The organism is Paenibacillus sp. FSL H7-0716 (genome assembly GCF_038002705.1).
Classification (GTDB): Bacteria; Bacillota; Bacilli; order Paenibacillales; family Paenibacillaceae; genus Paenibacillus_AQ; species Paenibacillus_AQ odorifer.
Window position 1 is genome coordinate 115,343 of the sequence record NZ_JBBODA010000008.1, and the last position, 57,671, is coordinate 173,013.

59 protein-coding genes and 1 pseudogene (2 of these 60 running past the window's edge) are annotated in these 57,671 nt (G+C 41.5%); 45 read left to right on the top strand and 15 right to left on the bottom strand.

From position 1 onward, the window contains the following. The 5 genes in view from rbsK to rbsB are tightly spaced (at most 21 nt apart) and all read left to right on the top strand, a layout consistent with a single transcriptional unit that may run on beyond the window. Nucleotides 1-122: the 3' end of a ribokinase gene (rbsK, locus tag MHH60_RS13055; protein ID WP_076134343.1), read on the top strand. It extends 757 nt beyond the left edge of the window; the window shows 122 of its 879 coding nt (coding positions 758-879); its start codon lies off the left edge, out of view; it ends in the stop codon at nt 120-122. 2 nt (nt 123-124) lie between these two features. After that, complete coding sequence (gene rbsD / locus MHH60_RS13060) at nt 125-520, top strand: D-ribose pyranase (RefSeq protein WP_076134344.1); 396 nt, start codon at nt 125-127, stop codon at nt 518-520. Between the two features lie 21 nt (nt 521-541). Next, nucleotides 542-2,023 (top strand): sugar ABC transporter ATP-binding protein, encoded by a 1,482-nt coding sequence (locus MHH60_RS13065; protein WP_076134345.1) that lies wholly within the window; start codon nt 542-544, stop codon nt 2,021-2,023. Between the two features lie 2 nt (nt 2,024-2,025). Further along, nucleotides 2,026-2,994, top strand: a complete 969-nt coding sequence (locus tag MHH60_RS13070) for an ABC transporter permease subunit (RefSeq protein ID WP_076134346.1) — start codon at nt 2,026-2,028, stop codon at nt 2,992-2,994. Between the two features lie 13 nt (nt 2,995-3,007). Next, nucleotides 3,008-3,931 carry a ribose ABC transporter substrate-binding protein RbsB gene (rbsB, locus tag MHH60_RS13075; RefSeq protein ID WP_076134347.1) on the top strand — a complete coding sequence of 308 codons (924 nt, stop codon included), beginning with the start codon at nt 3,008-3,010 and terminating at the stop codon, nt 3,929-3,931. A gap of 69 nt (nt 3,932-4,000) precedes the next feature. Here rbsB and MHH60_RS13080 read toward each other — a convergent pair whose 3' ends face one another. Next, the gene (locus MHH60_RS13080) at nt 4,001-5,866 is read right to left on the bottom strand and encodes an LTA synthase family protein (RefSeq protein ID WP_076134348.1); all 1,866 of its coding nucleotides are present in this window, start codon (nt 5,864-5,866) and stop codon (nt 4,001-4,003) included. A 206-nt stretch (nt 5,867-6,072) separates the two neighbouring features. Here MHH60_RS13080 and MHH60_RS13085 point away from each other — a divergent pair, with 206 nt between their 5' ends. The 3 genes from MHH60_RS13085 to MHH60_RS13095 all read left to right on the top strand — a co-directional run bounded on the left by MHH60_RS13085 (nt 6,073) and on the right by MHH60_RS13095 (nt 8,433). Continuing rightward, a complete protein-coding gene (locus MHH60_RS13085) occupies nt 6,073-6,621 on the top strand; it encodes a sigma-70 family RNA polymerase sigma factor (protein WP_076134349.1) in 549 nt (182 codons plus the stop codon). Nucleotides 6,622-6,637: 16 nt separating this feature from the next. Then, nucleotides 6,638-7,903, top strand: a complete 1,266-nt coding sequence (locus MHH60_RS13090; RefSeq protein WP_256715082.1) for a DUF4179 domain-containing protein — start codon at nt 6,638-6,640, stop codon at nt 7,901-7,903. Nucleotides 7,904-7,971: 68 nt separating this feature from the next. Further along, on the top strand, nt 7,972-8,433 hold the full coding sequence (locus MHH60_RS13095) for a hypothetical protein (RefSeq protein ID WP_076134351.1): 462 nt from the start codon (nt 7,972-7,974) through the stop codon (nt 8,431-8,433). 253 nt (nt 8,434-8,686) lie between these two features. Here MHH60_RS13095 and MHH60_RS13100 read toward each other — a convergent pair whose 3' ends face one another. Then, on the bottom strand, nt 8,687-9,031 hold the full coding sequence (locus MHH60_RS13100; protein WP_143766665.1) for a hypothetical protein: 345 nt from the start codon (nt 9,029-9,031) through the stop codon (nt 8,687-8,689). Nucleotides 9,032-9,515: 484 nt separating this feature from the next. On the opposite strand from MHH60_RS13100, the gene MHH60_RS13105 reads away from it, so the two are divergent. From MHH60_RS13105 to MHH60_RS13115, 3 genes are all read left to right on the top strand, one after another. Beyond that, on the top strand, nt 9,516-10,031 hold the full coding sequence (locus tag MHH60_RS13105) for a GNAT family N-acetyltransferase (protein ID WP_076134354.1): 516 nt from the start codon (nt 9,516-9,518) through the stop codon (nt 10,029-10,031). Between the two features lie 48 nt (nt 10,032-10,079). Then, nucleotides 10,080-10,568, top strand: coding sequence for an LURP-one-related/scramblase family protein (locus MHH60_RS13110; RefSeq protein WP_076127346.1), 489 nt, complete (start codon nt 10,080-10,082; stop codon nt 10,566-10,568). Nucleotides 10,569-10,783: 215 nt separating this feature from the next. Next, a complete protein-coding gene (locus MHH60_RS13115; RefSeq protein ID WP_076134355.1) occupies nt 10,784-11,209 on the top strand; it encodes a transporter in 426 nt (141 codons plus the stop codon). A gap of 209 nt (nt 11,210-11,418) precedes the next feature. On the opposite strand, the gene MHH60_RS13120 is transcribed toward MHH60_RS13115, so the two are convergent. Next, nucleotides 11,419-12,312: a LysR family transcriptional regulator gene (locus tag MHH60_RS13120; RefSeq protein ID WP_076134356.1), complete on the bottom strand. Its 894-nt coding sequence runs from the start codon at nt 12,310-12,312 to the stop codon at nt 11,419-11,421. A gap of 134 nt (nt 12,313-12,446) precedes the next feature. On the opposite strand from MHH60_RS13120, the gene MHH60_RS13125 reads away from it, so the two are divergent. The 7 genes and pseudogenes from MHH60_RS13125 to MHH60_RS13155 all read left to right on the top strand — a co-directional run bounded on the left by MHH60_RS13125 (nt 12,447) and on the right by MHH60_RS13155 (nt 17,392). Beyond that, nucleotides 12,447-12,767 (top strand): antibiotic biosynthesis monooxygenase family protein, encoded by a 321-nt coding sequence (locus MHH60_RS13125; protein ID WP_076134357.1) that lies wholly within the window; start codon nt 12,447-12,449, stop codon nt 12,765-12,767. A gap of 315 nt (nt 12,768-13,082) precedes the next feature. After that, nucleotides 13,083-13,523, top strand: a complete 441-nt coding sequence (gene fabZ / locus MHH60_RS13130) for a 3-hydroxyacyl-ACP dehydratase FabZ (RefSeq protein ID WP_076134358.1) — start codon at nt 13,083-13,085, stop codon at nt 13,521-13,523. Continuing rightward, complete coding sequence (locus MHH60_RS13135) at nt 13,520-14,119, top strand: chorismate mutase (protein WP_076134359.1); 600 nt, start codon at nt 13,520-13,522, stop codon at nt 14,117-14,119. The genes fabZ and MHH60_RS13135 overlap by 4 nt, the downstream gene beginning before the upstream one ends. Before the next feature lie 571 nt (nt 14,120-14,690). Beyond that, a complete protein-coding gene (locus tag MHH60_RS13140; protein WP_232061412.1) occupies nt 14,691-15,818 on the top strand; it encodes an ATP-binding protein in 1,128 nt (375 codons plus the stop codon). A 123-nt stretch (nt 15,819-15,941) separates the two neighbouring features. Then, entirely contained in the window at nt 15,942-16,595 is a 654-nt protein-coding gene (locus MHH60_RS13145) for a DUF421 domain-containing protein (RefSeq protein ID WP_076134361.1), read from the top strand. A gap of 93 nt (nt 16,596-16,688) precedes the next feature. Then, entirely contained in the window at nt 16,689-16,958 is a 270-nt protein-coding gene (locus tag MHH60_RS13150; protein WP_076100221.1) for a hypothetical protein, read from the top strand. 40 nt (nt 16,959-16,998) lie between these two features. Then, a pseudogene (locus tag MHH60_RS13155) lies at nt 16,999-17,392 on the top strand (GNAT family N-acetyltransferase). Between the two features lie 69 nt (nt 17,393-17,461). Here MHH60_RS13155 and MHH60_RS13160 read toward each other — a convergent pair. After that, entirely contained in the window at nt 17,462-18,880 is a 1,419-nt protein-coding gene (locus tag MHH60_RS13160) for an MDR family MFS transporter (RefSeq protein WP_370511482.1), read from the bottom strand. A gap of 79 nt (nt 18,881-18,959) precedes the next feature. Next, nucleotides 18,960-19,385 (bottom strand): MarR family winged helix-turn-helix transcriptional regulator, encoded by a 426-nt coding sequence (locus tag MHH60_RS13165; protein ID WP_076134363.1) that lies wholly within the window; start codon nt 19,383-19,385, stop codon nt 18,960-18,962. Nucleotides 19,386-19,652: 267 nt separating this feature from the next. Between MHH60_RS13165 and MHH60_RS13170 the strand changes: the two genes are divergently transcribed. Continuing rightward, a complete protein-coding gene (locus MHH60_RS13170) occupies nt 19,653-19,733 on the top strand; it encodes a YjcZ family sporulation protein (RefSeq protein ID WP_232061537.1) in 81 nt (26 codons plus the stop codon). Nucleotides 19,734-19,829: 96 nt separating this feature from the next. Here MHH60_RS13170 and MHH60_RS13175 read toward each other — a convergent pair whose 3' ends face one another. Continuing rightward, nucleotides 19,830-20,885, bottom strand: a complete 1,056-nt coding sequence (locus tag MHH60_RS13175; protein ID WP_076134364.1) for an ankyrin repeat domain-containing protein — start codon at nt 20,883-20,885, stop codon at nt 19,830-19,832. Nucleotides 20,886-21,039: 154 nt separating this feature from the next. Beyond that, a complete protein-coding gene (locus MHH60_RS13180; RefSeq protein WP_076134365.1) occupies nt 21,040-21,924 on the bottom strand; it encodes an AraC family transcriptional regulator in 885 nt (294 codons plus the stop codon). A gap of 353 nt (nt 21,925-22,277) precedes the next feature. Between MHH60_RS13180 and MHH60_RS13185 the strand changes: the two genes are divergently transcribed. From MHH60_RS13185 to MHH60_RS13195, 3 genes are all read left to right on the top strand, one after another. Continuing rightward, complete coding sequence (locus MHH60_RS13185) at nt 22,278-22,637, top strand: DMT family transporter (protein WP_076134366.1); 360 nt, start codon at nt 22,278-22,280, stop codon at nt 22,635-22,637. A gap of 147 nt (nt 22,638-22,784) precedes the next feature. Beyond that, entirely contained in the window at nt 22,785-23,117 is a 333-nt protein-coding gene (gene csaA / locus MHH60_RS13190) for a chaperone CsaA (protein ID WP_076134367.1), read from the top strand. Nucleotides 23,118-23,167: 50 nt separating this feature from the next. After that, on the top strand, nt 23,168-23,761 hold the full coding sequence (locus MHH60_RS13195; RefSeq protein ID WP_076134368.1) for a hydrolase: 594 nt from the start codon (nt 23,168-23,170) through the stop codon (nt 23,759-23,761). Between the two features lie 70 nt (nt 23,762-23,831). Here MHH60_RS13195 and MHH60_RS13200 read toward each other — a convergent pair whose 3' ends face one another. Then, nucleotides 23,832-24,644, bottom strand: a complete 813-nt coding sequence (locus tag MHH60_RS13200; RefSeq protein ID WP_036688882.1) for an undecaprenyl-diphosphate phosphatase — start codon at nt 24,642-24,644, stop codon at nt 23,832-23,834. A gap of 233 nt (nt 24,645-24,877) precedes the next feature. Here MHH60_RS13200 and MHH60_RS13205 point away from each other — a divergent pair, with 233 nt between their 5' ends. The 4 genes from MHH60_RS13205 to MHH60_RS13220 all read left to right on the top strand — a co-directional run bounded on the left by MHH60_RS13205 (nt 24,878) and on the right by MHH60_RS13220 (nt 32,548). Beyond that, nucleotides 24,878-25,429, top strand: coding sequence for a GNAT family N-acetyltransferase (locus MHH60_RS13205; RefSeq protein WP_256715083.1), 552 nt, complete (start codon nt 24,878-24,880; stop codon nt 25,427-25,429). A 371-nt stretch (nt 25,430-25,800) separates the two neighbouring features. After that, nucleotides 25,801-27,309, top strand: coding sequence for a hypothetical protein (locus MHH60_RS13210; RefSeq protein WP_076201514.1), 1,509 nt, complete (start codon nt 25,801-25,803; stop codon nt 27,307-27,309). Nucleotides 27,310-27,321: 12 nt separating this feature from the next. After that, nucleotides 27,322-28,080: a DUF6063 family protein gene (locus tag MHH60_RS13215; protein ID WP_036688875.1), complete on the top strand. Its 759-nt coding sequence runs from the start codon at nt 27,322-27,324 to the stop codon at nt 28,078-28,080. Then, complete coding sequence (locus MHH60_RS13220; RefSeq protein WP_076134371.1) at nt 28,067-32,548, top strand: hypothetical protein; 4,482 nt, start codon at nt 28,067-28,069, stop codon at nt 32,546-32,548. The genes MHH60_RS13215 and MHH60_RS13220 overlap by 14 nt, the downstream gene beginning before the upstream one ends. Nucleotides 32,549-32,629: 81 nt before the next feature. Here the strand turns inward: MHH60_RS13220 and MHH60_RS13225 are convergent, their stop codons facing one another. From MHH60_RS13225 to MHH60_RS13235, 3 genes are all read right to left on the bottom strand, one after another. Beyond that, nucleotides 32,630-33,514, bottom strand: a complete 885-nt coding sequence (locus MHH60_RS13225; protein WP_256715086.1) for a DMT family transporter — start codon at nt 33,512-33,514, stop codon at nt 32,630-32,632. Beyond that, nucleotides 33,514-34,365, bottom strand: coding sequence for an AraC family ligand binding domain-containing protein (locus MHH60_RS13230; RefSeq protein ID WP_076134373.1), 852 nt, complete (start codon nt 34,363-34,365; stop codon nt 33,514-33,516). The genes MHH60_RS13225 and MHH60_RS13230 overlap by 1 nt, the downstream gene beginning before the upstream one ends. Before the next feature lie 86 nt (nt 34,366-34,451). Beyond that, a complete protein-coding gene (locus MHH60_RS13235; RefSeq protein ID WP_232061410.1) occupies nt 34,452-35,915 on the bottom strand; it encodes an ATP-binding protein in 1,464 nt (487 codons plus the stop codon). Nucleotides 35,916-36,112: 197 nt separating this feature from the next. On the opposite strand from MHH60_RS13235, the gene MHH60_RS13240 reads away from it, so the two are divergent. Both MHH60_RS13240 and MHH60_RS13245 read left to right on the top strand, forming a co-directional pair. After that, nucleotides 36,113-36,835 carry an MOSC domain-containing protein gene (locus MHH60_RS13240; protein WP_076134374.1) on the top strand — a complete coding sequence of 241 codons (723 nt, stop codon included), beginning with the start codon at nt 36,113-36,115 and terminating at the stop codon, nt 36,833-36,835. Between the two features lie 92 nt (nt 36,836-36,927). Further along, nucleotides 36,928-39,000 carry a serine hydrolase domain-containing protein gene (locus MHH60_RS13245; protein WP_076134375.1) on the top strand — a complete coding sequence of 691 codons (2,073 nt, stop codon included), beginning with the start codon at nt 36,928-36,930 and terminating at the stop codon, nt 38,998-39,000. 54 nt (nt 39,001-39,054) lie between these two features. Here the strand turns inward: MHH60_RS13245 and MHH60_RS13250 are convergent, their stop codons facing one another. Next, nucleotides 39,055-39,486 (bottom strand): flavodoxin domain-containing protein, encoded by a 432-nt coding sequence (locus MHH60_RS13250; protein ID WP_076134376.1) that lies wholly within the window; start codon nt 39,484-39,486, stop codon nt 39,055-39,057. A gap of 426 nt (nt 39,487-39,912) precedes the next feature. On the opposite strand from MHH60_RS13250, the gene MHH60_RS13255 reads away from it, so the two are divergent. Then, entirely contained in the window at nt 39,913-40,254 is a 342-nt protein-coding gene (locus tag MHH60_RS13255) for a DUF4181 domain-containing protein (protein ID WP_076100242.1), read from the top strand. A gap of 302 nt (nt 40,255-40,556) precedes the next feature. Here the strand turns inward: MHH60_RS13255 and MHH60_RS13260 are convergent, their stop codons facing one another. After that, complete coding sequence (locus MHH60_RS13260; protein WP_076134377.1) at nt 40,557-41,366, bottom strand: lipase family protein; 810 nt, start codon at nt 41,364-41,366, stop codon at nt 40,557-40,559. A 133-nt stretch (nt 41,367-41,499) separates the two neighbouring features. Here MHH60_RS13260 and MHH60_RS13265 point away from each other — a divergent pair, with 133 nt between their 5' ends. The 5 genes from MHH60_RS13265 (at nt 41,500) to nagA (ending at nt 47,105) form a co-directional block, all read left to right on the top strand. Continuing rightward, a complete protein-coding gene (locus MHH60_RS13265) occupies nt 41,500-42,789 on the top strand; it encodes an L-cysteine desulfidase family protein (protein ID WP_076134465.1) in 1,290 nt (429 codons plus the stop codon). Nucleotides 42,790-42,988: 199 nt separating this feature from the next. Further along, nucleotides 42,989-44,455, top strand: a complete 1,467-nt coding sequence (locus tag MHH60_RS13270; protein WP_076134378.1) for a protein adenylyltransferase SelO — start codon at nt 42,989-42,991, stop codon at nt 44,453-44,455. A gap of 38 nt (nt 44,456-44,493) precedes the next feature. Continuing rightward, on the top strand, nt 44,494-44,973 hold the full coding sequence (locus tag MHH60_RS13275) for a DinB family protein (RefSeq protein ID WP_076134379.1): 480 nt from the start codon (nt 44,494-44,496) through the stop codon (nt 44,971-44,973). A 175-nt stretch (nt 44,974-45,148) separates the two neighbouring features. Beyond that, a complete protein-coding gene (locus MHH60_RS13280) occupies nt 45,149-45,934 on the top strand; it encodes a DeoR/GlpR family DNA-binding transcription regulator (protein WP_076134380.1) in 786 nt (261 codons plus the stop codon). 22 nt (nt 45,935-45,956) lie between these two features. Further along, nucleotides 45,957-47,105 carry an N-acetylglucosamine-6-phosphate deacetylase gene (gene nagA, locus MHH60_RS13285; protein WP_076134381.1) on the top strand — a complete coding sequence of 383 codons (1,149 nt, stop codon included), beginning with the start codon at nt 45,957-45,959 and terminating at the stop codon, nt 47,103-47,105. On the opposite strand, the gene MHH60_RS13290 is transcribed toward nagA, so the two are convergent. Further along, nucleotides 47,094-47,864, bottom strand: a complete 771-nt coding sequence (locus tag MHH60_RS13290) for an AraC family transcriptional regulator (protein WP_076134382.1) — start codon at nt 47,862-47,864, stop codon at nt 47,094-47,096. The two genes, nagA and MHH60_RS13290, sit on opposite strands and share 12 nt — an antisense overlap. A gap of 19 nt (nt 47,865-47,883) precedes the next feature. Next, entirely contained in the window at nt 47,884-48,465 is a 582-nt protein-coding gene (locus tag MHH60_RS13295; protein ID WP_076134383.1) for a LysE family translocator, read from the bottom strand. A gap of 116 nt (nt 48,466-48,581) precedes the next feature. On the opposite strand from MHH60_RS13295, the gene MHH60_RS13300 reads away from it, so the two are divergent. The 11 genes from MHH60_RS13300 to MHH60_RS13350 form a co-directional block, all read left to right on the top strand. Continuing rightward, entirely contained in the window at nt 48,582-49,136 is a 555-nt protein-coding gene (locus MHH60_RS13300) for a GNAT family N-acetyltransferase (RefSeq protein WP_076134384.1), read from the top strand. A 190-nt stretch (nt 49,137-49,326) separates the two neighbouring features. After that, entirely contained in the window at nt 49,327-49,806 is a 480-nt protein-coding gene (locus MHH60_RS13305) for a DUF6530 family protein (protein ID WP_038572158.1), read from the top strand. A gap of 42 nt (nt 49,807-49,848) precedes the next feature. Then, nucleotides 49,849-50,208 carry a GIY-YIG nuclease family protein gene (locus MHH60_RS13310; RefSeq protein ID WP_076134385.1) on the top strand — a complete coding sequence of 120 codons (360 nt, stop codon included), beginning with the start codon at nt 49,849-49,851 and terminating at the stop codon, nt 50,206-50,208. A 189-nt stretch (nt 50,209-50,397) separates the two neighbouring features. Then, entirely contained in the window at nt 50,398-51,396 is a 999-nt protein-coding gene (locus tag MHH60_RS13315) for a Gfo/Idh/MocA family protein (RefSeq protein WP_076134386.1), read from the top strand. A 2-nt stretch (nt 51,397-51,398) separates the two neighbouring features. Next, complete coding sequence (locus MHH60_RS13320; RefSeq protein WP_248548564.1) at nt 51,399-52,316, top strand: AraC family transcriptional regulator; 918 nt, start codon at nt 51,399-51,401, stop codon at nt 52,314-52,316. A gap of 17 nt (nt 52,317-52,333) precedes the next feature. Then, the gene (locus MHH60_RS13325; protein ID WP_076134387.1) at nt 52,334-53,416 is read left to right on the top strand and encodes a Gfo/Idh/MocA family protein; all 1,083 of its coding nucleotides are present in this window, start codon (nt 52,334-52,336) and stop codon (nt 53,414-53,416) included. 137 nt (nt 53,417-53,553) lie between these two features. Further along, nucleotides 53,554-54,258 carry a response regulator transcription factor gene (locus MHH60_RS13330; protein ID WP_076134388.1) on the top strand — a complete coding sequence of 235 codons (705 nt, stop codon included), beginning with the start codon at nt 53,554-53,556 and terminating at the stop codon, nt 54,256-54,258. 3 nt (nt 54,259-54,261) lie between these two features. Next, complete coding sequence (locus MHH60_RS13335; RefSeq protein ID WP_076134389.1) at nt 54,262-55,647, top strand: sensor histidine kinase; 1,386 nt, start codon at nt 54,262-54,264, stop codon at nt 55,645-55,647. Between the two features lie 90 nt (nt 55,648-55,737). After that, nucleotides 55,738-56,271: a hypothetical protein gene (locus MHH60_RS13340; protein WP_076134390.1), complete on the top strand. Its 534-nt coding sequence runs from the start codon at nt 55,738-55,740 to the stop codon at nt 56,269-56,271. A gap of 138 nt (nt 56,272-56,409) precedes the next feature. Then, complete coding sequence (locus MHH60_RS13345) at nt 56,410-57,531, top strand: FtsW/RodA/SpoVE family cell cycle protein (RefSeq protein ID WP_076134391.1); 1,122 nt, start codon at nt 56,410-56,412, stop codon at nt 57,529-57,531. 30 nt (nt 57,532-57,561) lie between these two features. Further along, nucleotides 57,562-57,671: the 5' portion of an LCP family protein gene (locus MHH60_RS13350; RefSeq protein ID WP_076134392.1), read on the top strand. 910 nt of this gene lie beyond the right edge of the window; the window shows 110 of its 1,020 coding nt (coding positions 1-110); the start codon lies at nt 57,562-57,564; the stop codon falls past the right edge of the window.

A 57,671-nucleotide genomic window follows, 5' to 3' on the forward strand; every position in this document is an offset into this window, starting at 1 on the left:
CTGAAGGCAAGTCTATTCGTACTAGTGTAAAGTTTGCCAACCGCGCCGCTTCTTTATCCGTCACAAAATTTGGTGCCCAAGGTGGCATGCCAACAAGAGTAGAGGTGGAGGTGAGTCTTTAATTATGAAAAAACAAGGAATATTAAACAGTCATATTTCCAAAGTGCTTAGTGATTTAGGCCACACTGATACGATTGTCATTGCTGATATTGGATTACCCGTTCCACTTGGGGTTCCAAAGATTGATTTAGCGCTTAAATTGGGAGTTCCCAGCTTCGAAGACCTCGTCGAAATCATTTCAGAGGATATGGTCATTGAGAAAGTTATCGTGGCAGAGGAATTAGCTGCAAAAAATAAAGGCACTTCTGAATACTTGAATGACAAATTTAAGGAAATACCTATAGAGGCGATTTCACATGAACAATTTAAATTGTTAACCCGGCATGCGAAGGTCATCATTCGTACGGGGGAAGCTAAGCCGTATGCAAATTGTATTTTACAAGCCGGGGTCTATTTTTGATAAAAAGGGGGTTCAAAGCGTATGCACATTACGATGAAAGATATTTATAAATCTTTTGGGGCTAACCGTGTGTTGACGGGTGTGGATTTTGAGCTGAAGGATGGTGAAGTTCATGCCCTAATGGGAGAGAATGGTGCAGGAAAGTCTACTCTTATGAACATTTTGATTGGACTGCATCAGCGTGATCAAGGAACCATTAGTATAGATGGTCAGGAAACATACTTTAACAATCCCAAAGAGGCTGAACGTTTTGGGATCGCTTTTATCCATCAGGAGTTGAATGTGTGGCCGGATATGACAGTTCTAGATAATCTGTTTATTGGTAAGGAACGAACCTCCAAACTAGGGATCTTAAATATGAAAGAAATGAAAGCGTTAGCAAATGAACAGTTTCGTAAGCTCTCCGTAACGATTCCCTTAAATCAAGAGGCGGGGGAATGTTCGGTAGGGGAGAAACAGATGATTGAGATTGCAAAAGCGCTTATGACTCATGCAAAAGTTATCGTCATGGACGAACCGACAGCGGCATTAACCGAACGGGAAATCCAGAAATTGTTCGAAGTCATAACTTCCCTTAAAAAGGAAGGCGTCTCCATCGTGTATATTTCGCACCGTATGGAAGAGATTTTCACGATATGTGACCGAATAACGGTCATGCGAGATGGGAAAACAGTAGACACGAAGCCCATTCCAGAGACTAACTTCGATGATGTAGTTCGGAAGATGGTAGGGCGTGAATTAACTGACCGGTTTCCTGAGCGTACCTCTAAACCCGGAGAGGTTGTTCTTGAAGTTAAAAATGCCACGAAAAAAGGGCAATTTAAAGATGTTAATTTCTCCGTTCGTTCTGGTGAGATCTTAGGCTTCTCAGGATTAATGGGATCTGGACGAACAGAAATGATGAGAACCTTATTCGGATTGGAATCGTTAGACCGTGGAGAAATTATGGTGCGGGGAGAAAAGGTCACGATTCGAAATCCCAATGATGCGTTGAAGGCGGGGATAGGATTCGTTACGGAGGACCGTAAAGATGAAGGGTTAGTGCTTGATTTCTCTATTCGAGACAATATGGTGCTTACAAATTTATATAGCTTCGCTCCTAAGGGTGTAATCATTGATAAAAAAGAACAAGAATTTGTAGACATACTTATCAAGCGGCTACACATCAAGACACAGTCTTCCTCCACTTTAGTCCGAAATTTATCCGGGGGGAATCAACAAAAGGTGGTCATCGCCAAATGGATTGGGATCGGCCTAAGTGTGCTTATCCTCGATGAACCTACCCGTGGAGTGGACGTAGGAGCTAAACGGGAGATCTACCAGCTTATGAACGAATTAACGGAACGTGGAGTCGCCATTATCATGGTATCGTCAGAGCTTCCTGAAGTCTTAGGAATGAGCGACCGGATCGTAGTGGTTCATGAAGGGGAAATTAGTGGAGAGCTATCACAACAAGAAGCTACGCAAGAAAAAATCATGACGTTAGCTACAGGGGGGCAATAGTAATGACAACTATCAAAGGTGAGAGAGAAAATAAAGGTTTTCAAATCGGGCAAATTACACAGAAACTAGGTCCATTACTAGGGCTGATTATTCTAATTATTATCGTTACGGTGTTGAACCCAAGCTTTATGGAGCCCCTTAATATCCTGAACTTGCTTAGACAAGTTGCCATAAATGCGCTTATCGCTTTTGGGATGACCTTTGTTATTCTAACGGGTGGTATCGATTTATCGGTGGGGTCTATTCTAGCCCTATCCAGTGCCTTCACAGCTAACCTGATGTTGTCTGGTTGGGATCCTGTCTTAGCCATTATTGTAGGTTGTTTAGCGGGTGGCGTGATGGGGATGGTCAACGGACTGATGATTACAAAAGGTAAAATGGCACCATTTATCGCTACGTTGGCGACCATGACGATTTTCCGGGGATTAACACTTGTATACACAGACGGTAATCCGATCACAGGTCTCGGAGACAGTATGACCTTCCAATTGTTTGGCCGTGGATATTTACTGGGAATACCTGTACCTGCTATAACAATGATCATCGTCTTCGCAGTCTTATGGGTTGTGTTGCACAAAACTCCATTTGGCCGTAAAACCTATGCCATTGGTGGTAATGAAAAAGCATCTATTATTTCAGGGATTAAAGTAGACCGCATTAAAATTATGATCTATTCATTAACCGGTATGTTGTCCGCATTGGCAGGAGCGATCCTGACTTCCAGATTGAACTCAGCGCAACCCACAGCAGGCACATCTTATGAGTTGGATGCTATCGCAGCTGTAGTATTAGGCGGTACAAGCTTAACTGGTGGTCGCGGACGTATCGTGGGCACATTGATTGGTGCACTGATTATCGGGATTTTGAACAATGGATTGAACTTGCTCGGCGTATCCTCTTTTTACCAAATGGTGGTCAAAGGGATCGTTATTGCCATTGCCGTACTCATAGACCGTAAGAAAGCTGTATAAGGGGGATTCTAACATGAAAAAGTTAACTTTAATTCTTACTTCCTTACTATTAATTCTCATGACAGGTTGTTCCTTGGAGCCTCCAGAGTGGGCTAAGCCTAGCAGTGGTGGAAGCATGGAGAACATGAAGATTGGATTATCCATATCTACATTGAATAACCCCTTCTTTGTATCCGTTAAAGATGGTGTTTTGGCCGAGGCTAAGAAGCAAGGCTTGGAAGTCCTTGTCATTGATGCCCAAAATGATTCTGCTAAACAAAGTAATGACGTCGAAGATTTGATGCAAAAAGGTGTGAATGCGTTATTGATCAATCCAGTGGATTCATCAGCGATCTCGACGGTAGTGCAAACAGCTAATAGTTTAAATATTCCCGTCGTTACGTTGGACCGTTCCGCAGATCAAGGGGATATCAAAGCTCTTGTTGCTTCTGACAATATAAAGGGTGGCTCTATGGCGGCACAATATATTGTAGAGCAGCTTGGGAAAGGTGCGAAGGTCATCGAGCTAGAAGGATCCCCAGGAGCTTCAGCGACTCGGGAACGCGGTAAGGGATTCCATGAGATTGCGGACAGCCAACTAGAGGTCATTGCTAAGCAAACAGCTGATTTCGACCGTACGAAAGGCCTGACCGTTATGGAGAACCTTCTACAAGGAAATCCTGGCGTACAAGCAGTTTTCGCTCATAATGATGAAATGGCGCTAGGTGCTATTGAAGCCATTCAAAGTTCAGGCAAGAATATCCCAGTGATTGGTTTTGATGGAAATGAAGATGCACTTAAATCCATCGAAGCTGGTAAATTAACAGGAACCGTTGCGCAGCAGCCTGAATTAATTGGCCAACTAGCCATTCAAGCCGCTAAGGATGTATTAGAAGGCAAAACCGTAGAGAAGCTGATTGCGGCACCGCTTAAACTAGTTGTTAAAGAGTCAAAATAATAACCATTATAGAAAAAGACTGCGCTCACCGATTTGGTGAGCACAGTCTTTTTTGCTGTACATTGCAGCTTATTCTTCAATAACTCTATCCGGTAGCTGTGTAACATAGCTGTCTGACAAATGGAGCAGCTGTAAGGCACGCTCGAATTCGTCTTCTGTGGATTGCAGAGGTTGGTTGCCGTTACCAGATAAAGTATAATGCTGGCCATCCTCGAAGCCACTGCCGGATAAGAAGAGCTCTTCGTTATTTACGAAAGATCCTGTAGGCAAGTAATACCGTTGTGGTAGTAAGTTATAAGTTGATTGATTCAAGAGATCTTGTCCGAAATGAATATGATCTGCAAGAGAGACACCCAATAAATTAGATACGGTAGGTAAAATATCCACTTGCCCGCCTAGTTGTTCTTTTACACTAGGAGTTGTAATCCCTGTCGCTGACATGATCAACGGAATATTAATCAATTCACGTTCCGAATATTCATGGCCGAGAATCTCTTCCAGTAGGAGATGATCATTCTCTTTTAGAGAGAAGATAGGCAGTCCACGATGATCCCCGTACAATACGATCAAGCTGTTATCCCACACACCGTTTTGTTTGAGCTCATCGATAAAAAGTCCCAGCGCATAATCAGCATAATTCTGAGCCCGAATATAATCGCCAACAAGCGTTCCTTCGAATCGCTCTGGAAGTGTCATTTTGTATTTATCCTCTGGGATGGAGAACGGATTATGAGATGACATCGAAATTACATGGGAGTAGAAAGGTTGCTCATTCTGATCCATTCTTGCCAGCTCTGCAGCTGTTTTTTCATACAAAACTTCATCAGAAGCGCCATAGAATACTGTGTCTTCTTCCCCGAAGTAAGTCTTATCATAATAACGATTGAATCCCAAAGCACTATAAAGCTCCCCACGGTTCCAAAAGTCGACTTCGTTCGTATGGAATGTTGCCGTATCGTAACCTTGAGCTTGCAGCAGCTTGGGTAAGCTTGGAAGCTCTTTAGGAGCGTACATTTGGGTAGCTGGACCATCAGGGGGTACATAAAAAGAAGTGTTCACAATAAACTCTGCGTCAGAAGTGTTGCCTTGTCCAACCTGCTGGTAGAAACGCGGGAAGTAGAAGCTGCTGGCGGCAAGCTTGTTCATATTTGGTGTGATTTCTTGTCCATCAATCTTTAGATTGATTAAGAAGTTCTGGAAAGACTCCATTTGCAGAATGATTAGATTTTTTCCTTTGGCGGCTCCAAATAAAACCGGATTAGAGATAGCCTGAATTCCTTTGGTTTCATCAATAGTGGATTGCGTAATCTCAGAAACGTCAATTTGTTCTTCCTCTTGATCAGCTAGCAGCGAGTAGGCTTCATAATTAAGAATGCCCATTTGTTCCGCTTTAATCGTTTCGTTCATACTGGCACGGTTTGGAAAAATATTCATTGCACAAATGATGATGGAAATACAGAACAGGACTGCCACCGCTTTACGGTTACTTTTGCGCGACATGGCTTTTTTCCAATCCAGCGCTTTCTGTTTTCTAAACATCACCAAGCTGATGACAATGATATCCACAAAGATAAGCATATATTGAGGACGAAGGACCGAAAATATACTTTTCTTTACGGCTCCCACTTGTTTGACCTGATCTAATACTTGCGAAGTAGCAATGATGCCAAAATGATTATGATATACAATTAATGAGAAAAATAGAGTAGTAATCAATACATTGACAAGCATGTAAATTGCAATTTTTCGTTTTGTAGCGAACCATTCAATCAAGCAAAAGACTAGAAGTACAAAAGGGATTTCTTTAAGCCAAGTGGTCCAAGTAGGGCCATCTTCAAATAGAAAATACCAGGCAAAATAGCTTTTTACAAGCATAATGAGAGAGAAGAATAGCAGGGATCTTTTACTAAGTGTACGAGGTTCTTTAAACGGCATTGCTTATGCCCATCCTTTTCTTTTTAGATTAGTTCATTCTATTACATTGAAGCGTTTAAAATCAACTAGATTTGGGTATGTCTGAGTGAAATTTTCCTGAATATTACAGTTTAGGTGGACTAAATAGTTCATGATATATAAAAAAATTTTATGAAAATGAACTTTTTACAGTGCTCCTGACTCATATAGGGGAGAGAGGTGAAGGCATGGATGTTGTTCGATTGGTGAAAAAAGCCAAAAAGGGAAATAAAGAAGTTTTGCTGCAATTAATCATGTATGAAAAAGATATTTTTTATAGGCTTGCGTACAGCTATATGGGAAATGCGCATGATGCTATGGATGCCATGGAGGAAATGATAGTTACGTTATACGAGAAGATTGATCAACTTAAGAAAGAGGAGTCTTTTTACAGCTGGAGTAAGACGATTTTGGTGAATGGCTGTAAAAGGCAACTTCATAAACGAAGCAAGCTGGTGTTATTAGAGGACTGGAGCATCACTGACGAGAAGGAAAAAGCTGATGTTGCATCAGGCGATCCATATCATAAAAGTGTACAGCAAATGGATATGCAGGCGTTACTGTTACATGTGAACGAGCAGCAAAGAGAAGCAATTCAATTGAAGTATTTTCATGATCTCGATTATCAAACGATAGCTGAGATCACACAGGTCTCGATCGGAACTGTTAAATCAAGGATCTACAATGGATTACAAACACTGAAAAATCATTACAGAGGTGATGTTGATGAACAATAACGTCGAAGAACGATTAGTGGATGAGAAGAGGAATTTAGAGTCCATAACTGCACCTGAGGGTTTAGAAATGAGATTAAGAAATGCTTTAGACTCGGCACCCCCAAAAAGAATTAAAAGAAAAAGCTCGCCCCTCTGGAAGATTGCAGCCGTCATTTTATTAGTGATAGTAGTTTCTGGAAACAGCTATAATGCCTTCGCTTATTATGGAAAAAAGTTATTTGGTTTTGATGAGGTGTTAGAGGGAACTTTGCAACAACTCAATGAACAAGGAATGGGACAAAGCATAGACAAAAAGACGACGTTAGCAGATGGCACAGAACTTACGATTAACGGAATTATGGCTGATGCCAATCAATTTATTGTGTATTATACGTTAATCAATCCTAAGGGACTAGAGGAGACGGGAGATCATTTTAGTCCTTCTAAAATAGAAGGGTTTCTCACGAATTCTAACATAAGAAGTGGCGTATCTTTAATCAACGACGAACATACAGAAATAAAAGGCACAATGACATTTGATAGCGTAAGCCCATTTTCGAAAAAACTAACCCTTCATTACTGGGAACCTCTACAGAAAGGGCAGATGAGTGAAGGGAGCATAACGTTTTCTTATAATCCAAATCAAGCGATGGGGACTCAGATCAAGCAATCGATTAATAAAAAGGTCAAAGCCGACAAAGGATCAATTACCTTCAAGTCGATCACGGCCACACCCACCATGACGGTGATTAAAGGGAGTATGAATGTCGAGAATTTCGATCGAATAAGATTAGGGTTAGAAGGCATTCAATTAATTGCCAATGGAAAGCCTGTAGAAATATTAGGCAGTAGCAATAAAACCTCGCTGGGTGGGAGATCATTTGATATTCGTTATGACACCTTGCCAAAAGAACTACATTCATTGCAGCTGGTTGTTAAAGAGTTTGTTGGATATCAGAAGCTGGAAGAGAAGTATCCTCTAAATGCTGATAGTAATGAGCCGATTCTACTGGGGGATAAAGAATTATGGATTAAGGATGTGTCCAAGACCGCTCAAGGGATTGAAGTAACTATTGCTACTGAGGATGATGTAATGCTGGATGGTGTGTCTATTGAAAATGCTAACGAAAACACGGCTTTAAAAACAACAATTAATCAAAAAGAGTCAAAACAAACAAACGGTAAACTCATGAAGGAACGCACCTTATTATTTGATACACAAACGAAACCTGAAAGTATTTTGATAGAAGGAATACATTATATGAAGGAATATAACAAGGTGATTGAGATTCCTGTGGATTAAAAAGAAGTGCCATATCCATAATTTATGAAATATAGTAAGCTATAATAGTCTGAGAAAGTGAGGGGGTTATGGAAAATATAGGAGCTTATAAGGTGAGTCGTCCGTCGTTAATGTCGCTTCTGTTTTCTATGATTTTTTCAAGTGGCATACTATTGGTAAATACCAGAAATAATACGGAGTATAAAGGATTACTTTATTTTGGTTATATATGGTCGGTCTTCTGTCTGATTGTTGTAATCATATTGCTCTATAGGATCATTACGATTAGAAAGTTCATTGAGGTTCGGATTCTTCCGGACTCTATAGTAGTAGAAAACAAAGAAGTTCAAGCGAAACAAATTGAGAATATTTATGTAAAGGGCTATTTCATACCCGTAATAGGCATTAAACCTGTAGATCACAAATTTCCTCCCTATAGATTATGTTTTAGTTTTCTTGACGAAGAATACAAGGGAATGAAAGAATTAACCGCATGGGCCGAAAGTAATCAGATTAAACTATCTAAAAAAAGACTTATGAGATGGCTTTAACCGGGCTCTGACCAGTCCACCATACCGCGCTATATGCGTACAGCGGAGAGGATGGGTGTCCCAAAAGCCGAAAATGGCTGCTGGGGCACCTCATTTTTTTGCTCCATCATCGAACCCCCAAACGTCGATCGTTTCCTCCATCTGCGAATCCTGAAACGTCGTTTGCTACTGCTATCACTGATCTCCCAAACCTCCCTGATCTATTCTCCATCACCGATTTCTCAAAGTTGGCTCACTTCCGCTATCATCACCTTTAAGCCACACTTTCTTGGATCACATTTGCACACCCGGAAGCATCTATCGGACTCAGATGACCCTTAGACGCGACAAATCCCACTTTTGGAATTCTAACGGACCGCATAGCCGTTATTAGCCTGAAAAACACCTCGAAAGCAGACTTTTCGAGGGAATAACTGCACTGGGGTCCGAAACCTTGCTCCAAAGCCGAAATCTTCGCAAATAACGTCATCTGGGTCCGAAAGTAACCATCTTCCATCATCGAACTCCCAAGCCTCCCTCGCTTCCTCCATCCGCGAATCCTCATGCTTCGTTTGCTGCTGCTATCACCGATTTTCCAAATTCCGCTGACATTCTCCATCGTAGACCCCCAAAGCCACACTTTCTTCGATCACATTTGCGCGCCCGGAAGCATTTAACGGACTCAGATGACCCTTAAACGCGTTATATTCCACTTTTGGAATCCTAACGGTCCGCATAGTCGCTATTGGCCTGAAAAACACCCCGAAAGCATCCTTTTCGGGGGAATAACTGCACAGGAGTCCGAAACCTCGCTCCAAAGCTGAAATATTCGCAAATAACGTCATCTGGGTCCGAAAGTAACCGTCATCCATCATCGAACCCCCAAAACCTTGTTCGCTTCCACTTTTGGAGTCCTGACTGCCGTATAGCGACTGATTACGCCAATACGCTAATAGGTAGAATGATGGAAAATACTTAGTTTTTTTGTTGCAAATACAACAATTATGGTATACTATTTTCCTGTCACATCTGCATAACACCATATATTTAGAGCTCAAAATAAGAGTTTATTGTAAATTGATATTTTAAAAGGAGAAAACGATATGGCTATCAATATAAAAAAGTGCACGTTCGAAGATCTGGGTTCACTTCAAGGAATTAGTGTTGAAACATTTAATGAGACATTTAGTAATCAAAATTCACCTGAAAATATGAAAGCCTACCTGGATAGAGCTTTTAACTTAAAGCAATTAGAAAAAGAATTGTCGGATAGCTCATCAGAATTCTATTTTATTTATTTTAATGAAGAAATCGCTGGGTATTTAAAGGTTAACACCGAGGATGCTCAATCTGAAGTAATGGGTAATGATTCACTTGAAATTGAGAGGATTTATATTAGAAAAAAATTTCATAAACAGGGGCTTGGGAAATATCTAATAAATAAAGCTATAGAAATAGCGATACAATGTAATAAAGAGAAGATTTGGTTAGGGGTTTGGGAAAAAAACAAGAACGCTATTAGCTTTTATGAAAAAATGAAGTTTGTTCATACAGGTACTCATTCTTTTTATATGGGTGAAGAAGAACAAATAGATTTTATTATGACAAAACAACTATAACATTTGTCTAAAATGATGTTAACTAAGAGGAGCGATAGGAGGCTTAGAATGAAGCAACTTTATATAAAACAAAAGGTATTCAGTCTAAGTGGTAAATTCACGGTAAAGAATCAGCAGGAGCAAGATGTCTATTACGTAGAGGGCAGTTTTATGCAAATTCCCAAGACATTCTCCATTATGAATACAACAAGAGATGAAGTTGCACTTATAACGAAAAAAGTGTTCAGTTTTTTACCAAAGTTTTTTGTAGAAGTAGATGGTCGAGAGGTGTTGACGATTAAGAAGGAGTTTTCTTTCTTTAAAGCACGTTATACGATTGATGCGGCTGACATTGAGGTACATGGTAACTGGTGGGACATGGATTTTCAGGTTTTACAGCGTGGTGTAGTCATCGGTAAAGTGAACAAAGAGTGGTTCACTTGGGGTGATAGCTATAAGGTTCAAATATTGAATGATGAGATGGAAACGCTCATGATTGCGTTTGTTGTCGCTATTGATTGTGTGAAGGCTGACCAGGCATCTACATCACATCAGTGAAGACTGAATATTAAAGTTAAGCTGAGTGTAATTGGTCAGTTTATTTATGATGCGCTGAACGTACCATAAGTAGAGGCAAGTTAGGTTTCTGATAGTGCCTATGTTAGATCTTATTGTTGATTTTCATTTTTTAGAAAAACGCCTATTGCGCCCAAGCGCTCTCTCCGCGAATGCATATGATGATTATGCCTACTCATTGAAAGGAGCGATCACATATGGGATTTTTTCCAACACCGGGAGCTGGCGGGGGATTTCCAGGATTCCCAGGCGGTCCTGGCGGACCTGGCGGACCTGGCGGACCTGGCGTGCCGGGAGGACCAGGAGGACCAGGGGGACCAGGGTTTCCGGGTGGAACCCCCGGACAATTTCCGGGGGGTGCACCGGGAGGCGTTCAAGCGCCGACGGCTCCTCCACCGCAATTCGTGCCGCAAATGTCATCCACCACATTTGCCATTGATCCCGGCGGGATCAGACGTTGCCTGTTCCGCAACACATACATTTGGCTGAACAACGGCGAGCAATTCTGGTTCTTTCCGGTATTCGTCGGACGTAATTCTATTGCAGGGTTCAGATGGAACGGTTTTTTCTGGTCGTACTTCGGCATTGATTTGAATCGGATTAGCTCGTTCACGTGCTTCTAAGGCAGACAGCGATAGAGAACAGCCAGCAGGCTGTTCTCTATGTTGTACAAATTATCGTGTCCCTGGAGTTGTGAATTACGCAAAAGATACATAGTGAAGAATCGTTTCCCCTGACGCTAACGTTAATGCTGGATCAAAAAAGGGACTACTCTGCGAAGGATAGCCTTAAAGCTTGCCGTTACAGACAGCGCGTTGAGCCATATCATAAATCACGGTAATGCGGAGGGCTGGGCACGTTGGGTGATCCAATGTGTTATGAATTCAATTAGTTTTTTTGCCGCTGGAGAGGCATTTTTAATGGAGGCAGCTGCAATACCAATAGAACGATAATACTCGCCTTCCAATGGGCGATAACATACATTGTCGGGGAGATGTGACAAAATCATTTCGGGGAGAATACTTAACCCTAAACCATTTTTTACCATGGCGATTATGGCATGATCATCTTCTAATTCATATTTGATCGTGGGCGTGAGTTTATTTTGCGAGAAAATTCGCTTTACATCGGTGTCACAACCCGCAATGGGCATGATAAAAGGTTCATCAATCAATTGCTCAAGGCGGATGGTTGATTGGCGCTCGAGTGGGTGATTCTGCCACATAATGCAGACCATCCTATCTTTTTGAAGAGGGACCACATGAAAAGCATCTCGAGTAGGCAGATTAACAAATCCCAAGTCAGCAGTTCCATCAGCAATCCATTCTTCTATTTCAGAGTAGTTACCATCAAGTAGTTTTATTTCAATATGTGGAAACTGATTTTGAAATTGTTTAATGATTTGGGGCATCCATTGGATCGATACACTAGAGAAAGTGCCTATTTTTACAGTGCCGATTTCGACACCCTTTAATGCAGCTACTTCTTGATTGAGTTTTTCATTAAGTTGGAGGATTTCTCTGATATGTGGGATTAAACGTTCGCCATCGTTGGTTAACCGGATACCCGATCTGTTTCTTATTAGAAGACATAGTCCGAATTCAGCTTCTAAGCTAGAAAGCGCATGACTGATGGCTGATTGTGTTAAATTTAAAATCTCTCCTGTTTTGGTAATGCTGCCGATCTCAACTACCTTACTGAAAATCTGATATTTTAAAAGATTCATATATTTCTCTCCTCAATAATGTATGAAAAAAATTCATTAAACTAATAATTAATATTCATTATTTTTATCTTAATTATAATAGTATAATCTGTTTTATATAAAAACATCTACGATTAAAGGGGAGTTTGAGCGGAATGGTTCATGAATCAAACGGATCTTATTATGCAGTCATATTTTCAAGTCAACGTACGGAGGGGGATAACGGATATAACATTATGGCTGAAAAAATGGAGCAGCTTGCGTCCGGGCAACCTGGGTTTTTAGGAGTGGAAAGTGTCAGGGATTCTTCAGGAGCGGGTATTACGATTTCTTATTGGGAGAGCTTGGAGGCGATTAGTAACTGGAAACAACATCAATCTCACAAAGTTGCTCAGGAGAAAGGTAAGAAAGAATGGTACCTAAATTACAAAGTGAAAATTTGTAAAGTTGAAAGAGAGTATTTACCAAATAGATAATAACGAGCCCGCACAACGCTTTTGGAAAAAGGTAATAGAAGAATACACTGGCGGAAATTTCACTGAACGAATTGAAGCAGGGAGAAAGACGCAGGTGTTTGTTAATTGAGTTGAATCAATCTTAAGCCAGGATACAGTAGATCAATAAAAAGCGGCAGTCGTGGACTTTATTTACTAGTCCAGGGCTGCCATTGTTTTTTAAGGTCTACAGAAGTAATGTTATAGGTCAGTTACTTGGGTATTTTTGAGTAGTACAAAATCACTTCTAATGTTAAAATTACCCAAAAAGTATTTTAGGAGGCTAAGACGGGAATTATGCTAAATATACAGCAGATTGTAGAACTTATTCCTCATCGGTATCCGTTTATTTTAGTGGACAGAATTATAGAGTTGGAGGAGAACAAAAGAGCAGTAGGTATTAAAAATGTATCCATTAATGAACCGTTTTTTAGCGGCCATTTTCCTGAGCATCCTGTTATGCCGGGTGTTTTAATTGTGGAGGCATTAGCCCAGGTAGGCGGAATCACAATGTGCAAAAACGAGAAGCTGAGGGGCAAGATAGGGTTATTAGTTGGCATTGATAATGCCCGTTTTAAGCGCCAAGTAACACCTGGGGATCAGCTTCTTCTCAAATTCGAAGTCAATCGGATGAAAGGTGAGATTGTAAAAGGCAAAGGCACCGCAACAGTAAATAGTGAGCTAGTATGTGAAGCTGAGATTTCTTTTGCATTTGTGCAAAAAGGAGGTTCAAAATGAAAAGGATGCCGTTTGTACGACCAACCGAACATTACGATCTGCAAATTAAGGATATCGACGAGCAAATATGTGCATTGATCAAGCAACGAAAGGAAATCTCGAATAATAATCCAGGATTCCCACCGTTTGAATCTATCTCTAAATGGGCAGAAAATTATGAGCTCTATGAGGATTTTTTGAAAGCGGTATTTGGGACGCTGCTAAGTGAAGAGCATTTTAAGCCGATGGTTGAGCCAATTGATTTTAGAAAACATATTGCAGTTCTTAAATCAATTGAGAAAGATGAGTTTTTTTATACACTGACCTCTATACGCCAATACAGTAATGCTAGTGTGGTCACCCTTAATATAGATTGGGACATGACAACTGAGCTTCCAGCAAATTCTCATAGCCATAGCTTTTTCGAGCTGTTTATTGGAGAAGAATATGATAGTCGAATGACGAATGGCGGAAGTTCAACCGGACAAGCTTGTTATAATTACGTAATTTCTCCACCGCTTTCTGACGATCCTTCAGGTGTTATATTAGAGTTCAGGGAATATGGTAAACCCTTCAAGAACAATGAGACAGGAAATCGAATTGTTTTTAGGCTGTAGTACTTATTTATTCTCCGGAAAATATTGCTTATAGCTGCCTCCATTGCTATTATCAAAAGTGGAGATCCGAGCGAGGTTAGTTTGGCTCCGCTCCAAATCACAGTTAGCGGATTTTTAGTGAAATAAAAACCGGCCATCCTGAGGGGATGGCTGTTTTCTGTGTAAAACAAATTCAATGATTCATTTCCAGCCATAAAAACTACGAAGGTACAGTTTAAAAAATAGATATTCAGGAATACGAAAATTGATGACCCCAAACAGACTTCAGATGTCTGTATTTTTTTGCTAATTGTGGTTCTATAGTATGATTTTTTGGGATTATTTGAAAAATGGTTGAGAAATACATAGTGTATAGTCAATACTGTGACTTATAATGTTAGCTTAGGTAATGATCTAAAACTCTTAATATAACCTTGAATATATTCATTTACGCAGCAAAAGGCTGAAAGGAAGTCATCTCTTGTTTGAAACCCTACTTTTGAATTTTTTGTTTTTGCTTTTTCCAGTATTAACATTTCTAATATTCTTTGAGAATCGGGCCTATTCCTACAATAGATTGATTCTCGTTTTTATGTCAGCAGTGACCATGAGTCTCTGTATTGCAAAACCTATCAGACTTGAAATTGGCTATATTTTTGATTTAAGGTACATTCCGTTTATAATTGTGGCACTGTTTGGAGGATATAGGAACGTTCTTCCTCTATATATTATTTTGAATGCTTACAGATTCTATGTGGGTGGAGGTGGCGTATTTTATTCGTTTCTATTTGCGACAGCGATTCTGATTTTGGTGCCGTTATATAAAAATAGATTTTTAAAATTACCCTCGAAGGGCCGTGTGATTGCGGCAAGTCTGATTGCTTTGCTAATTATGGGGGTTTATCTGTTAATTTTAGGTTTTGTTCAGGATTCCTTAGACAGGCAATTTTGGATTCTTTCATTAAATGCGTTGACAACTCATGTTGGGGTGATGAGTGTCATTATGATTTTGATTGAGAAAATTATCTCCAATATTAAAAATCGGGAACGGATTGTCCAATCGGAAAGATTAAATGTCGTCAGCGAGCTAGCGGCAAGTGTATCCCATGAAATCAGAAATCCACTTACAGTGACTAGTGGTTTTTTGCAGCTATTAAATAAATCTAAATCGATGACGCCAGAGGAAAAGGGATTTGTAGAGTTATCTCTACAAGAGCTACAGCGAGCAGAAAAAATTGTAAGTGATTATCTCTCCTTTGCCAAGCCACAATCTGAAAACATGGTTTACTCCAATATGAAGGCAGAATCAGAATATACTAAAAATATCATAATGCCTTATGCCACTATGCACAAAGTAGATGTCCAATTTAGTTTTAATAATTCGTTAAATAAAAACTATGACCGGAACCAGATTCAGCAGTGTCTTATTAATTTATATAAAAACGGTATAGAAGCGATGAAGGAAACCGATGGCGGAACGCTATTTATCGATATATTTGAGAAAAAACAGAATATTATGATCAGTATCAAAGATAACGGAGTCGGCATGACTAAAGATGAAATATCGCGACTCGGTAAACCGTATTATTCGACTAAAGCAGAAGGAACGGGGTTGGGTATGCTTATGGTCTATAGTACCGTCGATAAAGTGAAAGGAACTATTGAAGTCGATAGTGAAAAAGGCAAAGGGACAACGTTCCTTATAACTATCCCAACATAACGGCAATTGCAGAGAGTATCTTTTGCTGTTTATACCCCACTAGGAGAGTGTAATACCTTTCATGAATGGATTTCGTGTAAAAAGGGCAACGAGCCTGTGCGAGTCCCATCTGGAGGTGCAGCAATGGAGATATTTGTAACTATAGGCGTCAAATTGGTCATCAGCTTTTTTGGTTTGTGGATCATTACCTTTATTACCGGCCGCAAGACGCTTAGTCAATTGACACCACTCGATTTTCTGTCTTCATTGATTTTAAGTGAAATTGTCGGCAATACGATATATGATGATGAGGTGAAGATCTGGCATCTGCTGTTTGCTCTTTTTATTTGGACCGCATTATCTTATTTGTTCGAAAAGGTGACCACCCATTTTGTGAAATTCGGGAACATGGCGGAAGGCCGGACAGTGCTGCTAATTGACGATGGCAAAGTGAATCAGGATTTGTTGGAGAAATACGATATTGAGTATACCCAACTATTGTTCATGCTGAGGCAACAAAATATCTTTTCCCTAAGTGAAGTACGGTATGCTCTGCTTGAAACGAACGGCTCTCTATCGGTTATGCGCAAGTCTGAAGCTGAGCAGTCTTCTGCTTTTTCCATAACAGTTATTGATAAAGGCAGGGTACTGGAAGAGTCCATGCGGGGCAGATCGATGAACAAGGAGCAGATTCAGGAACGCGTCAGAGAGCAGGGCTATAATTGCATTGAGGATATTGCCTATGCTGAATATAAAGAAGACGGAACGCTCTATATCCTTCCCAAAAACAGACCATAAATCAACAAGATGAGACGCTGGAGCCGGGAGGCTCAAGTGTCTTTTTTCAAATCAGGAGTGCCTAGTGAATAATAAATCTTAATGGAGGTAAGGATGATTAGTTTAGGATTATGGATCTTAACCGCTCTAATTGTGCTAGTTGTTGTAATGTTTCACGCAGGAGCATTATTAGATTTTATCCGGCCTAGTGTCCTACAAACTCAGCTTTTTGGTCTTCACATTACATTGTTTGGAGTAGTTGTGATATTAGCCTATGAGGGTGGTCAGGGGATAGGTGTTTTTATTGGATTAATTGGACTGTTTACGGGGATTTTGGGCTCTTTTAGAGATTCTTCTAAACCGGAGGATAAAAAGAATATCTGACAGCTTATATATTTACTAACTTTCGGAGGGGTATAACTTTATGGAGATTTCTTTATGTAAAGCAGACGCGAGCGACGCAGCGTTTATTCACGAAATGCAAGTTAAAGCCTTTATGCCATTGCTGGAGAAATATAAAGATTATGAAACCAGCCCAGCCAATGAAACTGTGGAACAAATCAGGGATCGAATTAATCAGTCTTTTGCAGATTATTATATAATTAAGTATTTTGATATTGCGGTGGGCGGTGTCCGCATCGTTAAAAAGGATAATAAAACTTATCGGGTCAGCATCAAAGAAATGGGAGCTGGATAGCATTATACAAGAGCAAAGGAATTGCTATTTATATGAAAAGTTAGGGTATAGAAGCACGGGGGAAACCAAAAAAATAAATGACAACTTAACATTAGTTTTTTATGAAAAACATATGAGTTAAAGCCTTAGGGTTATACTAAAAAAAAAAGACAGCGGGCAGTTCATGCCCACTGTCTTTTTAACATACAAATCAATACACTCGAATACGCTTCACAAATAACGATATAATCAATCCAATACCTGCAATTACTGCGATAAATAAGTAAGCATGTGTAATTCCAGCGGTTAATATTTCAGGCTGTGCAGCGGTTGGATGTGTGTTTGCGAATCGTGTTTGTCCGCTAGACATTAGCGTAACAGCGAACGTTGTACCAAGAGCACCTGCAATTTGCTGAAGTGTACTCATAACAGCAGCCCCATCCGGATAGTATTTCACAGGTAATTGATTTAACCCATTGGTTTGAGCGGGCATAATGACCATTGCTAATCCGATAAACATTGCGCAGTGTATTAATATAAAGGTTAGGCTACTGGTTTCAGTAGAGTTTCTTGTAAATAGAAAACCAGCAATGGTTGCGATAAAAAATCCAAGCGGCAGCAATAATTTCGGACCGTATTTATCGAATACTCTACCCGTAACTGGAGCCATAGCCCCGTTAATAACACTGCCTGGAAGAAGTAGAGTACCAGCTATTGTGGCCGATAACAATAAACCTCCTTTTAAATATAAAGGTAATAAAATTGCAGAAGATAAAATGATCATCATTCCTAAAAAGAGCATTATAAGACCTATCGTAAACATGGGATATTTAAATACCCGTAAGTTCAGCATTGGGGTTTCCAATTTAAATTGCCGTAATACAAACAAGATTAAGCTGATGAAACCAATAATAAGAGGCAGCAAAACAATGATTTCACTCAAAGAATGATCAGCAAGGTTACTAAAACCAAAGACGATTCCACCAAATCCAAGAGTAGAAAGCAAGATGGATAAAATATCTATTTTAGGTTTTGTGATGTTGGCTACATTTTTGATGAATGTTAATCCGAAACCTAATGTAAATAACAATAAAGGCAAGCTTATCCAAAAGATATACTCCCAGCCAAAATGATCTACAATTAAACCAGATAGAGTAGGGCCAAGGGCTGGTGCACACATAATAACGAGCCCCATCATTCCCATGACAGTTCCGCGTTTATGTGCAGGGAAAATAATAAGAATAATATTGGTCATTAATGGAAGCAATAACCCTGTCCCTAAGGCTTGCACTAATCGTGCAATTAATAATAAGCTGAAATTAGGGGAGAGGGCAGCAATTAAAGTACCGATAATAGAAAATAGCAAGGAAGCGGTGAATAATTGTCTAGTGGTAAACCATTGCATTAATAGGGCGGATATTGGAACGAGGATACCTAATACAAGTAAATATCCTGTGGTTAGCCACTGAACCGTTGAGGCGTTGATTGAAAATTCATCCATTAAATTTGTAAAAGCCATGTTTAAGGCGGTTTCACTAAATAGCCCGACGAATGCACCTAACATAAGCGAGAAGGCCATGAGGGCTGGACGTTTAACTTGAACAGTTGATGATGATTCCATAATAATGATGAACCTCTTTTCAGAATTTTGATTCGGACTATTTTTACTGGATAGATGATATATCAACTATAAGGGGGAGAGAAATGCTTCAAGCATCTCTTACATTATTCAGCACATGTGTTAGCAAAGTCTTTAACGTTGAGTAATCTGAAGCAGATAATCCTGACTCGATAATTTCGTTTAAATTGACCGTCACCTCATTTATAGTATTCTCTAATTTCCGTCCTTCTTCTGTTACATATACATTTACCGCTCGGCGATCTTGCGCACTTGTTACTTTGCGTATGTAACCTTTGCTCTCTAAGCTGGCGATCATTCGGGCAACACTGGCTTTGTCCTTACCAAGATTAGCAGCAATCTCATTCTGAGATAGACCTTCTTTCTCAAGCATCAGAGCCATAAGTAGATGCTGTTCAGGTGCAAGTCGAAAAGGAGCAAGTAACTTTGTTAAATAATTTGCTATTTCTAAATGCAAATCTCGAATGACCAAACCTAAAGGTTCTCTTGAATCCATATGATCTCTCCTAATTGAAGAATAGATGATATATCAACGTTATTGATTTGTCTATATTAGCATAAAGTTATGGATGCTTGTCAAGTTAAAGAAAATGAATAAAATCATAGGCTTAGATACAAGCGACAAAGTTGTTTAATGCCCAATCATTTGATGATACATAGTCATATGCTGTTGTGAAATTAAAAAAAAAATAATTAGGGAGGGATTTAAATGGGGTATAACTGTGTTGGGGGCGTTCAAGAACAAAAAAAGGCTCCAGTTTGTATTAATCCTTGGACATCAACGGGTACGATTCTTGTGCTTTACATTCTTCTCGTCATTATCCTTAAAACTTGTTGGATCTAGAATTATGTAAATCGACGCCCCGAAGTTTTTTTCTTCGGGGCGTTTCTGTGTTTTCTTTAGTTAAATAATAGACAACGTTAAGGATTCAGGATAGACTTAACGGGAATAATCGGGTTGTGTCATAGAAATGGGCTGAGGATTGGCAAGTACCCATTGCACCGCCAGCTCGCATAATCTGGCTGGCTGCTCATTGCCAGCAATGTTGCGGAACCGCTTGGCGAGTGCAGCTGCCTCTTGAAGAAGGGCGGGCGTTAAAGGCGTGCCCGTGCTAAAATGCCGTATCAGTGCATCCAGCATTTTACGGTAATCGGCATCCCAGTTTCCTCCGCCATTATTAAGGATTTCATGAGACACCCGCCCTGTGATGCGGATAACCTCACCCTGCACCGTTGTCGCATGTCCTGAAGCAGGGACAAGAAAATCCCACAGCTCTTGGTGCTGTGCGGGCCATGCGTCTGCCGTTACCTTGATGGGAGAAATTCCGTCATGTCTCTCCAGTTTCGCTATAGGCTCAACATCAAATTGCCGGTACAGCTCCAGGAGAGCATTTGCAGTTTCATCCAGTCGATCTTTATTGTAATTTGTTCTGACGAATTCAAAATCCTTGCCGATACGCCGCACGGATTCCTTCATCTCCGGCGTAATTGCTGCACCTGCATCCAGCATAATTCGCGAGATTTCTGCCATGTGAACTATATCGATATTCCGGCATTGTAATAATCCTTTGGCGAGAGGTGTGTTTTTTCGCTTATTTTCTGCATGGACATTTGCACCGCGTTCCACCAGATCCCGAACTACTTTTGTTTTGTAAGAAGCTGCTGCTGAGTGCAGCGGTGTCTCATTCTGGTAATCCAGAGCTTCCATATCTGCACCTAGCTCAAGGAGTAAGGGGACATTTCCGGACCAGGTTGCAGCCTGAGCATGAAGAGGGGTACGCTTATAGTTGTCGGCAGCGTTGATGTCAGCACCCTGCTCCACAAGCCAGGAAACCATTTCATCCGGTATTTGCCGGAAGCTGAGGGCGGTACCTTTGCTGTAACCCCCACGGGCATCCCATTCGCATAGCTCAAATACCTCTTTTAAAACAGATATATCATTCGTTTTAACCAGCTCGGCAAAATTGGCGGGTAATGTTTTTTTCTTTTTGCCCATATCATTTTTCCGCTCCTTTATTAATAGATAAATAGCAGATAACTTCTTGCAAGTTTATCATATAGGAGAATTGAACACTAATTCGTGCAGGATGAAAAGGTTGGAGATATAAACGTAACTTTATTGGAAAATAGTAGGATATCGTTTTATAAGTTCATTCATTTCTAATTTTTCTGAACTCCTTTGGAGTTATATTTAAGTGTTTTTTAAAAGACTGAATAAAGTGATTGGCGTTATTGAAACCAACTCGCTGTGCGATTTCAGTTATCGTGTAGTCAGTTGCTATTAACAAATCACAGCTTTTTTTAATGCGATATTTAATTAAGTAGAAATACGGAGTCATATGGATGCTTTTTTTAAAACCTCGAGTACACTCCGATACACTTAAATGTGCTATATCTGCTATTTCCTTCAATGTCAAATTATTAAAATAGTTTTTGTGAATAAAACTAAGCATTAATTGTAGTCTCTCTTGCTGGAGTCTGTTATATTTAGACGATTCCTCAGAGGATAGAGAAAAATTTGATATAAGGATTAACCATAACTGGACAGTTTTGATAGAAACTTCGTACTCCCATCCCCATTTTTTTTTCGATTCAAATTCTTTTTTCATATCCCAAAGAATTTGTAGGATTTGATTATGCCAATCCTTATCCCCTTTGATTTCTAAACTTAACAAGAATGAATTGGTATACGGAAGTACATACTTTTTTTCCATTGCACTATCAGAATAAAAAGCAAGTAACTTCTCTGGGAAGTTAAAACTAACATATTCACCCTCTTGGCTAAGGTACGTAACAATATGAAGTACGCTCTTATTAATAAATATGGCCTGACCTGTTTCTAAATCATAGTTGAGTCCGTTTACTTGTATGGTTAGTTTCCCTTTGGTCACTAAAGTAATTTGCAGTTCTTGGTGCCAATGTAGATCGTGAACACCTCTGCCATTTGGAATAGATTCATAATTGGTATGAATGTACATGATGTATGGAAATGCATCATCAGGAAATTGAATGGCTTCGTGTAATTGCTTTTTCAAAGTGCTTATTCTCCTTATTTGACGATATTTCAATATAAATTAAAGATATAGTTGCACAATATTGACCCTGGCGGTGATATTATTATATCCAGCCTAGACTTATCATACAATTCTGTGCACAGGGATTGTCACACATTTTGGAGGATCTATGGTTAGTTCAAATAAACCGTCTATACTATTTCATCCGTTTCTATCTCTTCAATCATGATTAAACTTTCAGATACACCTACTTCAGTGGCTGGGATGTATAGATTGTTTATTTCTGTAATGATCATGCTCTGTTTTACATCTGGGAAAATGCCTCGTTCTACTGAGATGAATAAAAAAGATTGGGGTTACACTTTTTATTTTGGATGGAATCATTGGTCTATACTTCAGTTGCAAGCTCCATGGTGATCTTATCGTTACAGCCGCTATTTGTTATGATGGGGTCTTACTTTTTATTCAAAGAACATGTTAACCTGCTAACCGTTTTTTGCCTGATTGTTGCTCTTTTAGGTTCGGTTGTTATTGCATGGGGAGACATATGGGTTTCGAAAGAGGCACTAATCGGCGATGGTTTATCGTTAATTGGCACATTCTTCGCTTCAGTCTATCTGTTGGCCGGGCAAAAAGTAAGCGGCACAATCAATGCACGTATATACAGCATTTTCGTCTTTTTTATTGGTGGTACTGTTATGCTCGTGTACAATTTGATAATAATGTCTCATTAATTAATTATGCTTCATCAGATTGGATCTATTTTTTGCTCCTTGCAATAATTCCAACTATTTTTGGTCGAAATCTTTAAAGTACAACAATCAAAATAAGTAAATGAGTAGTTGGAAAATGAATGTTTTAGCTAAATAGGGGGATGGCAAATGGTAACTATTGATGATTTTTTGAAACTTGATGTTCGTGTTGGAACAATTATTAAAGCGGAGTTTTTTGCAAAAGCAAAAATACCTGCGATTAAACTCCAAATTGATTTTGGACCAGATATCGGAAGCAAAACATCAAGTGCACAGATTACTAAACGATATAAGGCTGAAGAGATTGTAGGGCAACAAATCATTGGGGTAGTTAACTTTCCTGCTCGAAATATTGCGGGTTTCCAATCAGAAGTATTAGTTCTTGGAGGAATACCGGATAAAGGGGATGTAGTCCTTTTGAAGCCAGATATTAAATTACCTAATGGGACACCTATTGGGTAATATAGGGCAATTGTAGTATACAAAAATTGATAGTAATCGGAGAGAAGACAATGGAAGAATTAACAAGCTTAGCATCTGAAAGTATTGAGGCAAGTAAAACGGCGCTAGTCGTGATCGATTTGCAGCAAGGAATTGTCCACAGTCCAAAGCAAGGCCCGCATACAAGTACTCAGGTGGTTGAGAATGCCAGCAAATTAGCCCAATCCTTTACGGAGAAAGGAGGATTTGTTGTTCTGGTGAGGGTATCATGGCTAGATGGGCAAGATATGCTTAAACCTAAATCTGATTTGAAAATGAACTCCGTGATCTATCAAGAAGGTTGGGACAACATCGTACCAGAATTAGCGAATATCAAAAATGCACATCTGATTACCAAACGGCAGTGGGGGGCATTTTTCGGTACAGATCTTGATTTGCAGTTACGACGCCGCGGAATAGACACGATCGTATTATGTGGTATTTCTACCTCGATTGGTGTGGATACTACTGCTAGAGAAGCTTATCAGCTTGGTTATCATCAAGTTTTTGTAGAAGACGCTATGACCGCCATGGCTAAAGAAGAGCATGATTATGTATGCAAAACTATCTTCCCTCGCATAGGTAAGATCCGGTCGAGCGATGAAGTAATAGCCATGTTGAAATAATATGAAAAAACCTCATGCTCTCTCTGTGATCTCAGAGATTGTCATGAGGTTTTTTAATTGAAATTATGTCTTACATAAAGATGAGGAGAAGTATCCCAGCTAAGAAGCAGTAATAAGAGAAATACTTCAAATTACCTTTAGCCATAATCCCCATAAACCAGCGCATGGAGAAATAAGTAACGATAAGTGTAGTAATAAATGCAATCAAGTATGGAATTGCTAGCTGCGAGCGGTTAGGATCGTGGGCAATATCAGATGCGCCCATAACGAGTCCGCCCAAACTGACAGGAATATAAAGCATAAAAGAAAAGCGTAAAGCAGTTTCTTGCTTCATTCCCACAGCGATGGAAGAGATGACAGTTGCACCAGAGCGGCTTATCCCAGGAATAAGGGCGACTGCTTGGGCAAGTCCGACTATAACAGCATCCTTCGCTTTTAAGTCACCATCTTGTTTACGGCCGCGAAGGTTACGGATCAACCATAAAGCTACGCCTGTAACAAGCAATGCGATGGATACGGTATGAACCGACGAGAAGATATCCTCAATCTGATCCTTGAAGAGTAAGGCAACAATTACCGCAGGCAAGGTACCGATGATGATGTACAAAGAGAACAGGAAATCCGACTTATATTCCTCTTTGCGGGTCAGAATAAATTGAACGAATCCAGTGATCAATCTTCCGATATCTTTGCGGAAAATAAAACAAATCGCAATTAGTGAAGCCGTATTTGTTAAGATTTCAAATGATAGCCCATTTTGTTTTAAGCCTAGCAATTTCTGTGCGATGATCAAATGGCCGCTCGAAGAGACGGGGATTGGCTCAGTTGCCCCTTGAACAAACCCTAGAAACAAGTATTTAAGCCACAGTATAATATCTTCCATTTTACCTCCCAGTATTTTTGTAATCTTTTCAATCATATCGTATTCAATAAAGAAATGACAATAGAACCATCGTGCCATATTCAATTGGACGAGTTATACTAATTCATAAGACTATTAAATGAGGTGGAACTATTTGTAGTACATTACTAAAAATTCAGCAGCATGATATTCCAAGAGCAGCCAGTGTTCTGGCCGAAGCATTTGCCCAAAATGATCCGTTATATCAGTATATCTTGCCTGATGAATCAACCCGATTACGCGTGTTGAATATTTTTTTTCTTCGTTACATTGAGATGTTGTATCCATATTCGGATTTACTAACGACTTCTACTAACTTTGAAGCAGTGGCTTTAGTGTTCGATTCGGAGCGTCAGACAGGGACAGTGATTTCGAACGTCAGGTATATGAAACAGATTGTTTTTGCGATAATTAAGTCATTACCGATCTGCCGAATCATTGGGGTACGAGGATTTATACGTGGTTTATCTATTTTGCGTAGTATGAGTTCCTTGTGGTTATCAATGTTTGGGGATCAGAAGGTTAAACATTTGGATATGCTTGCAGTGCAGGATCAATATCGAGGTCAAGGATATGTATCAAAAATCATGACACCGCTACTCGCGGAATGTCGTATGAGCAATACGTTATGTACGTTAGAGACACAGACACCGAGCAATTTGCCCATTTATGAGCATTATCAGTTCCGTACGGTTAAGGTCATTCCTCTACCTAATAGCACACTTGAGCAGTATTGTATGGCGTTTACGCCAGGAGTTGCCGAGTAGTTAATAAAAAAGGGCAGTCCCATTCAGCCAATTCATGGCTTTTGGGACAGCCTTTTTTTTTGCTTAGTCTATAAGGGTTAATGAAGCTTCAACAGAAAAATCAGGGAATTTCTCCCTGTAATTCTGTGATCTTTTGCCATCCGGCTAGAATCTATTATTTGTTTAACAAAAATAGCATAACCTTTGAAGGATTGTTATAATAGAAACATATATTCCCGTGTTTCAAACCCTATACAGGATGTATAGGGGTTTTATTTCTTTTAGTGAGGGTGATCGAGAACAAGTATGGCGTTGTCCGTACAGGAAAAAGAGGACCGGAGAGTTCCGCAGGAAATTTTAAATTATGAAGTGATGGCGAGGTTAGCAGAAAGATGAATTGGTCGGATTTTGGCGAACGAAACAAACGATTGAATCCCCTGTGGAATTTGGGGGCTGGCATGAACCTTGGCGAAATCCAACCTTACAAAGAAATGGTGTCTTTAAGCGTTCTGCTGCAAGTCTATTATCTGGAGCTAGAATCGAATGAGAGAAGATCCAAAGAGGATATTATTGAGCTTACTTGGACTGCGCTGGAACGTTTTAATATCGCCAATCTTGGGACTACCGAATCCGTAGAGCGTCTCGTGGACGGTTTATTATGGAGTGGGAATGGTGGGGATTTCGAATCCTTTTTCTATGATGATGTGACCCGGCAAATGTCCGTGCAGAAATATAAGTATTTCACGGTGGACGAGGATGCGACTCGCAGCAGTTGGGAAGAGAACGGCAGAACCATCTATCGTCTCTCCGAATATGCAATGGAGCTCATTTTTATGAGCCATGAGATTATTGATGAATTTCAGATCAGCATCAAACTGCTCGAGATTCAAATGCATATTAAGCATGGGCGCGTAACTCGGGCTCTTCAGGATGTTAATGAACTGATCTCCCGTGTCCGTAAGATGACCCAGCAACAGCAAGAATACCGCAATGCGTTACGCCGCAATCCGAAGCATATTTTTAGTGAATTCGGAGTGGCTCGGCATCAGCGACTCGAAGAGATTCATCATCAGTTCGAGGAGGAACGCAAACATTTTGACAGTATTCACCGTTCTCTGGCCCGGCTGGCCAATGATGAGAAAGACGTTATCGACTTCAATGAGATCCGTATTCTCTCTGAACGAGTCGAGCTTTCTAGGCGTGTACACGATGAGCTGGCTGAGGTAGTGTTGAATATTTTTGAGATGGAGACCAATTTAAGGTTGAACTTCCCTGAATTATTCTGGGGAGCAGCCGGGTTTAACTTTCGTACTCACGTATGGGAGGAATGGGTGAAAGAAGAGGGCCTGCCAAGCGGTGACAGTCTTGAACTGCTGCTCAGCGGATTATTCGCTCCGAATCAGGACTTCGTTTATCCGCTTCCTTGGGCTTGGGAGGAACAAGAGGTAGGGTTTATCCCCGACTTAGTAATGGATGATTTCGAAGATGAGGTGGACACAGAGCCTGTTCAATATATTCCTAAAGGTATTCCATGGGCAAAAGTAGTAGAGCTGTGGAAGCCAGTTTTTGCTGCCTTGGCTAAGCAGGGAAGCTTTACCTTTACTGCTGACGCTTTTTCCGCCGAAGAACTAACAGGGTGGGCAAACACACCGGATGCTGTTGATCTGTGGGTGCAGTTTTTTCATACAGATATTTTAGTGCAGGAACAGGCATCAGAAGGTGGTAGCGGCGTTTCTGATGAATGCCAACAGCTAATCCAATATGTACTTGCAGAAGATCTTCTGTTGGAGAGTTTACGCGGCAAAACGCTGCGGACGAGCATTGCTCCAGAACCAGCCTCAAGGGTACGGTGTTCTGGTCTGGATATGAGTCCATATATGATTACGATCGTGGAGAGGTGAGAAGTTACTAACATGAGTTATACATTAGAACAGGTACAGCAAGCTTCGCGGCTATTTTTTGAATTGCTCCGTAAAAAAGTAATTCCTCTCGATGACCCTGCAGCGGCAGAATGCCTACAGGATGCAGGAACTTATGATGCACTTCAGTACGTTGCTAAAGAAGGGGGCTGTCGGGTGATGAATTCCGGGCACCGTCTCCATCTGCTAGTTAATCCGCTGGGATCAGTGTTTGCGACCAACTTCACCCAGTTAAAGAACAAATATTCACGTGTTGAGCGTAAAACACACTTACATATTATCAATATTATTATTCTGGTTTTTCTGGCCGAAATGGATCAGGATGAGACTCATTTTAAGTCGGGGCAGGACAGTATGTCCTATATTCAAATTGCTGATCAGGTGTCCTCGCTCTTTCAGACCTGGATTCAGATGGATGAGGATGGACGATTCAGCCAGCAGTGGCAGCTTGATATCCAAGCGATGTCTAAGGTATGGACCAGTCTCTACATGCAGACTAAAAGTCAGGAAGAAAGCGATCTTCTGACCAGAGGCGCAGGCTCACGAATTGGACTGATCCATGAAGGCATGAAACTTCTGGAAGAGGAGAAGCTCGTATTCATCTCTGAGACAGAGAAGCGTATCTTTCCTCGGGAAGAGCTTTATGAGAGAATGCGTTATTTATATCATGATGTCGATCGATACCAGGAATTAAAGAGCCTCATTGGAAGAACTTTAGCTGAGAAAGACGGTGCTACCTATGCCGCGGATTGAACGCATACGAATTACAGGACTTAAATACGAGAAGATGCTCAAGAAATACGACGACATGATTTTGGATCTCTGCAACGAAGAGGGACCCGCTAATACGCTTATTACACTCATGAATGGCGGTGGAAAGGGCGTACTGCTGCAATCCATTTTCCAGCTATTGATGCCCAAAACACCATGGGGCAAAGACAGTGAGAACCAGGTTGAAGCTTTTTTTCATAATCATAAAAAACAACTTAAACCGTACACTTTTCACGTAGCTATCGAATGGCATCTCGACAACAATGAGCGCAATGAGTATATGACCACGGGAATCGCTATGACGGCACATAATTCGCTTGATCAGCAGGATATCAAAGTGGATTACTTGCTGTACGCACTTACAGATTACGGTGAAGCGGCTGAACTTACGCTATCAACGTTGCCGTTATTTGACGAAGTGACTGCTGAACCTACGAGTTTTGAAACGATCCAGCAATTTGTGCGCGATCGGCGGGGAGAGATTGTACCTTTTGGCAGCCATAGCTCGGATTTGAAAAGATATTATGACTTCCTGGCTACCCGGGATATCCATATCGCCGAGTGGCGTAATATGCGGCGGATCAATGGTGAAGAGGGCGGTATCAAAGGTTATTTTAAAAAGAATGATGCCTTCACCAATCATAACTTGTTCGAAAAGCTGATTATTCCTGAAATCGGATCTAGTCTGAATGAAGGATTAAAGGAAGACGACAATACGCTGCAGCGGATGTTTATCGATACAGCAACAGTGGCTCAGCGCTTGCCGATGCTTGAACAGCGGGAGCAGGTCTATACAGAGTTTCTTAGTATGGCTGCACCACTTTATGAGCTGGTAAAACTAGGCGTGGAAGCAGAAAACGTAGTTCAAGAAACGGAATTACGTGGACGCCAAATCTATACGGTTATCTATGAAGAACAGAGAAATGCAGAAGTTGAGCGAAGTAAGATTGCTGATGAACTGGCTGGCCGTTATCAGGATGCGAAGCAATTGCGCTTTGAGAAAGACAATCTTAAATACTTACGCAGCAAGGAAGAAACGGAACTGAAGCAAGAAGAGTTTAAGAAGCTCAGTGATGATCAGAGCCGTGCGCGTGGTCGGCTGGAGGATTCCAAAGCGCAAGAGAAGAAGCTTGAAGTAGCTTATTTTCTGGCTAAACGTTTGCTCCATACCCGGCAAATTGAGCAGTGGCAAAAAGAAATTCAAGCTATTGAAGGTTCTCTGGAGATGAAAGAACGGCAAGAGGTCATTCAGGCAGCCAAGGAACAGCTGCGGAAACAGTGGGATGTGGTGTTTAATCTCTGGCAGCAAACGATCAGAGAGTTTGGGACAGCACAGCAAGATCTAACGGCGGAAGAAAGAAGATTGCGCAAGGAAAGGGAAAGTTTCTTGGTAGAGCTAGCCGGGCTGGATAATCAGATCAATGAATTGACCTTATCTATTCGGCAATACACGGAAGAACTCGGAGCATTCGCAGCTCAATATGGGCAGGATGCCGCCCATTCTCCGGCAGCAGCGCTGCAGCGTACGATCTCGGCTGCCAAAACGATTCTTCAAGTCATTGGAGACCTGGAAGAACAGCACAAGCAGGAAGAGATTCGGAAGCTGGCACTGCATAAGAGTCATGCTGAGCTGAGCGAGAAACGGCGTTCTTATGAGCGTGAAGCGGACGAGCTTGGGGTTCTGCTTGAGTCACAGACTCAGAAAGAATCCCAATTATGGTCACAGCTCGTTGTACTGCTGGAAATGTACGAAGAGCATAATCGTTTAGGGGCTACTGGCCTTTTTGAAGAACAAGATGTTATCCCGGCACGTTTTATCCGAAAAATAGATGAAGTAGAGCAACAGACTAAACGTTCCAGAAGGGATTACTATAATCAGCTCATGGATGTGGAACTTCAGAACCAATCCTACTGGCTACCCAATTCAGAAATTCTGACGGTCAAAGATACACTCGATTCGTTAAAGATTCAATCAACGCTAGGTAGTTCCTACTTAAATGACCGTCCGTATCTTGAACGTGAGGAAGAACTGGAGCAATATCCGTTACTTCCATATAGTTTGATTTTGACCCGGCGCGAAGCTGATAAAATTCAGCCGGAACTGATGAAGGACACCTTGCTGAAATCAGCGGTGCCGATCTTTATCCGTGAAGAGATGGCAGCTTCGCATCAAGCATCCTTCATGCTTTTTGCAAATCAAGGGCCGCAAATGGTCTTGCAGCCGGATCGTTTCCAGGATTGGAAGAGCAGTATTCAGGGGAAGCTCAAAGAACAGGAGCAGATCCTTCAGGACTCTGAAGCTTATTTATCTAAGTTAAAATCGGTGCGTCAAGAATATGAACGTTTATTCCAAAACGAGAATACCATGACGCTTACAGCCAAGCAGGATGCCCTTATTAAACTGCAGGCTGAACTTCAGCAGAGCATTATCAATCTGAGCAATGAGATGAATGAGAACGAAGGGACGCTTACCCGGATCGGACGGGAGCTCGCTGAGAACAAAGTTCTAAGTGTGGAGCATGAGCAGAGAGCGGGGGTTCTGCAAGCTTGGATTGAACGGACGAAGAAACAGGAACAAGATTATAAGGAAAAACAAAAAAAAATCGAACGAAAGAATCTGGTGAGCAAAGAGTTAGCAGGTAAAGATCAGCAGCTTGAACACCTAAAGGTGCAAATGGAAAGCTTGAGCGGACAACGCAATAAATGGACGAGAGAAACCGAATATGCGATGTTCCCTAGATTGCAACGATGGTTTCCTGAGATTGTTTTCCCAACAGATCACCAGCTTTCTGATGAAGGAGAAGTCATACCTGTAGATCCTGTAGAGCAGAATCTTCTCTTGCAGCAGCTCAGTACCGTGGAAAGTCTACAGCAATCATTAACCGAAAATGAACTGGAAGTTCGGACAAGAGCTGCACAGATTAAAGCAGCAAGCGAGAATCTGGCTGAGCTTGAATCCAGCCTAAATCAAGTGGATGTGAATTGGCGGAAGGCGACTGAACCTGCGGAGTCGGCCGAGTCCATTATGGCTGCAAGAAATCGCCAAAAGACGGATACTACTTCTTTGGAGGAAGACTATCAGATTGTTCACGACGGTTACATCCGCTGCCAGACTGAATTGGAGAACTTGCAGAAAGAGTTGCGCAAAGTAGAGAAGGGGATCAAAGAGAAACATGAACGTGCTGTGGAGCTTTGGAATGAGGCGCTAGAGGATAAGGAGACAGAAATTCAAGAGCGCTGCCAGGCGAACGAGCTCATGCTTAACCAGTGTAAAAGATCCTTGGACCGAATGGATGTCCTCCTCCAGACTTTATCCAATCAAATCAAAATAATGAACGCGCATATTGAGGATCGCGTCAACCTACGGAGTGTGCCAGAAGAAATGACGCTGAGGGTTAGAGAAAGCTGCGAGCCTCTAGTAGCCGACTGGCTTCTCCGCTTTAAGGATAGCCGGATTAGACAGGATGAGATCTCCAAAAAGGTGAAGGAAGAGAAAAACTCCCTAACCGAAAAACTTGCTAAAAATGAACGGAATTCCGAACTGGAGACCAAGATTCTAGATCGATTGAATACGGTCCATTGGGATAATTTCGCTATTGCACTGCAAGTCCTAGATTCCATGTTACGCAGTTCGCGCGATCAGATCGAGAGCATTCAAAGCGATAAGGAAGGCATGGATCTCTCCCGCAAGATGTGGGTAGGCCGGGCATCTCTACGAGTGGTACAAATCATTGATATTATGAAGCGAATGGAACGCCGGATGATTATTCATAACGAGAATAATTATGCTTTCCCGCTGGTACGTCTGAATTACAAGAATATCAATGTGCCAAGAACAAGCGATGAGGTAGAGCCGATGGTGAGTGACTACTTCAATCAATGCATCAATGAATTGCTCAAAAAGTATCCAAAGATAGAACAAGTGCCGGCGCTGGTAATCAAAGAGGTTATTAATGACGGACGAATTGTCTATGCGGCGCTGCAGAACCGCTTTCCGATACTTCAAGTGTATAAACCGGTAACGGAGAATTATTTCCTCTACGCCGCACCGGAAGATTATCATTATTCGGACTGGGAGATTATTAATCGCGGTGCACTGGATGAAGCAGTCGGCAGTGGTGGGCAACGTCAATCTGTACAGCTGTTGGTCGCAATGATGATCATGACGCATAAACGGGTGAATCGTGAGAATAAAGGCTGGACGGTCTTTTTATATGACAACCCTTTCGGAGAAATGGTCTCCAATAACGTGCTTGACCCCGTCTTCGAAATTTCCAAGGCGCTCAAATTCCAATGGCTGATTGTTACGCCACCGGAGCTGGTGAAGAATGATGTCAGCGTGCGTTTTGGCGTATATTGGCAGCTTTATTTTGGAGGCGTCAAAGGGGACATGCTGGAATCGACTCTGATCAAGGGAGGAAGAAAGCTTATTCCTGACTCGTTGTTCTGAGTATGGAATGAAACTTAAAGAAGCTCCAGTATGCATCACGCTGCGGGGGCTTCTTTTTATTAAATGTTAAAGATAGTGTGGTTATTTAGGTTTGCGTTCGGAAATATATGAACCGGTGAGCGTTAAAAAAGTTCCCGTCAGGATTGCCCAGGTGATCTTTTCATTCAAAACAAGGGCAGAAGCTGCCACTGTAATTACAGGCACAATATAGATGTATACACTTGTTTTTACAGCCCCCAGAATCCCTACAGCTTTATTCCAAGTCAAAAAACACAGTGCCGAGGCACCCAGACCTAAGAAAAGCAGGTGAGCTACATTTGAAATCTCTTTGAATCTACTCAGACCCAGCTGGAAATCAAACAGAAACAGAGTAGGCAGCATAAACAGCAGACCATAGAAAAATACTCTGCGGGTAGCCCCTATAGTATGAACCTTTAGTAGGCTTATTTTTCGCATCAACACTGAATATATTGCCCAAACCACAGGTGCCAGCAATGCCAGCAAGTCACCGATGGGGTTCAGTTGCAGAAGATAACTCCCGTTCAGCCCAATTAATATAATTCCTGCCAAGGCTATCAAAAATCCTATAAAAAACTGCCTATGAAATTTCTCTTCTTCTAAAAAGAAGTGAGCGATAACCGCCGTGAAAAATGGAGCGATGGAGACAATCACACCTACATTGGATGCAAGGGTATAGACTAGGGCAATATTTTCTATAAGAAAATATAACGTGACTCCACAAAGACCTGCGGCGATAAAGAGCAATTCCTCTTTAAAGGATGTAGTTCGGATTGGACGTGAATAGATCAGTAACAGTACAAAGTACCCAATAAGAAAACGGAAGAACAGAATTTCCACAGGCATAAAGTCTTTTAACAATATTTTTGTGGAGATAAAGGTGGTTCCCCAGATCAAAATCGTAAGTAATGCCAGCAGATGTCCTGTGTTAACTTTGCGTTGATTTATCATATCGTAAGTTCCGTTGACGACTTTACTCCCGTTTGCTGAACAAATATACGCATATATTGCTTTGGGGTTAAGCCTATGAGTCTTTTGAAGAAATTTGTGAAATGGCTCTGATCACTGAAACCGGTTAGAGAGGCCACTTCTATTGGCAATATTCCTTGTTCTAAAAGCTTTTTGGCGTGGTTAATGCGAATGGTTTCCAAGTAACGGTAAGGTGATATTCCTTTCTGTCTGGTAAATAAACGCAGCAAGTGATATTTACTTAAGCCGCTCAATTCACTTAGCTGGTTCAGCGTAATGTTCTGCGCATAATGTAACTCTATGTATTCGCAAATGATTTTAATTTCAGAAGTAGGCTCTTGAGCGGGATAGAGGGTTTCTGTCTCCGTGAATTCTCTCAGAAGCTGCTCAAGGAGAAATAGAAACAACTCTTCTTTTTGAAAATCGGATTGATCCTCTAATATCATTTGGTGCAGATCGTGTAAAGGGATCGACAGTTCACTTTGGTAGAGAACATTGTGTGTGAACCGCGGTAAGTAGCCTATGCCGCTAATTTCTAGCACATACTCACGCATGACTTCCGGCTGAATATTGATGCAGCGATAGTCCAGCGTTCTCCCGTCTATCTGTTCACAGGCATGAGGATCCGCCGGATTAAAGATGACCACATCTCCGCTGTTAAGAATATGCTCTTCTTGGTTACACAGCAGATGTCTCTTTCCTTGTTCAATAAAACCTATGACATAATAGTCATGAAAATGGTTGGGAAACTTCTGCATAATACCTTCGAATCGATACGCCTCAAATTTTAAGTCACGATCGAAAACTACTGTTCGAACTTCACGAGTCATTGCTGCACCTTCTTTTCAAATTATGTACAACCATTATAATGTGAAAATTAGGGGCATTCTTGCATGATGTTGCGATACCTCCTCTTCTACATGATAGATTCCTCAGGTGTAATGATCGTTGGAATACTTACAGTAAAAGTTGTTCCTTGCTCCAGAATACTTTCTACAGAGATCGCTCCGCCATGATTATGTATAATATTTTGTGTGATCATATAACCTAAGCCTGTTCCTGTTTCTTTGGTCGTATAAAATGGTTTGCCGAGGGCATTGATCTGTTCCTCTGTCATCCCACAGCCTTCATCCTGCACACTGATTCGGGCTTCTCTGTCATAGGTTTGCACATGAATATAGATGTTTCCCCCATGATTCATTGCTTCCATCGCATTTTTAAGTAAGTTAATAAATACCTGCTTCAGCTGATAAGCCTCACCATTGATCCAAATGGAATGATCAGTACAGACAGGGAGGATCTTGAGATTTTTTAAGGCAGCTTGTCCATTCATTAGTGTGGTGACTTGTTCCAGCAAAGACAATAAATCCACTGGTTTACTAATATGAGTGGTTTGGGGTTTAGATAAGACAAGCAGTTCGTTGACGATGAACTCGATGCGTTTCAATTCTGACTCAATAATGGAAATATATTTATCATTCATCCGCTCGGAAGAGCGAAGTAGCTTCATAAAGCCATTAATGGCTGTAAGAGGGTTCCGTATTTCATGAGCGATTCCAGCTGCTAACTGTCCTGCTGTGGATAATTTCTCGGACTGTATCAGTCGTTCATCTTCCAATACTTGCTCGGATATATCTTTGAATATGCCAATGTACGCTTCGGTTCCCTCAAAGATAATCGGCAATGTAATCCCATCCACATATTTCTGCTGGTTATTTAAACAATTAATCAGGTAGCAGACAGAACCTGTTGTTCTATCAGTGTTGAATTTCTTTCTTCGTTCTGAGAGAATTTCATAATTAGAGTAGTCGACAATATCCATAGTCGATAGACCAAGCACTTGATCTAGGCTTTCTGCATGGATTAATTGTAAACCTGCCGAATTTGCATACAGAACGATTCCCTCCCTAGTGATAAGCACGGGCTGAGGCAGTTCCTCCAGCAGCTGTAGAAAAGAGCTCTCTTTTTCAAGTAGATGGGAATTCACAACCTGAAGCTGAGTCTCCATTTCCCTGATTAAGGTTTTATTCTCGAATTGAGTAAAATAATATATGGGTTGACCATTGTCATCCAGAAGGATAGATATGGAGGCCTCTAAAGATAACCGGCGTCCGGTGGGATGGGAATAATCTATTTCGAGTTTCTGCGGATCAGTGCTCGTAGGTGGAAGAGAGCTTCCTAATGAATTGAATTTATGAATCTGATCTAGAAGGGTACGGACGGTTGGAGAGGGTGTCGTTAATTCGGTTTCATCATACCCCAAGAGGTCGCATAATGCTGAATTCAGTTTTAGGAACGTTCCATCAAGCGAAATAAGGGCCATACCCATCACGGCTTGGGTAAAAACAAAGTCAAAACCTTGAAAATCATTTGTCCGCACAGCAGGTTACCTCTCTTCTTTATGGGGGAGTGAGTGTTATTTCAAAATGCAATATGTCTAACAGTCATAGTATAAAACATATAACTCAATAAAACATATAAAATTTCTGGGTTATTAGATATTCATACAACAGTTAAATAAAATCAGGTAGAATGAGAAGATACGTTGCATTTTAAGACAGGTGGAGGCGTTGTATTATGTTATCAGTTGTTGGTGAAATTCAAGGAATTAATCGTTACCCGGTCAAGTCATTTGCGGGTGAAAAATTAGAAAGCTGTATGATTGAACCGTATGGAATGCTTGGTGACCGTTTTTGCTCCTTTTACGATGAGTCCAAAGAGGGCTGGCGAAGATATATCACCGCTAGAAATATACCGAATATGCTTACCTATCAAGCGCAATTTATAGATGGACAAATCCATGTAACGGCATCAGATGGGCGAACCTTTGGATGGGATGATACTCTATTGGAAGAAATCCAAAGCCAAACCAAAACTCCAATCACTATGTCTGGTCTAAAAGCTGCACATCCACAGCCAGAACATCCGCAACTCCTATCCGTGGATGGCGCTAGTATTCTACTCATTACGGATGCCAGCTTAAAAAAACTGGAGGCAACCTGGGGGCATTCCTTGGATCAACGGCGTTTTCGCGGGAATTTTGTTATCGCGCTGAATGATGATTCTCTTTTTGAAGGAGATTGGATTGGACGCCGGCTCAACATTGGGGATGTACAGCTACAGGTAGATAGTTTTTGCGAGAGATGTGTTGTGATTACGATGGACCCGGATAGTCTCCAGAAGGACCCAGTGCTTTTGAAAAAATTACATAAAGAATTTGATTTGCATTTCGGAGTCTATGCCTCAGTAATCAAAACAGGGGAAATTCGAATCGGAGATAAAGTAGAAATAGTAGATTAGATATATAATCCCAATAGTATAAACTTCCTTTACATTACTCCATGGATAAATTATCCTTTAAAGGATGACGATTTCATATCGGGAGGTTATGTATGAAGAAAAATTTGGCATCCATATTAGTTGCATTGCTTCTATTGGTGTATGTCCCTACTAGTGTTTTAGCAGCGGATAGCAGCAAAGGGCAAACGTATGTGAACACTCAGAAGGTGGCAGCAGAGAAGGCGGCGTTCTTAACGGAGAAGCTGGGGACGACTAGTCTCCAATATGCTCTTATTGATGGCGATAATATCGTTGTGAGCGGTCAATCTGGATTTAGCCATGTGGAGAGTAAGACAGCACCAAGCGTCACAACGATGTATGGTATTGGCTCGACGAGTAAAATGTATACAACAGCTTCTATTATGAAGCTTGTTGAGCAAGGAAAAGTAGATTTGGACGGTTCAGTCGTATCTTATTTGAATAATTTTACGATGGAAGATTCTCGTTATAAGCAAATCACTGTACGGATGCTGTTGAATCATTCATCAGGTCTTGCTGGCTCGAACTTATCCAATTCTTTCTTATTTAATGATTCCGATCCTATTGCAAAAGATAGTTTGCTAGAGACCTTGTCAACACAACGTCTGAAGGCCGATCCAGGCGCCTACTCAGTATATTGTAATGATGGATTTACGTTGGCTGAGTTGATTGTTGAAAAGGTCAGTGGCACGGACTTTACCACATTCATTCATCAAAATTTCACAGAACCACTAGGGCTTGCACATACGAAAACGCCTGTAGATTCTGTAGCTTCTTCTCAGCTGGCCAGTGTCTATAATGCTACCTACTCAGCAGCTTTACCCAAAGAAACCATTAACGTGATTGGAACAGGTGGTATCTATTCCACTGCTGAGGATTTGGTGCGTTTTGCAACTATTTTTACAGGCCAATCGACTGGCATTTTGTCAGAAAAGTCTGTAAAAGCGATGGAACAAGAGGAATATAAGCGTGGAATATGGCCTAAAGGAACAGATAATTCGTTAGCTTATGGATTAGGCTGGGACAGTGTGAACTTATATCCATTTAACCAGTACGAAATCAAGGCTTTGACAAAGGGTGGAGATACAGGTCTGTATCATACCTCATTAGTTGTATTGCCGGGACAGCAGATGGCAGCAGCAGTAATATCTTCTGGCGGATCAAGTACAACGGACCAGATGCTTGCCAACGAAATTTTACTCAGCGCTTTACAGGAAAAGGGAGTTATTAAGGAACTGAAAGCTACACCAACATTTAAAACTTCGAACAAAGAAGATATGCCGCAAGAATTGTTAAACTATGCGGGTGTCTATGGTGATTCTACGCAACTAATGAAGATAGAGGTTAGTAAAGCTGGGGAATTGAGTATATCTTCGATTATAGCTCCTACAATGCCTGCGCAGAAATTTTCCTATAATTCGAACGGTGAATTCTTAGATGCAGAGGGTACAAGTAAAGTTAGCTTTGTGAAGGAGAGCAATGGCCGTATCTATCTTTGGAGTCAAGGGTATGGGGTAATTCCAGGACTTGGTGAAACTGCCGTTACCCAATATGCAGCTGAGAAGCTTGAACCCAATGCCCTATCTCAAGAGGTCACTACTGCATGGCAGCAGCGTCAAGGGAAATTGTATTTTGATGTCAGCGAGAAGTACAGCTCCCAATATTACATGAGTATGCCGGTAGCTGGAATCGCTATGTTCCCTGATGCACCTGGTTATATGGGCTCGAATAAAATAACAGGACCTAATAAAGCAGAAATGACCGTGCAAATTCCAACCATCGCTGGACGCGATCTTGCGGATCTTATTTTTGAAAAGAAAAATGGTGTGGAGTATTTAAAGATTGGCAATCAATTGTTTATACATCAAGATGCAGTTAAACCTATTTATGCTGGCCCGCAATCTATGGTAACTATCCAAGCAGATGGATACGCTAAATGGTATGGAGTTCCTGAAACGGCAACAGGTAAGATAATGACAGTGGAGCTGCCAACCAAGAGTTCCTTTGCCGTTTATGATGAGAATGGTGTATGTGTGAATTACTTTACCATTAGTGGTCTTAAGCAAGTCAAACTTCCTAGCAACGGCAAAATTGTATTTGTTGGTGATGTCGGTGCGAAGTTTGAAGTGACCCTCAAGGTGCAATAAACGTATATAAAAAAAATCCTGTTATCAAGATTTTCGTCTTGGTAACAGGATTTTTTATTTGAAATTTTGTGAGAATTCTCTTATTTTATCTACCAAAATCCCTTTGAGCTGATCAGTACCTTCCTTTGGAGCCTTATAGGCCTTATAACCTCCAAAAGATTCAATACAAATTGCAGCTTCTTTCAGATCATCAGGGAAATTTTTCTCTATTAATTCTTCGGTTTTCTTGGGTTTCTCATTACAAATGTAGTAGCCCATCTTCTTAGTCAGTAACTCATCTTTATTTTTTTTGATAAAGTCACGAATGCCTTTATATATTTTTTCATCTCTTACTCCTGCCCCTAAAATAATGCTATCAAATGCCTCGATACTTGGCTTCTCTAATTCTATATTGCAAATTTTGCTCTGAGGTAGCTCTTCTGATAATACTTTTGCACATTGTTCTGTTGCTCCAGATTTTGTAGCGTATAGAATAAGTACTGCCATTGTGTTCCCTCTTTTCAGTTAAGATTAATCGCGTTTCCGCATTGTAAAAAATCTCGGAAATCAATTATCTTGATAATCAAGATATAGTATATTTTAGCGAATATGCTGATCATTTGTCAAGCCAACGGCAAGCTCCTGAGTGTTAATTAGATATCCTTATTATGGTATCATGGGAATAATATTAATCTAATGCTAACAATATCTTTAAGAAAATAAACAAAAAAAGAGGAGTGAACATAAATTGGGGATCATCGTAATGCTAATCATCTATTTGTTGCTTGGAATATTTGTGATTAAAGTAGGCATCGATAACTCTAGAAGTACGCAACTATCAAAAGAAATATTAAATGAGTTAAAAGAAATCAAAGAACTAATGATCAGAAATAAATACGAATGAATTCTATATAAGGGTGGAGGTGAACGAAAGTGAAAATTGGACTTATACTTATAATCCTTGCTTTTTCTAACCTGTTTCTAAGGATATGGATTGTTAGCCCGGACAAAGAAAAACTTCCGGAAGAAGGTTATGAGCTTAATATAAAAGTGAAGCTTATACTTGCACTTGTGGGATTAATTACGGGGGTTGTGATCATAATTGCCGATGGCCCAGAGGGTGTGGTTATGAAGTGGTTTTGGATTGTAGTTATAATAGTAGCAATAGGGTTTCAGTCGTTTATCGACTGGAAGTTTCTAAAACATACGAAACAGCACATAGTTTCACTTATTCTGTTAGTCCTAGGTGTGGTATTAGTTTATTTTATATTCTGACCTAGTCTCATTCGTACCGGTTTCGGACCCATATGACGTTAATTGCTGAATAATCGCCTTTTGGGCAGCATTTCGGACTCCAGTGCAGCTATTCGTTAGAAAGTGACTTATATTTGGTGTTTTTTATACCAATAGTGGCTATGGAGTCCGCTGGGATTTTTAAAGTGGAAATATACTGCTGTTAGTGTCAATGGAGTCTGTTAGTGACTTTGTAACTGCTGATGGCATCGAATCATACGAAGAAAAGAGGTGTTTCGGCAGCCAGCATATGGCTTGTTGGGCACCTCCTTTTTGGGTTCACATTATACTTCTGCTTTCGTAGCCACGAGAGGACAGAATCCAGGGTTCGTTATACATAATTCTTGAGCGAATTCCGGTTGGAGCTTGGAGAGCTCGGCGAAATAGCTGCTGATTACGTGATTACCACTTGCAGATCCATTCTGGAAAGACAGTGAGTTAAAAGTATGGACATGATTGTAATAATACTTTTTTTCCCGTTTGGGGAGCTTATAGACATGTGGAGGTGCGTAGGTTACAACATCAAAAAGATTGGCATACCGGTAACTCTTCCGCACATATTGTTTGAAAATATTAACGAAGTCCGGATCGCCTACCCGTGGGGAACCATAAGTATAGAGGTTAGGTGTGGTGTAAGAGGTATTTGCCGCAATATCTAAGGTACATAAGGTGGCGAGCGCTCCACCGAGGCTGTGGCCCGTAATGTATAAGGTCTTGTCGGGAGATAGCTTGGAGAGCGTAGAGAAGATGCCATCCCGAGCTGAAGAATAAATGTTGGTGAAGCCACGATGGGTGAGAGAGTCTTCTTTAAGATATTTGAACCGTTCCTGTGAGGCGAGGACGTTGGATATCCAATTGGTCGTCGTACTGGTTCCCCGAAAGGCAATAATAATCTCTTGTGGAGACTCCAAAATAAAGCCGAAACGTTCCCATACATTATTGAAGGATTGTGCTTCAATGGGATGACATAGCTGATAATCTAATGGAATGACGAAAACTCCATCTATATTTGAAAATTGTGTATAGGTCTGCCCGCAGACTGCAGCTAGAAAGATCGCCCTTTGCTCTTGCTCATTCCTCTTACTCACGCGCATCCCGCCTTTCTTTCCTACACTATATTAGGGGGATGAAGGAGTGATTCCTAAGAAAAAGGATTCCCTGAAACTTCTCTCTGAGTTACTATATATAAATAACTCCAACAGCGAGAGAGAAGGGGGAAATGCATACATGAGCAACTTATTGGAAATTTTACACAAGGAAGTCGTGCCGGCAGAAGGCTGTACGGAGCCGATTGCAGTTGCGTATGCCGTCTCCTTGGCGGCAGAGCTTCTCGAGGAAGAAATTACGGGGATTCAGCTGCATCTCAGCGGTAATATTATCAAAAATGCAATGGGAGTGGGCATTCCCGGGACAGGCCAGACAGGCCTGCCCATCGCAGCAGCCCTTGGAGCGGTGGTCGGCCGTTCTCACAAGGAACTGGAGATTCTGTCAGGCCTGACGCAGGCTGAGTTGAAGATGGCAAATGACCTGCTGGATAGAAAGCTGCTAAAAGTGGAGATAAAGGACACTCCTGAGAAATTATATATTGAAGCCCAGTTGTTTACGCAGAACCATACGGCTACTGCCATTATTGCCCGAGAGCACACCCATATAGAATATTTGGCTCTGGACGGGGAGAAAATAACACCCCGGAATTCAAAAGCCGACTGTGGCAAGCCTGGTCTTTCCGACACGGAAGAGTATGCGGGCTCAGTTGACCAGATATTCGAGTTTATCTGTACCGCTCCTTTTTCAGAGCTTAGCTTTCTCTTGGAAGGGGCGCGGATGAACAAAGCGATCTCTGATGAGGGATTGCGAGGCGATTATGGCTTGCAAGTAGGCAAGAAAATGAATCAGCAATCTGCGGTGAATCTGTTCGGCAATGATGTAGCGAATAGAATTATCGCGGCTACCGCAGCGGCTTCAGATGCTCGAATGGATGGCAGTGCAATGCCTGTGATGACAACTGCGGGCAGTGGCAATCAAGGCATCGCCTGTACGCTTCCCGTTATAGCTCTGGCGGAATTGCTGGGCAAGGATGAAGAAATGCTAGCTCGGGCGCTTGCACTGAGCAATCTGGTCACTGTGCATATCAAACATTATATCGGGCGTTTGTCCCCATTATGTGGTTCAGGGATTGCAGGGGGAGTAGGAGCAAATAGCGGGATCATTTATCTCATGGGCGGCAGTCTTGAGCAGATCAAGCATGGGATACAGAATACGATAGCTTCTTTGTCAGGCATGATCTGTGACGGTGCGAATTCTACCTGTGCGCTGAAGATTTCCACCTCCACCAATACGGCGATCCAGGCAGCCACACTGGCTATGAACAACATTGCTCCTACAACCAAGGATGGTGTGATTTTCGAAGAGGTGGAAGATACCATCCGCAACATGGAGCGTTTGGTTCAGGAAGGGCTGGCGGATACTGACAAGACCATTCTCAATATTATGCTCTCCAAAGGCGGAGCGAATTAGCTTCCAAATAAGTTGAAAACAAAATAGAACATCATAATTAAGACCGCCCGGTTCCCTGCATAAAATGGCAGGAAGCCGGGCGGTCTTTGTAACACTTCGGCAAAAACATAGGTCTGCGAGAAGATTTGCATTAAATTTTAACATAACTTATTCTGAGTTAATAAAGGCATAGAGACTGAGGGTATAAAAAGGAGATAATATGACAGAGAAAATAGATATAGGCTGGAATTTTGCGAATAGTTATACTCATCTGCCGGAATCAATGTTTACAAAAATTAAGCCAACGCCTGTGCGTAAACCGGAACTGATTATGTTTAATGAACCATTGGCTGCTACTCTAGGGCTGAATAGCACAGCACTACAGAGTAAGGAGGGTCTTGGGATTCTTGCCGGCAACGAAGTTCCTGAAGGTACCGTGTCGCTTGCGCAAGCTTATGCTGGACATCAATTCGGACATTTTACCATGTTGGGAGACGGTCGAGCAGTGCTGCTGGGCGAACAGATCACCCCTCAAGGTGATCGTGTAGATATTCAGTTGAAGGGTGCGGGAAGAACCCCATACTCTCGTGGTGGCGATGGCCGGGCAGCGCTTGGACCGATGTTGCGCGAATATATCATCAGTGAAGCGATGCATGGACTCGGGATTCCTACGACTCGCAGCTTGGCGGTGGTAGCTACAGGGGAGCCGCTAATTCGGGAAACGGAACAGCCGGGGGCGGTTCTGACCCGGATCGCGGCCAGTCATTTGCGTGTTGGAACCTTCCAATATGTTGCTGCATGGGGGACTGTGGAGGATCTGCGTATTCTGGCTGATTACACGTTGCATAGACATTATCCAGAAGCTCCTGTGGAAGTTAATCCATATCTTGTTCTGCTTCGGGAAGTAATGGAACGTCAAGCAGCGCTAATTGCTAAATGGCAGCTTGTAGGTTTTATTCACGGAGTGATGAATACTGATAATATGGCCCTTAGCGGAGAAACGATTGATTATGGTCCATGTGCCTTCATGGATGTGTATAATCCTCAGACGGTATTTAGTTCCATAGATCAGCAGGGTCGTTATGCTTACCACAATCAGCCCGGGATTGGCGCATGGAATCTGGCCAGATTTGCCGAGACTCTCTTGCCATTGCTGGCTGACGATCAGGCACAGGCGATTAAGCTGGCTGAGGAGGCAATTTCAGATTTTTCGGAGCGGTCCTATCAATATTGGCTAACGGGAATGAGAGCGAAGCTGGGAATGTTTAACGAAGAGTTAGAGGATGTTGCTCTGATTGATACCCTCCTTGAACTGATGCAAAAATATCGGGCTGACTACACTAATACATTTCGGTCCTTAACTTTAGGCGTAATGGAAGATGCTGCTCTGTTTGGCACCCCTGAATTTAAGCAATGGAATGAGCTGTGGCAGGCGCGACTTAGCAGGCAGCAGGAATCACAATCCTCTTCACAGGAGCTGATGCGCAGCAGTAATCCTGCGATTATTCCGCGGAATCATCGTGTGGAAGAAGCGCTTGAGGCAGCGGTAGAGCGGAAAGATTACGATGTGATGGAGCGGTTCCTTCAAGCTTTGTCTAACCCATACGCCTACTCCCCTGAACAAGTGGAATACTCGGCACTTCCTGAGGAATCGGCTTGTCCATATCGTACATTCTGCGGTACTTAAATTGCTTATAATCTATCTGGAAAATGGGGGAAGGAAGAATGTTTCATGCTTATGATGTTCTAGCCAACCAGTTGCTGGCCAATGCAAATGATTCGAGTTGGTATGTGCCCTTTGAAGTGGCGGTTAAAGACTTAAGTGAAGAAGAAGCTTTTTGGAAGGTAACGGATGAAAGCAATAGTATTGCTGAGATTGTGCAGCATCTGCTTTACTGGAATGAAACTTGGCAAACAAGGTATAAAGAAGCCAGTGTTCATGCGGTTCCTTCAGTGGATAATAATAATACCTTTGTCGTTGCAGAAGGGAAAACGTTCGAAGCGCTGCAAAAACAACTTTTAGAGGTTCTTTTACACTGGCAGGAATTGATTAAGAAAGAACAATTGGAAGCTGACGTTCAAGGATTCCCAGACAGTAAATGGTGGGAAGTACTCGGAAATGTAACGACCCATAATGCTTATCATGTGGGCCAGATTGTTTTTATTCGAAAAATACAAAAAAGCTGGAACCGCAATGTGAAGTGACATTGTGAAGTAAATCCTAAAAATAGAAATTTTCAAAAGGCGTTAGCGGATGCACATTCATCCGGCTTTCGTCTTTTTTACGCATTAACACTTACATATACTTAATTATATACTCATAAACGCTTGTAAATACTTATAAAATGACTTATGATGACTTTAGGAGGTGAATTTCATTATGTATCAAGAGGAACGATTATTAAAAATACTCGAACATTTGAAACAACACCAATCGATGAGTGTTCAAGATATCTGTACGCAATTTGAAGTCTCAAGAGATACTGCCCGACGGGATATTGTTAGGTTAGTACAAGAGGGCGTCGTTGTTCGGACGCATGGCGGTCTAGCGTTACCTGAATTGCAAAAAGAATTATTATCTTATCAGGATCGTTTGATCGATGAATCCGAGAGTAAGCAGAGAATAGGGAAGATCGCGGCCGGGCTTATCCAAGATCGTGAGACTGTGATTTTAGACGTATCGACCACTGTACAGTTTGTTGCAGAACAAATAAGTGCGCAGGATATTACGGTTGTCACGCACTCGATAGATAATGTAGGGATTTTATCCCATCGTGAGGATTTGCAAATTTATGTACTTGGTGGTTACTTAAATGTGAAAAACCGCTTGTTATATGGTTCTTCCATTATCGATAAACTTAGTGAAATTCGTGCGGATAAAGCCTTTATTGGAGCATCGGCGATCTGTGCTGATGGACTCTATTATCCTTATGAAGAAGATGCGCGGGTAAAAAGAGAAATGGCTCGAAGATCTGATCAGGTGATTTTAGTTGCGGATCACACCAAATTTAATGCTAAATCCTTTTATCGGTTAGACTTTGATTTCGTTGATATTTTAGTTACAAATCGAGAGCTTCCAATCGAGATCAGAGAAGTTCTAGATCAGAAGAACATCACAGTTATTGAGTGCCAAGATGAAGCTGAAGAGGTTCGAAATCAAGAGTGATAACGAATGGAGGAGAATGTTTATGACTTATATTTTGCAAAATGTACAAGTAGTGCTTCAGAATAGTATAGTTTCAGCGGCTAATGTATGGATTTCTGAAGGAAAAGTGATGAAGATAGACTCAGGAGATATTTCTATCCCAGAGGGTGAGTATGAACGGATTGATGGCGGAGGGCATTTGTTAGTACCCGGTATGATAGATGTGCATATTCATGGCGCTAACGGGTTTGATATGATGGACGGTACTGAAGAGAGTATTCAAGAAGTGTCGAAGGCTTGCGCAGCATCTGGTTGCACCTCATTTCTGGCTACCTCTGTGAGTTCTACGATGGAGGATCTTTTAGAGATGATTCGTAGTGTCAAACGTGTAATTGGGCATGAAGTGGGAGCAAAAATCGCAGGCATTCACTTAGAGGGACCTTATCTAAACCCCAAAAGAAAAGGAATGCAAAATGAAAAGTATCTGCGGCATCCTAACTTAGAGGAAATGAAGCTCATTTTCCAAGAAGCTGGATCACTCATAAAAATGGTTACGATTGCTCCTGAGCTGCCGGGAGGCATGGAGCTTCTTTCCTTTTTGAAAGAACGGGGAGTGGTGATAGCGATTGCTCATTCGGATGCCACATATGAAGAAGCCAAACAAGCTTTTGCCGCTGGGGCAAGTCATGTTACGCATTGTTTTAATGGCATGCGGCCGATCCATCATCGAGATCCGGGGATTGTGGTTGCTGCTTTCGAAGAGAAACATGTAAGCCTGCAAGCTATTGTGGATAATGTTCATCTGCATCCTGCAATTATCCGACTGATGCATACCATGAAAGGACCAGAAGGAATGGTCTTGATCACAGATGCGTTACAAGCAATGGGGTTAGGGGATGGGAATTATATATTTGGAGGACATCAGGTTACGGTATCTGGTGGCATAGCGCGATTGGAAGATGGCACGCTGGCCTCCAGTACAGTTACCATGAATGAAGCCTTACGTTATACTGTAGAAACTGGAATTTCGCTGACAGATGCCGTACAAATGGCTTCAACTACACCTGCCAATATTCTTGAACTTCAACAAAAGGGGACGATCACCTCTGGCTTGGATGCTGACCTGGTTCTCTTGGATGATGAATTCAAAGTGCTCTGGACAATGGTAGGCGGGCAAATCTTACAGCTGTGACCGGTATTCATGGGCGGTTATTCCGAACACGCTTTTAAAATGCCTGTTCAGATGAGTTAGATCCACAAATCCGCAATCTACAACAGCTGCATAGATATCCTTAGTTCTCTCAATGGACTGCTTGGCACGCTCTACCTTGCAATTTAAGAAAAATTGATAGGGCGATATTCCTGTATATGTCTTAAACTCGCGAATAAACTGATATTTGGACAGACCAAACTCTGTGCAGAGATCGTCCAGCTTCAGCACATGGTCTAAACTGCAGTACATCATTTCCTTTGCTTTTTTGAGAAATTTATTATTCGTTCTGCGATCGGTAACTATTTCAGTATTCGATACTAAATGAACCAGAGTGAATAACAGTTCACTGCACAAAGACTCCTCTTTGCCATTCTGGATGGCATGGTTTAGGGCTAATATGCACTGCGCCAATTTGTCATCGTATAAGATAGGAGTGGCGAAGCGGAGTTCTTTTTTTCCTAGTATCTCTCGCATTTGGGTTGGCTTAATATAAAGCATGACATAATCAATGCCACCTTTATCATACGCATTGCCATCATGCGTTTGTTCCGGATTAAACAACATTACGCCATTTTTATGAGAGGACTGCAAACTACCGTCGAGATTATATTGCTGAATGCCACGAAGGGTCACACCGATGGCATATTCTTCATGGCAATGTTTTTTATAGGTGAAATCAGTAAGGCTGGCGGATAAGGACAGGATCTCTGCTGACTTTTTATAGTTAAATCTCTCCACGTTCTTAACCTCCGCGACTTTATAGGATTCCCGATATCATAATGGCTGAGTATACTAAAAACAGTGCCATCACGGTATTTAGAACTTTTTGATGATTTTTCATAAATGTTCTGAAGATTGTCCCAAATACAACCCATGTCGTAAATGCAAAAAATCCGATCACAGTTATAATTATAACAAACATAAACAAGGCAAGCGAAGAGGTATAGAATGGCATTACGTAGTTGGGAATAACCGTTAGTGTAAATACTAGCACTTTAGGATTCACAAGCTGCATAAGCACGCCTGAGCGGAAATTGGCATTTGGGTCAGGCTGGTCTTCCATTGAACCCATTTTAAAGATTTTATAAGCAAGGTAGAGCATATATAAACTCCCAATGACTTGCATAAAGATCAGGATATTTGGAATGATTTCTACTAGAACACGGTTCAGCAGAGTAGAAAGGATAAGTAATAAACCAAAAGCCAGCGTGGATCCGTATACATACCCCATTGATTTTTTAGCCCCGGAATGCTGCACGGAAGAAAGAATAACAATATTGGTAGGACCGGGTGTAAATGTAGCGACAACGCAATAGATCAGAAAGGACAATATATTCATGATGACCTCCAGTAAAGTAGTTCTCTGAATATAAACCTTTCAGTCTGAATGCTGATAGTATATTATTGCAGGATTTTTAAGAATTCCGGCCGGGAATAGAAGAGGTGTCCGAATCAATGAATAAGAGTAATCCAATGACCATAAGCACGCTTTCTCCAGCTGATTTTGAATCCACATGCTCTGTTTTTGAAACTTCAATCCCAGATGCTTTTCAAAAAGAAGGGCTTGATCATTTACAAGAGGATATCCAAAGTGAAATTGATCATAAAAAGCAAATGGTGATGACTTCACTGGATACTACGACTGGGGAGCCTTACTTCCTTCTTGCAAAAATAGAAGAGCAGGTTGTCGGTACAATTTCCTTTGGACCTTGTGGCGAAGATATTCAAACCTGCACAGATCATCAGTTAGATGAAATGGGGGAATTGGGCAGTCTATACATTATGCCAAGTTATCAGGGCCAAGGTGTGGGTTCAGCCTTAATTAAGGAAATGATGATATTTCTAAAAAAGCAAGGGGTAGAGCAGTTTTGTCTGGACAGCGGTTATAAACGTGCACAGGTCAAGTGGCAACGTAAATTTGGGCAGCCTTATAAAGTAGTAGAAGACTATTGGGGACCTGATTCTGTCCATATGGTTTGGTTGTGTAATGTGAGTGATCATTTAAGCTAGAGATATATTTTTCATGAGAATAACAGTCCCTTTGCTGCGCGCAGAGGGATTTTTTGTTTTGTTGGATAAAACGGGTGTATTGTCGTTTGACAGATGATCTTTTGCCGGGTAATATAAATCTTAGATTTAGTAAATTAGTAATTTAGTAAATCAGTAAATTAGTAAATCATAAAATGGAGAGTGACTAATCATGAAAATTCCAACAACTCTAAAACATAAACCTGTAGTCGTGTCAGAAAATTACGAGCAGGTTGATGGCCGCTATGCCGGGGACACAGATGCAAAAGGTCTGTCCCTAGGATTAGCTCAATGGAATGATAGAGGAAAGGTCGACATCTCAGCAAAGGTATGGAGACATACAGGGGACAAATGGTCGAGACAGTCCGAAGAGCTGCCAATGCACCGTGTGCTTGACCTGGCAATTTTGATTTGCAGAAGTAGTTTGTATTTTCAAGAGGCCTATCGGTTTCCCAAAATGTATGATCCCGAGAGCCCTATGATTGATCGTATTGGACTGCAGGGAGATGCAATGAGTGTATCTGTCTGTGCAGACAATCCTATGATTGATAATGATATTAAGCTGTTCGCTCAGGCGCTTAGTGATGATGGTGAAATGATCGGAGAACGGCTTTCGGTATTGTCCCGTTTATTAAAAGAAATGGGGTACTGAAATTTAGCCGAATGGCCTGTGAAAGGAGAATCATAAATCATAATGGACAAAAGTAAACGTAAAGAACTTCAGGAGCAATATAAACAGCTCAAGACGTACATGGGTGCTATTCAAATTACAAACAAAATAAGCGGAAAAATATTCGTTGACAGCTATCCCAACCTGAAGAATAAATGGATGACTATACAGATGCAATTAGATATGGGCAGATTTGCGAATGCGGAGCTGCAAAAGGACTGGAAGGAACTTGGAGCAGAAGCTTTCAGCTATGAGGTGTTAGAGCAGAAGGAGTCAGAAGACGTAACCGACGTGCGCTGGGAGCTAAAACTGTTGAAAAAGAAGTGGTTCGAGAAATTGCAGCCCTTTGATGACAAAGGATATAATAAGCCACTTACCCATTAAGCCAAGTATAAAGAAACCTTTAGCTTTCATAGCAAGGGTTTCTTTTTTTAAGGATCGTATTTCACAACGGATTTCATGTGTCGTAATATTATATATGTTTTGTCGCATTTTCCTACTAAAAAAGCTGTTTATTATGTGTTATTTTTATAGCAGATGTCAGAATAACATATATACGGGAGGCACAAGTAAATGACCATTAGAATTGGTAAGCTCAGCTATTGGCATGTGCATGCATGGGATTACACCAAGCAAGCTCAGGAGCATGAAGATACCGTATTAGCTGCAGTTTGGGACGAAAACGTAGAGCGTGGGAACAAAGCTGCGGAAAGCTTGAATATTCCTTTTTTTGAATCACTGGATGATCTGCTTGCGCAAGAGGATATAGATGCCGTTATCGTGGATGCACCAACGAATATGCATAGAGATGTAATCGTGGCTGCGGCCAAGGCGGGCAAACATATTTTTACAGAAAAAGTTATTGCCCCAACGTTAAAAGAAGTTAACGCAATTATCGCAGAAGTTAACGAGAACAAAGTGAAGCTAACGGTCTCCTTGCCTCGTTTAAATGACGGCTATACATTAACTATTCAAGAGATTCTAAGTCAGGAACTGCTCGGCAAGATTACTTACGTTAGAGTTCGCTTATCCCATAACGGAGCAACGGAAAGCTGGCTTCCTGATCATTTCTTTAGCTTGGAGCAATGTGGAGGCGGAGCTTTGATTGATCTTGGCTGTCATCCCATGTATTTGACGAAGCTTTTCTTAGGTCAAGATGTGACTGGGGTAAGTGCTAATTTTGGGTATGTAACCGGTAAAGAAGTGGAAGATAATGCTGTAGTGACATTATTTACGGATTCTGGAGCAATTGGTGTGGTGGAGGCTGGTTTCGTGAATAGTCATTCGCCGTTTACTATTGAGGTGCATGGAACTGAAGGAACACTGCTTTACGGAACACCAGAGAATAAGCTTCTTCTTAGAACGAACAAATCCACGGATAAAGAAGAAGGCTGGAAAGAAGTAGTCCTGCAAAGCAATCGTGAAAGCGCCTTCCATCAATGGGTTGATCATATTCAAAACAATACACTCGCCACTCAAAATGTTGAAATGGCAGTTGAGCTTACCAGATTAATGGAGGCGGCGAACCGCTCGGCTAAAGAAGGCTGTGTAATTCCGATTGGGAGGACTTAACGTTGAGCAGCTTTCCCTATGAGATGATGTTTGAGAAGCAGGACATGCTTGAAAGATTGGATATCACGATTCTATGGGGACATTACGAGATTACAGTGTTTAGATTTCATTTGACTTCTTTTCCACCGGGCAGAGTAGTCGAGTTCCATAATCATTCTGAATTTGAGTTTCATTTCATTCCGCGCGGGAAGGGAGAAGTCATTCTTGGGGATCAAAAGTATCCTCTGTCAGAGGGAATGTTCTATCTAACCGGACCAGGTGTTATGCATCGTCAAGAGGCAGCTGCAGATGAATCCATGGAAGAGTTATGCCTGCATGTTGACATCAAAAAGAGGATCCGGGATGATGCTGATCTTTGGGAGGTTGCGGAAGCTGAGACCTGTGTGGAGAAGCTGAAGTGTTTACCCTTGGTCCCAGCACAAGACTATCACGGGGCTATGAAGTGTTTTCGAGAAGCGTACGAAGCATGCGATGGGAAGTTGACCGGATATTATACTTCAATTAAGCATCTCGTGATCAGTATTTTATTAAAGGCCGTTAGAGCGTATGATTCAGGCGGGATCCGCACGGAGGCGCCGGTTAGAGATATGCTGACTTACCGGTATCAATACGCAATGCAATATATGGAAGCGAATTATTCAGGAACGGTTACCTTAGAAAATGTTGCAGAAAAGCTGAATATTAGTTCAAGACAGCTGCAGCGGGTGTTTAAGCAAGTAAATGCAGAACAATCATTCAGTAGGGCGCTTGAGGACATTCGATTGCAAGCGGTCTGCCGCAAGCTTGAAGAAAGCAATTATCCGATAGAACAAATCGCACAATCGGAAGGGTTCACCAATGCTACCTATTTGCATATTGTCTTCCGCAAGCGGTTAGGCATGACACCGGCAACTTATCGAAACAGTAAACAAATCCATTAGAGGTGAGGGTGAAGGATATGAGTAAGGTTTTTCGTGTAGGGATTATTGGATGTGGTGGTATTGCGAATGGCAAACATCTTCCAAGCTTGAGCAGACAAAGTAAGGTTGAGATCGTGGCTTTTTGTGACATTATTAAAGAACGTGCGGAAGAAGCAGCGGAGAAATACGGAAGTAATAAAGCTACTGTCTATACGGATTACACTGAACTATTAAAAGATCAATCCATTGATATTATTCATGTGCTTACGCCTAATGATGTCCATGCGGAAATATCAATCGCTGCACTAGAAGCCGGAAAACATGTGATGTGCGAAAAACCAATGGCTAAGACAGCGGCAGATGCCAAACGAATGGTTGAAGCAGCGAAACGTACAGGCAAGAAGCTGACCATTGGATATGACAACCGGTACAGAGAGGACAGCTTATATTTGAAAAAAGCCTGTGAGTCCGGAGAGCTTGGTCATATTTATTTTGCAAAAGCACATGCCATCAGACGGAGAGCTGTACCGACCTGGGGAGTATTTCTTGATGAAGAGAAACAAGGCGGCGGTCCGCTTATCGATATCGGAACCCATGCACTGGACCTAACTCTTTGGATGATGGATAACTATAAACCAAAGGTTGTGCTGGGTACTAAATATCATGAGCTTTCACAAAAGGAAGAAGCCGCCAACGCCTGGGGACCGTGGGACCCTAAAAAGTTCACCGTGGAGGATTCAGCCTTTGGAATGGTCGTAATGGAGAATGGTGCAACAATCATGCTGGAAGCGAGCTGGGCTCTGAATACACTAGACGTACATGAAGCGAAATGCAGCTTAAGTGGGACGGAAGCAGGCGCAGATATGAAGGACGGACTTAGAATTAACGGAGAGAAATTCAGCAAGCTGTACACTAATAAAATTGAGCTTGGGGCAGGCGGCGTTGCCTATTATGAAGGAAAAGCTGAAAGTGCTCCGGATATAGAATTAAGAAAGTGGATTGAAGCGATTGAACAGGATAAGGACCCGGTTGTAACTCCTGAACAGGCTTTTGTTGTTTCGCAAATATTGGAAGCTATTTATGAATCGGCGCAGACCGGCAAAGCTGTGTATCTGGATTAGATTTTGACAACTATAGTGATTTAGAGTAATATCCACTTGTGATTTAATTATAGGGATCTGAGACAAGACTCTCTCTTTACCGGGAGAGTTTTTTTGTTTTTTTACTTGTTTAGACTCTGGGTAATAGGGGTGGAAAAGTGGATACTATTGATCGCAATCATGTGCTTATTGTGGAAGATGACGATAATATTAGACGTTTTATATCTATAAATTTAACGAATAAGGGATTTGTGGTTAGTGAAGCTGCTTGTGGAGAAGAAGCATTGCAGAGCTTTGAGGCGAGCCGTCCAGATGTTATGGTTCTGGATATCATGTTGCCTGATTCTAATGGGTTCGAAATATGCCGAAAGCTAAGAGAGAAAGACGCTGGGGTCATCATCATTTTCTTAACCGCACGTGGACAGGATTTGGACAAAATCAATGGCCTTGAAATGGGTGCTGACGATTATATTGTTAAACCTTTTAATCCATTAGAATTGGTAGCACGTATTAAAGCTATTTTGCGCCGTACAGAATCAGCTCTAAAGCCGCAAAAAACGATACTTCAAGCTGGACCGATTCGGCTGGATCTGAATGCAAACAAGATGTTTAAGCAGGATGACAGCATTGAATTAACTCCGAAGGAATTTCAGATGATGAAGACCTTTCTGGAGCATCCGGATACAGCACTCTCTAGGAATGAATTAATGAATCTTGTCTGGGGAGAGGATTATATTGGAGATCCTAAGACGGTAGATGTTCATGTGCGTAAGTTAAGAGAGAAAATTGAGGTGGATCCATCTAATCCGCTTTGGATTGAGACGGTATGGGGGCTCGGATACCGCTTTAGAAAGGATGGTTGAAGAATGGGGATTCAGAAAAGATTAGTAGGAAGCTATTTTGTAGTCATCTGTCTTACTGTGCTCATTCTTGAAATCATTCTTAATGTATCTGTGCGATATTATTATTTTCATAACATAGAGGAAACCCTGATGAATCAAGCAGAGCTATCGGCTTCTTTTTTTCAGCAATACTTTGGGGACCAGGATCTGGAGGAACAATCGGATAGGTTACTGAAGGGTTTTGCTAGTCATTCCGATGCACAGGTACAGATTATTAATGTTGAAGGCCGGCTGTTGCAGGATTCAAATGGCCTTCAAGGCGATCTAACGATGACTGAGTACATAGATGTGCAATCAGCAATAAAAGGGCAGCCCGGCAGTTGGAAAGGTGCGGACCCTAATACAGGGGAAGCGATTTACGCGGTATCTTATCCTTTACAAGCGAATGGAAACATCGTGGGGGGAGTCAGATTTATCACGTCCTTAACGGAAACTATACATACAGTTAAACAGATTACGGTTTTACTGATCGGGGTGGGGATCATCGTCATTGGCATTGTCACCTTACTTGGATTATTACTGTCTTGGACCATAACCAGATCAATTAAAGATTTGAAGCAGGCAGCAGATCAGATGACCGAAGGTGATTTCAGCATCAGAGTGCATAAGCGCTATCAAGATGAGCTTGGTTCATTGGCAGATACGTTAAATATGATGGCAAGCCGGATTTCCAAGAGTGAACAGCTTAAGAATGATTTTATCGCTTCCGTATCCCATGAACTGCGAACACCCTTGACCTCGATCAAAGGTTGGGCAATTACCTTAAAGGCGAGTGAGGTGAGTAATCAACCTCTGTTTTATGATGGGCTTGATATTATTGAATCCGAAAGTGACAGGTTAACTCATATGGTGGATGAATTGTTGGATTTCTCCAAGTTGGATAACGGAAGAATCGCCGTTCACTTCACATCTGTGGATCTAACAGAACTGCTGCAGCATATCGGCAGACAACTTACCCCTAGAGCGACCCGACAAGGCATCTCACTAGATGTGAAAATAGAAGAAGATCTGCCAGTGATTCAAGCTGACGAGAATCGTGTGAAGCAAGTCATGATTAATCTCATTGATAATTCACTCAAATTTACTGGTTCATCAGGTCGAATCTTTATCACCGCGCATACGGTTCCAGGAAAAGTCGTGGTTTCTGTAGAGGATACAGGCTCAGGCATCGCAGAGACGGATTTAGAGAATGTGCGGCAAAAATTCTACAAAGGGGATCAACAGGCTTCGGGCAGCGGCTTGGGATTATCCATCTCGGAACAGATCATTAAATTGCATCATGGAGAGCTGCGAATAAGCAGCACTTTAGGCAAAGGAACGATTGTTCAATTTGACTTACCGATAGAATAAGAATTCAAATTTAACTATTTCATAACCACTTTCAACTCTTTCACAGATAAAATACTATATATGCGGACAAGCGAGGAGTCGATGATCCAAATGCCGAGCAAATTCATAAAAATAGGTACCCTGTTGACAACTTTATTTTTGCTCGGTGGATGCGGAGTCCCGGCGACACCCGGAGAGCTGATTAAACCTCCATCATCAGAAGCAAACCTGCAGCGAGACAAAACGAGCCAGGAATTTATTAAGTGGCTTCCAGACAAAGCTCAATTGATAACTCCGATGAAGGGACAAGAAGATAATGCCATCTCCTTTGGCGATATGGATGGAGACGGAATTGACGAAGCTGTAGTTGTGTATGAGTACAGTAAAAACAAAGGATACACTATAAAAGCAATGTTGTTGAGGCAGGAAAATGAAGCTTGGCAGAAGATTTCCGAGGTTGAGGGGTTTGGGTATGGTCTGGATTATGCCGGATTCTTTGATGTTGATGAAGATGGCCATAACGAGCTTGCACTGGGCTGGTCATTGGGTGAGGCTGGGAATGGTCTGGATATTTATACGCTAAGTGAAGATAAACTTAAGCTGTTATCGAAGAAAGCATATCAGGGCAAATATGATCTGAGGTAATCATTTAACCTAATCATCCGTAGCGCTGCATTGAGAAAAAAGAAGTAAAAGTGCTCAGCGGATTATTTATTATGCCCATTTTCATGTATATATCCCGTACACAACAAGAAAACTACAGAAATTAAATAGAGGTTGTAAATGCTTATCTCTACCAAAATTGCAAAGCTGGACAGATCCGTACTTTTTCTCACCACCTGCTTAGTTGGCATGGGTACTGTTGCTATTTATGAAGCGACTACGGATACGCGGTTAGACGGTCTTTACATAAGTTATTTGTATTTATTTGCTTTATTTTCCCTACCCATGTTATTCATTGCTTTGGTAGATTATAAGATTCTATTAGGCAGATTAGCGTATCTCTTTTATGGCGTGGGCATAGGTTTACTAGTACTAGTCAAGCTGGTTGGAGAAAATCTCAATGGTGCCGTGCGTTGGTTAAGCATTGGGAGCTTTCAGCTTCAGCCCTCCGAGCTGGCTAAAATATGTACGGTGCTGCTCATTGCTCATCTATTAGGTACACGAGAGGGCCAGCGGCTGCGGTTTTTTCAAGATTTAGTGCCGGTCTGTTTCGTTTTTTTAATTCCTTTCATTTTAATAATGGATCAGCCCGATTTGGGTACAGCACTCGTATTTGCTGGCATATTACTTAGTATGCTGTGGATTGGTAACATCCGTGCTCTATATATGATTCTGATCCTTGGTGTTGTGATTATTTCTATCGGCACGATATTATGGCTGTATTATGCTAACTTCGACTTGTTATCCAAGATTGTCGAGCCCCATCAACTGTCACGAATCCAAGCCTTTTTGGACCCGCAGAGCGATCCTGATAAATCTTGGCATGTGAAAAACGCAATGATAGCCATTGGCTCCGGGGGATTATCGGGCAGTGAGGGTATTTTTTTGCGAAAAGGATATATTCCATATGCGTATTCCGATTCGATCTATGTAGTCATCGGGGGGAAATACGGTTTTATAGGTTCATCCGTGCTGCTGATGCTTTATTTGCTGCTCGTGTACCGAATGATCTTTATTGCGCTGGATAGTAGGGACCATGCGGGTACCTATATTGTCACCGGGTTTATCGCTATGTTCATCTTTCAAGTTTCCGTTAATCTTGGGATGCATATTGGCTTGCTGCCTCTGACGGGGATTTCATTGCCTTTTATTAGTTATGGAGGCAGCTCATTGCTTACTAATATGATTGCGATTGGCATAGTGCTAAGTGTTAAAGTTCATAAGGATGAAAGCGCTGATTGAATAAGCTATTGGAACTGAGTGGAGGAAATTATGTCTAACAAACGCAAGTGGACAATAACCCGTAAAATTCTGACGAGCATTGGTCTTGTCTTAGGCGCAACTATTATAGCGATTGGAGTATATGCAGGGTATTTATACAA

Excerpts from the sequence above, each read along its gene's own strand:
- MHH60_RS13200 (WP_036688882.1), bottom strand. The coding sequence starts at position 24,644 with ATGGAAGATATTATACTGTGGCTTAAATACTTGTTTCTAGGGTTTGTT.
- MHH60_RS13065 (WP_076134345.1), top strand. The coding sequence starts at position 542 with ATGCACATTACGATGAAAGATATTTATAAATCTTTTGGGGCTAACCGT.
- MHH60_RS13230 (WP_076134373.1), bottom strand. The coding sequence starts at position 34,365 with ATGACTCGTGAAGTTCGAACAGTAGTTTTCGATCGTGACTTAAAATTT.
- MHH60_RS13140 (WP_232061412.1), top strand. The coding sequence starts at position 14,691 with ATGTCAGCAGTGACCATGAGTCTCTGTATTGCAAAACCTATCAGACTT.
- rbsD (WP_076134344.1), top strand. The coding sequence starts at position 125 with ATGAAAAAACAAGGAATATTAAACAGTCATATTTCCAAAGTGCTTAGT.
- MHH60_RS13250 (WP_076134376.1), bottom strand. The coding sequence starts at position 39,486 with ATGGCAGTACTTATTCTATACGCTACAAAATCTGGAGCAACAGAACAA.
- MHH60_RS13275 (WP_076134379.1), top strand. The coding sequence starts at position 44,494 with ATGTTTCATGCTTATGATGTTCTAGCCAACCAGTTGCTGGCCAATGCA.
- MHH60_RS13265 (WP_076134465.1), top strand. The coding sequence starts at position 41,500 with ATGAGCAACTTATTGGAAATTTTACACAAGGAAGTCGTGCCGGCAGAA.
- MHH60_RS13125 (WP_076134357.1), top strand. The coding sequence starts at position 12,447 with ATGGTTCATGAATCAAACGGATCTTATTATGCAGTCATATTTTCAAGT.
- MHH60_RS13300 (WP_076134384.1), top strand. The coding sequence starts at position 48,582 with ATGAATAAGAGTAATCCAATGACCATAAGCACGCTTTCTCCAGCTGAT.
- MHH60_RS13210 (WP_076201514.1), top strand. The coding sequence starts at position 25,801 with ATGAATTGGTCGGATTTTGGCGAACGAAACAAACGATTGAATCCCCTG.
- MHH60_RS13240 (WP_076134374.1), top strand. The coding sequence starts at position 36,113 with ATGTTATCAGTTGTTGGTGAAATTCAAGGAATTAATCGTTACCCGGTC.
- MHH60_RS13315 (WP_076134386.1), top strand. The coding sequence starts at position 50,398 with ATGACCATTAGAATTGGTAAGCTCAGCTATTGGCATGTGCATGCATGG.
- MHH60_RS13270 (WP_076134378.1), top strand. The coding sequence starts at position 42,989 with ATGACAGAGAAAATAGATATAGGCTGGAATTTTGCGAATAGTTATACT.
- MHH60_RS13185 (WP_076134366.1), top strand. The coding sequence starts at position 22,278 with ATGGAATCATTGGTCTATACTTCAGTTGCAAGCTCCATGGTGATCTTA.
- rbsB (WP_076134347.1), top strand. The coding sequence starts at position 3,008 with ATGAAAAAGTTAACTTTAATTCTTACTTCCTTACTATTAATTCTCATG.
- MHH60_RS13120 (WP_076134356.1), bottom strand. The coding sequence starts at position 12,312 with ATGAATCTTTTAAAATATCAGATTTTCAGTAAGGTAGTTGAGATCGGC.
- MHH60_RS13310 (WP_076134385.1), top strand. The coding sequence starts at position 49,849 with ATGGACAAAAGTAAACGTAAAGAACTTCAGGAGCAATATAAACAGCTC.
- MHH60_RS13260 (WP_076134377.1), bottom strand. The coding sequence starts at position 41,366 with ATGCGCGTGAGTAAGAGGAATGAGCAAGAGCAAAGGGCGATCTTTCTA.
- MHH60_RS13335 (WP_076134389.1), top strand. The coding sequence starts at position 54,262 with ATGGGGATTCAGAAAAGATTAGTAGGAAGCTATTTTGTAGTCATCTGT.
- MHH60_RS13245 (WP_076134375.1), top strand. The coding sequence starts at position 36,928 with ATGAAGAAAAATTTGGCATCCATATTAGTTGCATTGCTTCTATTGGTG.
- MHH60_RS13115 (WP_076134355.1), top strand. The coding sequence starts at position 10,784 with ATGGGATTTTTTCCAACACCGGGAGCTGGCGGGGGATTTCCAGGATTC.
- nagA (WP_076134381.1), top strand. The coding sequence starts at position 45,957 with ATGACTTATATTTTGCAAAATGTACAAGTAGTGCTTCAGAATAGTATA.
- MHH60_RS13340 (WP_076134390.1), top strand. The coding sequence starts at position 55,738 with ATGCCGAGCAAATTCATAAAAATAGGTACCCTGTTGACAACTTTATTT.
- MHH60_RS13135 (WP_076134359.1), top strand. The coding sequence starts at position 13,520 with ATGAAAAGGATGCCGTTTGTACGACCAACCGAACATTACGATCTGCAA.
- MHH60_RS13150 (WP_076100221.1), top strand. The coding sequence starts at position 16,689 with ATGATTAGTTTAGGATTATGGATCTTAACCGCTCTAATTGTGCTAGTT.
- MHH60_RS13345 (WP_076134391.1), top strand. The coding sequence starts at position 56,410 with ATGCTTATCTCTACCAAAATTGCAAAGCTGGACAGATCCGTACTTTTT.
- MHH60_RS13175 (WP_076134364.1), bottom strand. The coding sequence starts at position 20,885 with ATGGGCAAAAAGAAAAAAACATTACCCGCCAATTTTGCCGAGCTGGTT.
- MHH60_RS13080 (WP_076134348.1), bottom strand. The coding sequence starts at position 5,866 with ATGCCGTTTAAAGAACCTCGTACACTTAGTAAAAGATCCCTGCTATTC.
- MHH60_RS13110 (WP_076127346.1), top strand. The coding sequence starts at position 10,080 with ATGAAGCAACTTTATATAAAACAAAAGGTATTCAGTCTAAGTGGTAAA.
- MHH60_RS13145 (WP_076134361.1), top strand. The coding sequence starts at position 15,942 with ATGGAGATATTTGTAACTATAGGCGTCAAATTGGTCATCAGCTTTTTT.
- MHH60_RS13305 (WP_038572158.1), top strand. The coding sequence starts at position 49,327 with ATGAAAATTCCAACAACTCTAAAACATAAACCTGTAGTCGTGTCAGAA.
- MHH60_RS13105 (WP_076134354.1), top strand. The coding sequence starts at position 9,516 with ATGGCTATCAATATAAAAAAGTGCACGTTCGAAGATCTGGGTTCACTT.
- MHH60_RS13280 (WP_076134380.1), top strand. The coding sequence starts at position 45,149 with ATGTATCAAGAGGAACGATTATTAAAAATACTCGAACATTTGAAACAA.
- MHH60_RS13220 (WP_076134371.1), top strand. The coding sequence starts at position 28,067 with ATGCCGCGGATTGAACGCATACGAATTACAGGACTTAAATACGAGAAG.
- fabZ (WP_076134358.1), top strand. The coding sequence starts at position 13,083 with ATGCTAAATATACAGCAGATTGTAGAACTTATTCCTCATCGGTATCCG.
- MHH60_RS13070 (WP_076134346.1), top strand. The coding sequence starts at position 2,026 with ATGACAACTATCAAAGGTGAGAGAGAAAATAAAGGTTTTCAAATCGGG.
- csaA (WP_076134367.1), top strand. The coding sequence starts at position 22,785 with ATGGTAACTATTGATGATTTTTTGAAACTTGATGTTCGTGTTGGAACA.
- MHH60_RS13215 (WP_036688875.1), top strand. The coding sequence starts at position 27,322 with ATGAGTTATACATTAGAACAGGTACAGCAAGCTTCGCGGCTATTTTTT.
- MHH60_RS13095 (WP_076134351.1), top strand. The coding sequence starts at position 7,972 with ATGGAAAATATAGGAGCTTATAAGGTGAGTCGTCCGTCGTTAATGTCG.
- MHH60_RS13100 (WP_143766665.1), bottom strand. The coding sequence starts at position 9,031 with ATGGAGAATGTCAGCGGAATTTGGAAAATCGGTGATAGCAGCAGCAAA.
- MHH60_RS13085 (WP_076134349.1), top strand. The coding sequence starts at position 6,073 with ATGGATGTTGTTCGATTGGTGAAAAAAGCCAAAAAGGGAAATAAAGAA.
- MHH60_RS13325 (WP_076134387.1), top strand. The coding sequence starts at position 52,334 with ATGAGTAAGGTTTTTCGTGTAGGGATTATTGGATGTGGTGGTATTGCG.
- MHH60_RS13195 (WP_076134368.1), top strand. The coding sequence starts at position 23,168 with ATGGAAGAATTAACAAGCTTAGCATCTGAAAGTATTGAGGCAAGTAAA.
- MHH60_RS13165 (WP_076134363.1), bottom strand. The coding sequence starts at position 19,385 with ATGGATTCAAGAGAACCTTTAGGTTTGGTCATTCGAGATTTGCATTTA.
- MHH60_RS13295 (WP_076134383.1), bottom strand. The coding sequence starts at position 48,465 with ATGAATATATTGTCCTTTCTGATCTATTGCGTTGTCGCTACATTTACA.